The 57,289-nt window shown below is 62.4% G+C and carries 54 protein-coding genes, 1 tRNA gene and 1 pseudogene (1 of these 56 cut by a window edge); 20 read left to right on the forward strand and 36 right to left on the reverse strand.

All coding sequences use genetic code 11. The annotated features are described in order from the left end of the window. Positions 1–6 precede the first annotated feature (6 nt). Complete coding sequence (gene hpnJ, locus P0D68_RS14745; RefSeq protein ID WP_091795503.1) at positions 7–1,428, reverse strand: hopanoid biosynthesis associated radical SAM protein HpnJ; 1,422 nt, start codon at positions 1,426–1,428, stop codon at positions 7–9. Positions 1,429–2,046: 618 nt separating this feature from the next. Here hpnJ and hpnI point away from each other — a divergent pair. Both hpnI and P0D68_RS14755 read left to right on the forward strand, forming a co-directional pair. Beyond that, positions 2,047–3,177, forward strand: a pseudogene (gene hpnI, locus P0D68_RS14750) (bacteriohopanetetrol glucosamine biosynthesis glycosyltransferase HpnI); the annotation flags it as partial. A 390-nt stretch (positions 3,178–3,567) separates the two neighbouring features. Continuing rightward, entirely contained in the window at positions 3,568–4,071 is a 504-nt protein-coding gene (locus P0D68_RS14755; RefSeq protein WP_408185284.1) for a hypothetical protein, read from the forward strand. 227 nt (positions 4,072–4,298) lie between these two features. On the opposite strand, the gene P0D68_RS14760 is transcribed toward P0D68_RS14755, so the two are convergent. The 8 genes from P0D68_RS14760 to P0D68_RS14795 all read right to left on the reverse strand — a co-directional run bounded on the left by P0D68_RS14760 (position 4,299) and on the right by P0D68_RS14795 (position 11,544). Next, positions 4,299–4,685: a BON domain-containing protein gene (locus tag P0D68_RS14760; RefSeq protein WP_408185285.1), complete on the reverse strand. Its 387-nt coding sequence runs from the start codon at positions 4,683–4,685 to the stop codon at positions 4,299–4,301. 31 nt (positions 4,686–4,716) lie between these two features. Then, positions 4,717–5,862 carry a porin gene (locus P0D68_RS14765; RefSeq protein WP_408296624.1) on the reverse strand — a complete coding sequence of 382 codons (1,146 nt, stop codon included), beginning with the start codon at positions 5,860–5,862 and terminating at the stop codon, positions 4,717–4,719. Between the two features lie 44 nt (positions 5,863–5,906). Beyond that, on the reverse strand, positions 5,907–6,320 hold the full coding sequence (locus P0D68_RS14770; RefSeq protein WP_091795517.1) for a Rieske (2Fe-2S) protein: 414 nt from the start codon (positions 6,318–6,320) through the stop codon (positions 5,907–5,909). 71 nt (positions 6,321–6,391) lie between these two features. Beyond that, entirely contained in the window at positions 6,392–6,940 is a 549-nt protein-coding gene (locus tag P0D68_RS14775; RefSeq protein WP_091795520.1) for an RBBP9/YdeN family alpha/beta hydrolase, read from the reverse strand. A 93-nt stretch (positions 6,941–7,033) separates the two neighbouring features. Further along, complete coding sequence (locus P0D68_RS14780) at positions 7,034–7,882, reverse strand: TauD/TfdA dioxygenase family protein (protein WP_091795523.1); 849 nt, start codon at positions 7,880–7,882, stop codon at positions 7,034–7,036. 10 nt (positions 7,883–7,892) lie between these two features. Next, positions 7,893–8,873 carry a quinone oxidoreductase family protein gene (locus tag P0D68_RS14785; RefSeq protein WP_091795526.1) on the reverse strand — a complete coding sequence of 327 codons (981 nt, stop codon included), beginning with the start codon at positions 8,871–8,873 and terminating at the stop codon, positions 7,893–7,895. Positions 8,874–8,987: 114 nt separating this feature from the next. Beyond that, positions 8,988–10,307: an MFS transporter gene (locus P0D68_RS14790; protein ID WP_408296619.1), complete on the reverse strand. Its 1,320-nt coding sequence runs from the start codon at positions 10,305–10,307 to the stop codon at positions 8,988–8,990. A gap of 181 nt (positions 10,308–10,488) precedes the next feature. Beyond that, complete coding sequence (locus P0D68_RS14795; protein WP_408296616.1) at positions 10,489–11,544, reverse strand: beta-keto acid cleavage family enzyme; 1,056 nt, start codon at positions 11,542–11,544, stop codon at positions 10,489–10,491. A gap of 246 nt (positions 11,545–11,790) precedes the next feature. Between P0D68_RS14795 and P0D68_RS14800 the strand changes: the two genes are divergently transcribed. Further along, positions 11,791–12,792 (forward strand): AraC family transcriptional regulator, encoded by a 1,002-nt coding sequence (locus P0D68_RS14800; RefSeq protein WP_408296613.1) that lies wholly within the window; start codon positions 11,791–11,793, stop codon positions 12,790–12,792. Between the two features lie 223 nt (positions 12,793–13,015). On the opposite strand, the gene P0D68_RS14805 is transcribed toward P0D68_RS14800, so the two are convergent. The 5 genes from P0D68_RS14805 to P0D68_RS14825 form a co-directional block, all read right to left on the reverse strand. After that, positions 13,016–13,106 (reverse strand) — tRNA-Ser (locus P0D68_RS14805). A 61-nt stretch (positions 13,107–13,167) separates the two neighbouring features. Then, a complete protein-coding gene (locus P0D68_RS14810) occupies positions 13,168–15,186 on the reverse strand; it encodes a sodium:solute symporter family protein (RefSeq protein WP_408296610.1) in 2,019 nt (672 codons plus the stop codon). A 4-nt stretch (positions 15,187–15,190) separates the two neighbouring features. Beyond that, positions 15,191–15,559, reverse strand: coding sequence for a DUF4212 domain-containing protein (locus P0D68_RS14815; protein ID WP_408296607.1), 369 nt, complete (start codon positions 15,557–15,559; stop codon positions 15,191–15,193). A 159-nt stretch (positions 15,560–15,718) separates the two neighbouring features. Beyond that, a complete protein-coding gene (gene acs, locus P0D68_RS14820) occupies positions 15,719–17,701 on the reverse strand; it encodes an acetate--CoA ligase (protein ID WP_408296604.1) in 1,983 nt (660 codons plus the stop codon). A 596-nt stretch (positions 17,702–18,297) separates the two neighbouring features. Further along, complete coding sequence (locus tag P0D68_RS14825; RefSeq protein ID WP_408296601.1) at positions 18,298–20,976, reverse strand: hypothetical protein; 2,679 nt, start codon at positions 20,974–20,976, stop codon at positions 18,298–18,300. A 225-nt stretch (positions 20,977–21,201) separates the two neighbouring features. Between P0D68_RS14825 and P0D68_RS14830 the strand changes: the two genes are divergently transcribed. Both P0D68_RS14830 and P0D68_RS14835 read left to right on the forward strand, forming a co-directional pair. Further along, on the forward strand, positions 21,202–24,489 hold the full coding sequence (locus tag P0D68_RS14830; protein ID WP_408468588.1) for a helix-turn-helix domain-containing protein: 3,288 nt from the start codon (positions 21,202–21,204) through the stop codon (positions 24,487–24,489). A gap of 340 nt (positions 24,490–24,829) precedes the next feature. After that, positions 24,830–25,798 (forward strand): DUF1521 domain-containing protein, encoded by a 969-nt coding sequence (locus P0D68_RS14835; protein WP_408296595.1) that lies wholly within the window; start codon positions 24,830–24,832, stop codon positions 25,796–25,798. Between the two features lie 196 nt (positions 25,799–25,994). On the opposite strand, the gene P0D68_RS14840 is transcribed toward P0D68_RS14835, so the two are convergent. The 17 genes from P0D68_RS14840 to sctC are packed head-to-tail and all read right to left on the reverse strand — an operon-like array spanning position 25,995 to position 40,240. Beyond that, entirely contained in the window at positions 25,995–26,414 is a 420-nt protein-coding gene (locus P0D68_RS14840; protein WP_408296592.1) for a hypothetical protein, read from the reverse strand. Next, a complete protein-coding gene (locus P0D68_RS14845) occupies positions 26,411–27,733 on the reverse strand; it encodes a FliI/YscN family ATPase (RefSeq protein ID WP_408296589.1) in 1,323 nt (440 codons plus the stop codon). The genes P0D68_RS14840 and P0D68_RS14845 overlap by 4 nt, the downstream gene beginning before the upstream one ends. Positions 27,734–27,744: 11 nt before the next feature. After that, positions 27,745–29,823: a flagellar biosynthesis protein FlhA gene (locus P0D68_RS14850; RefSeq protein WP_408296586.1), complete on the reverse strand. Its 2,079-nt coding sequence runs from the start codon at positions 29,821–29,823 to the stop codon at positions 27,745–27,747. 1 nt (position 29,824) lies between these two features. After that, the gene (locus P0D68_RS14855) at positions 29,825–30,565 is read right to left on the reverse strand and encodes an EscU/YscU/HrcU family type III secretion system export apparatus switch protein (RefSeq protein ID WP_408296583.1); all 741 of its coding nucleotides are present in this window, start codon (positions 30,563–30,565) and stop codon (positions 29,825–29,827) included. Next, positions 30,562–31,284 carry an EscT/YscT/HrcT family type III secretion system export apparatus protein gene (locus P0D68_RS14860; protein WP_408296580.1) on the reverse strand — a complete coding sequence of 241 codons (723 nt, stop codon included), beginning with the start codon at positions 31,282–31,284 and terminating at the stop codon, positions 30,562–30,564. Before P0D68_RS14860 ends, P0D68_RS14855 begins: the two co-directional genes overlap by 4 nt. A 2-nt stretch (positions 31,285–31,286) precedes the next feature. Then, positions 31,287–31,562 (reverse strand): type III secretion system export apparatus subunit SctS, encoded by a 276-nt coding sequence (gene sctS / locus P0D68_RS14865; protein WP_408185302.1) that lies wholly within the window; start codon positions 31,560–31,562, stop codon positions 31,287–31,289. Further along, positions 31,559–32,203, reverse strand: coding sequence for a type III secretion system export apparatus subunit SctR (gene sctR / locus P0D68_RS14870; protein WP_408185303.1), 645 nt, complete (start codon positions 32,201–32,203; stop codon positions 31,559–31,561). The genes sctS and sctR overlap by 4 nt, the downstream gene beginning before the upstream one ends. Further along, entirely contained in the window at positions 32,200–33,171 is a 972-nt protein-coding gene (locus P0D68_RS14875) for a FliM/FliN family flagellar motor switch protein (RefSeq protein ID WP_408296576.1), read from the reverse strand. The genes sctR and P0D68_RS14875 overlap by 4 nt, the downstream gene beginning before the upstream one ends. Continuing rightward, a complete protein-coding gene (locus P0D68_RS14880; RefSeq protein WP_408296573.1) occupies positions 33,168–34,046 on the reverse strand; it encodes a flagellar biosynthesis protein in 879 nt (292 codons plus the stop codon). Before P0D68_RS14880 ends, P0D68_RS14875 begins: the two co-directional genes overlap by 4 nt. Further along, a complete protein-coding gene (locus P0D68_RS14885; RefSeq protein ID WP_091795585.1) occupies positions 34,040–34,615 on the reverse strand; it encodes a hypothetical protein in 576 nt (191 codons plus the stop codon). The genes P0D68_RS14880 and P0D68_RS14885 overlap by 7 nt, the downstream gene beginning before the upstream one ends. After that, positions 34,612–35,460 carry a type III secretion system inner membrane ring lipoprotein SctJ gene (gene sctJ / locus P0D68_RS14890; protein ID WP_408296570.1) on the reverse strand — a complete coding sequence of 283 codons (849 nt, stop codon included), beginning with the start codon at positions 35,458–35,460 and terminating at the stop codon, positions 34,612–34,614. Before sctJ ends, P0D68_RS14885 begins: the two co-directional genes overlap by 4 nt. Continuing rightward, the gene (locus P0D68_RS14895; RefSeq protein ID WP_143048315.1) at positions 35,457–35,777 is read right to left on the reverse strand and encodes an EscF/YscF/HrpA family type III secretion system needle major subunit; all 321 of its coding nucleotides are present in this window, start codon (positions 35,775–35,777) and stop codon (positions 35,457–35,459) included. Before P0D68_RS14895 ends, sctJ begins: the two co-directional genes overlap by 4 nt. Position 35,778: 1 nt before the next feature. Next, complete coding sequence (locus P0D68_RS14900; protein ID WP_408296565.1) at positions 35,779–36,237, reverse strand: tetratricopeptide repeat protein; 459 nt, start codon at positions 36,235–36,237, stop codon at positions 35,779–35,781. A 48-nt stretch (positions 36,238–36,285) separates the two neighbouring features. Then, on the reverse strand, positions 36,286–36,714 hold the full coding sequence (locus P0D68_RS14905) for a hypothetical protein (protein ID WP_408185309.1): 429 nt from the start codon (positions 36,712–36,714) through the stop codon (positions 36,286–36,288). After that, complete coding sequence (locus tag P0D68_RS14910; RefSeq protein WP_408296562.1) at positions 36,711–36,989, reverse strand: hypothetical protein; 279 nt, start codon at positions 36,987–36,989, stop codon at positions 36,711–36,713. The genes P0D68_RS14905 and P0D68_RS14910 overlap by 4 nt, the downstream gene beginning before the upstream one ends. Next, positions 36,967–38,061, reverse strand: a complete 1,095-nt coding sequence (locus P0D68_RS14915; protein WP_408296559.1) for an FHA domain-containing protein — start codon at positions 38,059–38,061, stop codon at positions 36,967–36,969. The genes P0D68_RS14910 and P0D68_RS14915 overlap by 23 nt, the downstream gene beginning before the upstream one ends. Next, entirely contained in the window at positions 38,051–40,240 is a 2,190-nt protein-coding gene (gene sctC, locus P0D68_RS14920; protein WP_408468594.1) for a type III secretion system outer membrane ring subunit SctC, read from the reverse strand. Before sctC ends, P0D68_RS14915 begins: the two co-directional genes overlap by 11 nt. A gap of 370 nt (positions 40,241–40,610) precedes the next feature. On the opposite strand from sctC, the gene P0D68_RS14925 reads away from it, so the two are divergent. From P0D68_RS14925 to P0D68_RS14975, 11 genes are all read left to right on the forward strand, one after another. After that, positions 40,611–41,054 (forward strand): ribbon-helix-helix domain-containing protein, encoded by a 444-nt coding sequence (locus tag P0D68_RS14925; RefSeq protein ID WP_408296553.1) that lies wholly within the window; start codon positions 40,611–40,613, stop codon positions 41,052–41,054. 149 nt (positions 41,055–41,203) lie between these two features. After that, the gene (locus P0D68_RS14930) at positions 41,204–41,842 is read left to right on the forward strand and encodes a hypothetical protein (RefSeq protein ID WP_091795609.1); all 639 of its coding nucleotides are present in this window, start codon (positions 41,204–41,206) and stop codon (positions 41,840–41,842) included. A gap of 258 nt (positions 41,843–42,100) precedes the next feature. Further along, entirely contained in the window at positions 42,101–42,994 is an 894-nt protein-coding gene (locus P0D68_RS14935; RefSeq protein ID WP_408296550.1) for a DMT family transporter, read from the forward strand. 229 nt (positions 42,995–43,223) lie between these two features. Then, a complete protein-coding gene (locus P0D68_RS14940; protein ID WP_091795615.1) occupies positions 43,224–43,835 on the forward strand; it encodes a TIGR00645 family protein in 612 nt (203 codons plus the stop codon). A gap of 55 nt (positions 43,836–43,890) precedes the next feature. After that, complete coding sequence (locus tag P0D68_RS14945; protein ID WP_091795618.1) at positions 43,891–45,414, forward strand: fumarate hydratase; 1,524 nt, start codon at positions 43,891–43,893, stop codon at positions 45,412–45,414. A 183-nt stretch (positions 45,415–45,597) separates the two neighbouring features. Beyond that, positions 45,598–46,077 carry a bacterioferritin gene (bfr, locus tag P0D68_RS14950; RefSeq protein WP_091795621.1) on the forward strand — a complete coding sequence of 160 codons (480 nt, stop codon included), beginning with the start codon at positions 45,598–45,600 and terminating at the stop codon, positions 46,075–46,077. Positions 46,078–46,408: 331 nt separating this feature from the next. Next, a complete protein-coding gene (gene murI / locus P0D68_RS14955; protein WP_408296545.1) occupies positions 46,409–47,296 on the forward strand; it encodes a glutamate racemase in 888 nt (295 codons plus the stop codon). Between the two features lie 331 nt (positions 47,297–47,627). Next, entirely contained in the window at positions 47,628–47,864 is a 237-nt protein-coding gene (locus tag P0D68_RS14960) for a (2Fe-2S)-binding protein (RefSeq protein WP_091800666.1), read from the forward strand. 258 nt (positions 47,865–48,122) lie between these two features. Then, positions 48,123–48,854, forward strand: coding sequence for an energy transducer TonB (locus tag P0D68_RS14965; protein WP_408296543.1), 732 nt, complete (start codon positions 48,123–48,125; stop codon positions 48,852–48,854). Between the two features lie 26 nt (positions 48,855–48,880). Continuing rightward, positions 48,881–49,612: a MotA/TolQ/ExbB proton channel family protein gene (locus P0D68_RS14970; RefSeq protein ID WP_408296540.1), complete on the forward strand. Its 732-nt coding sequence runs from the start codon at positions 48,881–48,883 to the stop codon at positions 49,610–49,612. 16 nt (positions 49,613–49,628) lie between these two features. Continuing rightward, positions 49,629–50,048, forward strand: a complete 420-nt coding sequence (locus tag P0D68_RS14975; RefSeq protein ID WP_091795633.1) for an ExbD/TolR family protein — start codon at positions 49,629–49,631, stop codon at positions 50,046–50,048. 353 nt (positions 50,049–50,401) lie between these two features. Here the strand turns inward: P0D68_RS14975 and P0D68_RS14980 are convergent, their stop codons facing one another. Continuing rightward, positions 50,402–51,391 carry a LysR family transcriptional regulator gene (locus tag P0D68_RS14980; protein WP_408296537.1) on the reverse strand — a complete coding sequence of 330 codons (990 nt, stop codon included), beginning with the start codon at positions 51,389–51,391 and terminating at the stop codon, positions 50,402–50,404. Positions 51,392–51,514: 123 nt separating this feature from the next. On the opposite strand from P0D68_RS14980, the gene P0D68_RS14985 reads away from it, so the two are divergent. The 4 genes from P0D68_RS14985 to hemP all read left to right on the forward strand — a co-directional run bounded on the left by P0D68_RS14985 (position 51,515) and on the right by hemP (position 53,921). Then, positions 51,515–52,393 (forward strand): pirin family protein, encoded by an 879-nt coding sequence (locus P0D68_RS14985; protein WP_408187004.1) that lies wholly within the window; start codon positions 51,515–51,517, stop codon positions 52,391–52,393. Between the two features lie 155 nt (positions 52,394–52,548). Further along, entirely contained in the window at positions 52,549–52,947 is a 399-nt protein-coding gene (locus tag P0D68_RS14990; protein WP_091795642.1) for an OsmC family protein, read from the forward strand. A 23-nt stretch (positions 52,948–52,970) separates the two neighbouring features. Continuing rightward, positions 52,971–53,453 carry an SRPBCC family protein gene (locus P0D68_RS14995; RefSeq protein ID WP_091795645.1) on the forward strand — a complete coding sequence of 161 codons (483 nt, stop codon included), beginning with the start codon at positions 52,971–52,973 and terminating at the stop codon, positions 53,451–53,453. 207 nt (positions 53,454–53,660) lie between these two features. Then, entirely contained in the window at positions 53,661–53,921 is a 261-nt protein-coding gene (gene hemP, locus P0D68_RS15000) for a hemin uptake protein HemP (protein ID WP_408296532.1), read from the forward strand. A gap of 335 nt (positions 53,922–54,256) precedes the next feature. On the opposite strand, the gene P0D68_RS15005 is transcribed toward hemP, so the two are convergent. The 4 genes from P0D68_RS15005 to P0D68_RS15020 form a co-directional block, all read right to left on the reverse strand. After that, positions 54,257–55,663 carry a 4Fe-4S binding protein gene (locus P0D68_RS15005; protein ID WP_408296529.1) on the reverse strand — a complete coding sequence of 469 codons (1,407 nt, stop codon included), beginning with the start codon at positions 55,661–55,663 and terminating at the stop codon, positions 54,257–54,259. Then, a complete protein-coding gene (locus tag P0D68_RS15010) occupies positions 55,660–56,505 on the reverse strand; it encodes an FTR1 family iron permease (RefSeq protein WP_408296526.1) in 846 nt (281 codons plus the stop codon). Before P0D68_RS15010 ends, P0D68_RS15005 begins: the two co-directional genes overlap by 4 nt. Positions 56,506–56,582: 77 nt before the next feature. After that, positions 56,583–56,915, reverse strand: a complete 333-nt coding sequence (locus P0D68_RS15015; RefSeq protein WP_091795658.1) for a cupredoxin domain-containing protein — start codon at positions 56,913–56,915, stop codon at positions 56,583–56,585. 132 nt (positions 56,916–57,047) lie between these two features. Then, positions 57,048–57,289: the final stretch of an iron transporter gene (locus tag P0D68_RS15020; protein ID WP_091795661.1), read on the reverse strand. It continues 307 nt past the right edge of the window; 242 of the gene's 549 nt are visible here — the last part of the coding sequence; the start codon falls outside the window, past its right edge; the stop codon is at positions 57,048–57,050.

Here is a 57,289-nt window from a genome sequence, read left to right on the forward strand (position 1 = left end):
AGCTCTTTAAGCCTCGCGCGCCCTGAGAAATCTGAAGAACTCCACACCTTCCTGCAAGCGCCGTTTCATCATCTCCCAACTCACCAGCATCTCGCGGACAATTTCCCAGATCTTTGCCGGTCTGAAGTAGAAGCGTTTATAGAATTCCTCGACGCCACGATAGATCTCTTCGCGCGACAAGTGCGGATAGCCGATTGCTGAAACCTGGACCCCCGTGGAACTGACGAGGTTGATGACCTTGCTCTCTTGCAGCCAGCCATTCTCGATTGCTTGCTTGTGAAGGCTCGTACCCGGATAGGGCGCCGCAAGCGACACCTGGATCGTGTGCGGATTAATCTCTTTCGCGTATTGGATGGTTTTCTGGATCGTCTCGCGCGTTTCACCCGGCAGCCCCAGAATGAAGGTGCCGTGGATCTTGATGCCGAGCTTACGGCAATCTTCAGTGAAGCGCCGTGCCATATCGGTTCGCAGGCCTTTTTTGACATTCACGAGAATCTGGTCGTCGCCTGATTCGTAGCCGACAAGCAGGAGCCGCAGGCCATTCTCCTTCATCACCTTGAGGGTGGAATAAGGCACATTCGCTTTCGCGTTGCACGACCACGTCACACCTAACTTGCCAAGACCACGGGCGATTTCCTCGGCTCTCGGTTTCAGATCGGTAAACGTGTCGTCGTCGAACATGATCTCCTTGATTTCGGGCATGTTGTCCCTGATCCATTTCACTTCTTCAAGAACATTCTCGACCGACCGCGTGCGATAGCGATGACCTCCGACCGTTTGCGGCCAGAGGCAAAAGGTGCACCTCGATTTGCAACCTCGCCCCGTATAGATGGAAACATACGGATGCTTGAGGTAGCCACTGAAATAATTCTCTGTCTTGAGGTCGCGCTTGTAGATGGGCGCAACGAATGGCAACTCGTCCATATCTTCAAGAATGGGCCGGGCTTCGTTGTGCATGATTGCGCCGTCGGGCAGACGGTAGCTCAGGCCGAGAATCGACTCGAACGGAAGACCCTGCGCAATGTCGCGACACGTGAAGTCGAATTCCTCGCGGCACACGAAGTCGATAGCGTCGCATGCCGTAAGCGATCCATGCGGATCGACGGCGACTTTCGCGCCAACCATCCCGACCCGTATCGTGGGCTTGCGCTTCTTTAAGTGCTCTGCGAATTGCGCGTCGCTCGGAAACGAAGGTGTGCTCGTATGAATGATGACGAGGTCACACTCTTGAGCAATATCTAGCGACGCCTCCAGCGACAGGCCATCTGCTTGCGCATCCAGAACGCGGCTATTCTCGATCAGCGCGGCGGGCTGGGCGAGCCACGTCGGATACCAGAATGAACGGATCTCGCGCTTCGTCTGGAAACGCGACCCTGCTCCACCATCGAAGCCATCGAATGAAGGTGCCTGCAAAAACAGTGTTTTCATAGATGCTCTCGAAGAAAATGGCCTGCATGCGCGGAATCCATCACCCGCCGAAACTCGCTGGGCGTCGGCAACGCACGGGAAGTTGATTCATGCACTCAACGTTGAGTGGGTCGCTGCAATAGATGGCATTGACGCTACCCTCCCCACAGCGGAATGCGCAGACAGCAAGCGCAGACAGCAAGAATAGATAGAACCATCATCGCCCCATCGAACCGAATGGGACTGAAATAGCAGAGCGGAATGGCCGCTGTCGCCATGAAACGAAGGGACGTTCAAGAATACTACGAATCTCGCGCTCGACAGGAAGGGTTTTTTTCGCCTAGTCTAGTTAGGGATGCCGTGAGATGACGTTACCCGTTGGCGAACTGTAAGCACTGCGGGTTGCTATGACCGCCAGGCAAATTAACCACCCCGGGTGGGTGACGTTCAGCGCCGGCCTGCCGCCATCTGCGTCCCGGGACGTGTGCGGCGTTCTTGTCATCGCGTGACGCTGGAATGAAAGTCGGCGCAAAAAAAAGAGCAACAACAGCTTTCGGCAAAAGGCGACAAACCCCCTATACTTCCGAACATCAACGAATAAGACGTTCCGCCTTCGACGATCCTCTGCACGGGGAACCTATGTTTCTCATCGGGCTTGCGCTTCTGTGCGCCATGGGTGCCGCGCTGGGGATTGTGTATACGCTGCTCGCCGGCGCATTAATGGGGCGTTTCTTTTCCCGTACGACATCGCAGCCCACCTGCTTTCCGCCCGTCACGATCGTCAAACCGCTGCACGGTGACGAGTGGTCCTTGCTTGGCAACCTGTCGAGCTTCTGCGAGCAGGACTATCCAGGCCCGGTGCACTTCCTGTTCGGCGTGCACGACGCGGAAGATCCAGCGTTGCAAACGGTCGAACAACTGCGTCTGCTATACCCCAGAGCACATATCACCGTCGTGGCTGATGCGCGACTCTATGGTCCCAATCGAAAGATGAGCAACATTCTCAACATGTTGCCCGAGGCGCGGCATGATGTGCTGGTGTTCGCGGACAGCGACGTGAGCGTGAGCAGCGGTTATCTGCGCAATGTGATCGGCGAGTTGCAGAAGCCTGGCGTGGGCCTCGTCACCTGCATCTATCGCGGACAGCCCGATCCGGGTTTCTGGCCTCGCCTGTCGGCCATGGCGACCAATTACCAGTTCCTGCCCAGCGTCGTCACGGGTCTTGCGCTTGGCCTCGCGCGTCCGTGCTTTGGGCAGACGATTGCAATGCGGCGCGCAACGCTCGAGAAGATCGGTGGCTTTGCCAAGTTCGTGCATCACCTGGCGGAGGACCATGCGATCGGCGAAGCGGTGCGCATGACTGGCGAGAAGGTGGTGATTCCGCCGTTCACGGTGTCTCACGCCTGCGGCGAGACCAGCGCCGCCAAGCTGATTGCGCACGAATTGCGCTGGAGCCGAACCATCCGGACAATCGATCCACTCGGCCATCTGGGCTCAGCGCTGATTCATCCATTCGCCTTTGCCCTGTTGGCCGTGCTGCTTTCCGGAGGCGCCGCCTGGGCCTGGCTGCTTGCGGCGCTCGCGCTGCTCGCGCGGCAAGCGTTGAAAGTCCTGTCGGACCGCTCGCTGGGGCAGCCACTTCGCGGCCTGTGGCTTCTGCCGTTCTGGGACATCGTGTCCTTTTCGATCTTCCTGGCGAGTTTTCTGTCGACGCGGGTCAACTGGCGCGGCTTCAGTTTCAAGGTAGATGGCAACGGCCTGTTATCGCCGGTCAGGACAGGTGACGGTAGTGCGAATTCAAGTGGCAGGTTGCGCGACTTCGAAGCTGCGGGCCCGGAAACAGCAAAGTATCCTAACGCTGTCGATGAAGCTATCTGATAAGGATAACTATCCTCGATTTTACAAATAGCCAGTGACCAACAAAATGAATGTTGATTACGGTTTTGCGTCAGCCAGCCCATTCACCGATAACACGCTGGATCTTTCGTCGCGTTGCCCTGGACACAATTCACGCGTCAAGGCGGTCGGCGCCGCGTCGTCCCTTCGAGCGTAACGGATCCACGTGACAGCAGCGCGCGCCCCACTCCGTTCATCGAGCCGCGGCGCAACGCTCCATGAAAGCGAGACTGCCAGACGCGATCACCTTTAGCGGAGGCTTTCATGCTTAACCGACTTGCATTTCTGATCATGGCTTACACGGGGTTGGTGCTCGCGGGCTGCACCCCACCGCATCAACAGGTAGCCGCTGGCGCAGATCAGTCCGAACTTGTTGCACGCCTCGGCCCGCCGAAGGAAACGTACGATCTACCAAACGGCGGCAAGCGGCTGATGTGGCCGACCCAGCCCATGGGAACGACGACGACGGCAGCGGACATCGACGCTTCAGGCAAAGTGCTCGGTGTCCGGCAAGTACTTCGAGACAATGAGTTCCATCGTGCCGAAGTGGGAAAGTGGACCCGGGACGACGTGTTAGTCAACTTCGGCCGCCCTTTCGAAACCTCCTACTTCAAGCGCGTGAGCCGGGAAGTCTGGTCCTACCGGTACATGGAGAACAACATCGATCATTTGATATACAACTTCTATTTCGACGATCAGGGCGTCCTGCGGCAAACGCAGCGATCACCCGATCCCCAATTCGATCCCAGCCAGCGCAATCGGTTCTAATCACATCGAGCAGGCAATGCCTTCATCTCCCCCGTAAGCAATGGAGCCGGCCGGCTTCGAACTTTAGCGCCGGCGGCAGTTGAGCTTGAGGGAAAGCCAGACCATCGACGTGCCTTGATCAAACGGCAGACGGGCGCTTCGTCGCGCGTAGGAATCACGCGCAACTGCAGGACGGGTAGAAGTGAGCGAGAGCAGCCGTCTTCGAGCTCACGCTTGACTAACGCAGCTTACATGCCGCCAAACGGTTTCTTGACTGTCAGCTTGTTGCTCACCGACGTCACGCCTGGGACGCTTCTCGCGATCGCCTCGGCCTTGGCGATCTGGGCAGTCTCCGCAACTGTGCCGTTCAGTGTCACCGCGCCGTCCTTCGTGGTGACACTGATGTCTCCGGCGTTGATCTCCTTGTATTTGCCGATGGCGGCGTACACCTTCCGGCGCAGCGCGCGATCAGCTTTCCTCCCCGTGGGTGCGGCCGCACCCGATGCCGCCTGCGCCGACGAGCCTTGCGCAACAGCTGGTGCGCTGGCTACCTGCGCGGTCTGGGACCACGCGCTCATGGACACCGCAGCGCCCAACGCGGCGATCGTCAATCCGAGTGCCTTGGTTTTCTTCATGGTTCTGCTCCGTTTGATAGGGGTGGCGGGATCAGAAGGTATGGCGGATGCCAACCATCGCCGCTGTGGTCGAGACGCCGGGCGCGACCGGTGTGCCATAGACGATCGTCTGGTTCATCGTTCCCTTGTTGTCCACATAGCCGACCTGCGCGTAAGCCCTCGTCGCCTTCGACAAGCTGTATTCCGCGCCCACGGCGATCTCGCTCGAGTGATTCGCCGAATTGTTTCGATCCTTCAGATAGTAGTAGCCGGACGTCACCTTGAAGACCGGATTGAACTGGTAGCCAAGGCCGCCCGAAATCATCTCGAAGTCGTAGGTGGTGCTCTTCGCCGGATTCTTGCCGACGCTGTACGAGGCGGATAACGAGAATCCGCTGATCGTGTACATCGCGCCGAAATAATAGAAGCGGTTATTGGCGAGGCCTGTCGCCGGAACGGCCGGACCCGTCGGGTAATTGGCCGGGTATGGATTGGTGTCGTGCCCGTTGTAGTACACCGCGGCCAGATTCAGACCGTAGTTCGAATACTTGAGCACGGCCGACTCTCGCGTGCCGCCCTGGAACTGACCTGCGTTGCCTCCCGGCGCGAACTCGAGCGCGAGCGACGCGCCATAGAATTTCGGCGACGAGTAGACCAGCGCGTTACTGTCATACAGCGCACCGATCGGAGCGTTCGTGCTGGTGCCGGGCCAGCCGGCCGCCTGATTCATGCCCAGCCAGGCGGTCAGGATGCTGCCAAAGTACTGCGCGCCGCGCACGTCCGTTTCCGACATCGCGTAGATCATCGGGATGATCTGCCGGCCGGCGTCGAACGTGCCGAACGGTCCCGTTGCTCCAATCGTCGCAAACTGGTTGAAGAGCGCGGTCGTCCCCGGCGTGTCGGACAGCCCGAACTTGCCGTTGGTGGTGTTGAACGTGCCTTGCAGCTTGAACGTGATTTTGTATCCGCCGCCGATGTCTTCGCTTCCCTTCAGCCCCCAGAAGCTGGAGTAAATGCCGCCGTCCTTGAGTTGATAAACATGCCCCAGGTTACGCGCGTTCGGCTGAAACGATGCGGCTGAGGTGCTCTGATACAGCAGTCCGGCGTCGAGTACGCCGTAAAGCGTGACCGACGACTGGGCATGAGCGGCCGCTGAAAAAACTATCAGCACTGCCAGGCTGCTTGACTTGAATTTCATTGTGTCTCCTCCAGGTGTGGCGCGCGCCGGGTGGCCCCGACTGCTTATGGCTTGTTGCTTGAATGAAGCTGGGTTGTCACCGCGTCGGATACCGGTGCGTGTCGCGCTGCGGCATCGCATGCCGGCGCCTGCACGGTACTGATGAGCGGATCCTCGAGACAAACGAGCAGCTTTCCGTCGGTGGCACGCACCGGAAAGGTCGTCAGGCTCAACCCGCCTGCGCCTGGCATGCGGCCGGTGCGCAGGTCGAAACGCAAACCGTGCGCCGGGCAACTCAGCACGCATCCGTCGAGACGCCCGCTCGCGAGCGAAGCGCTGTTGTGGGGGCACGCGTTGTCGATGGCGTGGACCGTGCCAGCGATGTTAAACAGGACAATGCTGCGGCCATCGACGAAGGCCAGTTTTCGCTGGCCTGGCGCGAGTTCATCCACCGCACCAACCGGTATCTGACGTGACATTGCCTGTTCCTTTAGCTTTGGACTACTGACACCATGGCGCTTAAAAACGCCTTGGGGATAGTGGATTCCGGTTATTCAAGTTCTTTGATCAACGTCTCCGCCATCGGCCACTCGCCAAATCCCGCAGCCGGATTCAGGTGACCGACTTCGCCAAGGTCGACGAGGCGACTGCCCCAGTTGCTCGCCATCGCTTCGACACGTTCGAACTGCGCAAGCGGGTCGTTGCGGCTCGCACCGACAATGCTCGGGAACGGCAGCGGCTTTCGTGGAATAGGCAGCCAGCCGTTCTGAGCGATCGCATCGAAGGCCGGATAGCCTGCCGGCAGCGGCGTCTCAAGGTCGGCCGGTGCGGCAAGCAGTGCGCCGTGAATCTTGCGGCTGTGTTGCCGGGCCCAATGCACGGTGATCATCACGCCCGCGCTGTGGGCGACCAGGATCACCGGGCCATCGACTTTCGCGAGGGCAGCATCGAGCGCGGCGACGCGTGCCGCGCAACTGAGCTTGTCTTGCTCGAGCGGCGGCACCGAGGCTACCTTGGGCAGCCTGCGCTCCAGCAGTGTTTGCCAATGCTCGGCGACGTGGTCGCGCAGGCCCGGCACCATAAGGATGGTTGGTGTCATATCGTCTTATCGAAAATCATGAAGCGGTCCCCTGTCGATCAGCGTTAGCGCGAAGCACTATCCCCAATCTCATGCAGGACGGTTGCTGCCCGATCAGTACGGCTTGTCGCCGACAATTCCGGCGCGCTCCATCTTGCGGTGACACGGCGGGTAGTCCATCACTGCATAGTGCTGCGTGCTGCGGTTGTCCCAGATCGCGATGCTGTTAGGTTTCCAGCGCCAGCGGACTTGATACTCGGGAATGCAGGCCTGGCTGATCAGGTAGCGCAGCAGGTCACCCGCGCCCGGGTTAGCGTCCTGCCCGAAACGCACGCGCGCCGGCGTGTGGTAATTGGTGAAATGGGTGGCGAACGCGTTCACGAACAACACCTTCTCGCCGGTCTCCGGATGCGTGCGAACAACGGGATGCTCCGCGTCCGGAAATTGCGCCTTAAGCGCGAGACGTTTTTCGATCGGCATTACGGCACCAAAGCTCGCCTCGATGCTGTGGCGGGCGCGCAAATCCGCAATCTGGGTTTTGATGTGATCGGGCAGGTTCTCGTAGGCGAGGACCATGTTTGCCCACATCGTGTCGCCGCCGACCGGCGGACACTCCACGCAGCGCAGGACAGCGCCGAACTGCGGCGCCTCGCGCCAGGTGGCGTCCGCATGCCACGCGTTTTCATAGCGGTCGTTAGGCTGATCCGGGTTCTTGTAAATGCGCACGAGGCCCGGATGCTCCGGATCGCTGCCGGCAACGGGATGATCCTCCAGTTCGCCGAAACGCCGCGCAAACGCAACATGCTCGGCGCGCGAGATGTCCTGATCGCGCAGGAACAGCACCCGGTGTTGGAGCAGTGCCGCGCGGATCTCGGCGAACAGACCGTCGTCGTGAATGGCGTCGGCAAGATTCACGCCGATCAGTTCGGCGCCGATGCTGTACGTCAATTGGTCGACTTGCATGGCGTTTTCCTCAGATGACGAAGACTGACGAGCCGGTCGTCTTGCGCGACTCGAGGTCGCGATGAGCCTGCGCTGCGTCTTCCAGCGCGTACCGCTGGTTGAGTTCGATCTTGATGCGTCCGGCGGCGACATGCCCGAAGAGTTCGCCGGCGAGTTCGTCCTTCTCGGCGGGATCGGCGATATAGTCCGCCAGCGCGGGCCGCGTCAGGTAGAGCGAGCCCTTCATGGCCAGAATCTGCGGATTGAACGGCGGGATCGGCCCGGAGGCTGTCCCGACGCAGACCATCAGACCACGGCGCCTGAGCGAATCGAGCGACGCGTCGAAGGTCTCCTTGCCGACGCTGTCGAACACGACGTCCACGCCGACGCCGTTGGTCAATTCGCGCACGCGTTTCGCGACGTCCTCACGGCCGTAGTAGACGATGTGGTCGCAGCCATGAGCGCGGGCCACTTCACCCTTGGCCTCGTTCGAAACGGTGCCAATCACCGTGAGACCCAGCAGCTTCGCCCATTGCGACACGATCAGGCCGACACCGCCGGCGGCAGCATGCAGCAGGATGGTGTCACCCGCCTTGAAATCGTGAATGCGGCGCATCAGGTAAGACGAGGTCAGGCCTCGCATCGTCATGCCGGCAGCGGTTTCGCAGGAAATCGCATCCGGCAGATTGATGAGTGGCGCCGCCGGGACGAGGCGTTCAGTGCTGTAGGCACCGAGCGTGTTGAGAAAGCCGGTATAGGTGACGCGATCGCCGACGGCGACGTTGGTCACGTCCGGGCCGATTGCCTCGACCACGCCCGCGGCCTCGACACCCATGCCTGCAGGCAGCGGCACGGGGTACAGGCCGGAGCGAAAGTAGGTGTCGGCGAAATTCAGGCCCACTGCTTCATGGCGCAGGCGAACCTGTCCGGGGCCGGGGTTGCCCACTTCAACGTTTTCGTAGCGCAACACTTCCGGACCACCGGTTTCATGGAAACGCACTGCCTTGGCCATATCGAATCTCCTATCCTTTACTCGAACTGCAAATTTATTTGGCCTGTAATGGGTCTGCCCATCCTGCTTTCGGGCGCACCTGCCAGGTACTAAAGTACGCGGGTAATCGTGGGCTCAGCGCCCGGCCTGTTCGCGCAGTGCACTTACGCGATCGAGGTCGACGCCATAGCTTCGCTTGCCGATGAAGAAGGCGGCCGCCGCGACGAGCGGTGCAAACGGCACGAGTTGCAGCGCGCCGATCAGCCCGATCCGGTCAGCCACGATGCCCGTCAGGACGGCAGCGGGCGCGAGCCCCAGCAGGTTGTTCGCAAGCGTCAGGGTGGCAAACGCTGATGCGTGGATCGACGGCGGAGTGAGGTTCGCCACCATCGCACCCGAGGGGCCCGTAGCGCCCGCACTGAAGAACATGCCGACGCCGATAAGGACAAGCTGCGCCGGGCCCGCAGGCATCCGGAAACCGATCGTGAGCATTACGAAGCAGATCAGGCAGAAGGCGACGGCCGTGCTCCACTTCTTTTCGCGTTCATGCGAGCTGAGCCGGTCGGCCAGCATTCCGCACACCACCATGCCGAAAGCGGTTGCCAGTACGAACACTGCCGCGCTCATCGCCGCTTTGCCGGTGGACATGCCGTAATAGCGGTTCAGGAAGCTGGGCATCCACGCCCACACGGCTGCCGGCACCAGCAGATGGATACCGCTGCCGACGTAGGCGCACACGACTGACTTCGTCGAAAAGAGCCCTTTCATCAGCGCCCGGAAGCTCATGCATACACCGTGGCTCTGCACTGGTCTGCTCACGCCCGCCGGCTGCAGTCGAGCCAGCTTCTTTTCAGTGACGGCAAAACGGTAGAGCACCAGCAACACGATCCCGAGGGCCGCCATTGCGCCGAACGCCGCGCGCCAGCCGAGATGAGCCGCGACCGCGCCGCCGAGCGCCATGCCCAGCACTGAACCGAATGCCCCTCCGGCCATGAACGCGGCGGTGAGCGTGGAGCGCAACCGAGCCGGAAAGATACTGAGGACAACCGCGATGCCCACACTGCCATAGGCGGCTTCACCGATACCGACGAAGGCACGCGCGAGCAGCATTTCGTTATAGTTCGTCGAGAGCGCACAGCCGAGCGTCGCGAGGCTCCACATCGCCGCCATCAGGACAATGCTTTTCACGCGGCCCCAGCGGTCGGCGAGCACCGACAGCGGAAAGGTCAGCACGCCGACCATCAACGCGACCACACTGCTCAGCGAGCCCAGCCGGGTGTCGGAAAGATTCCACGTGGCCTTGAGCATTGGAAACACCGCATTCAACACCTGCCGCGACATGTAGTCGGAGAGCAGCAACCCGACCGTCAAGGCAAATACCACCCACGCATACGCGCGCACGCCATGTTGCGTCGTCGATACATCGGCCGTCGTGGGCTCAGCATGCGTGAACATGAGTCGTCTCCTTCGTGTCCAGCTCGTTGGCGGCCGCCTTTTCCCTGTCGGGCAAAAGGGGCCTTTATGGATACCGTGCAACCCTCCCCGGCATACCGGGGATCCCTGCCTTTGAGGAAGCTAGCCTGCGCTGCTTTGGCCGGAACCCGACCTCCGCGAAGCGTCAGCCGCGCTCCGTCCTTTACGCCGCGCGCAGCGGCAGGTTTTTCACACCGGCCTCGCGATTCGGCGCCATGCCGTTGGCCGCAAGCGTCTCGCCGACCGTTTCGTATTGCACACCGATGCGGTAGATGTCGCGCGCTTCCTTGCCGGAAGCGATCTCGCGGCCCAGTTCGCGCGCCACGCGCACGCACTGCTCGATCTGCTGCACCGAGGTCATCCGGTTGCCGTGCTGGTCGATGATCGTGTCTTCGATGCCGCAGCGAGGATGCAGGCCCATGGCCAGCGCCATCATGTTGAACGGCAACACGTTCTTGAGCAGCGATTCGGCCGTGAGCGTGCAGCCGTCCGGCGCACGATGCACGAAGTTGAAGAAGTTAAACGGGTTCGGGCCGTCGAAGCCCCCGCCGATACCGATCCACGTCAGGTTGAGCGGACCCTTGTAGGCACCTTTGCGCACGAGGCGCTCAAGTGTCTCGAGCGCATGGATGCCCGTCAGCTGGAAATGCGGCTGAATGCCCGAAGCCTGCAGCCGGCGCAGGTGCTCCTCGACCCATGCGGGTCCGGCAGGAACCGTCATTTCGCTATAAGCGGCCATGAGCGCGGGATTGGACAACGAGGTGCCCTCCAGGTACGCCGGATAGAGCAACTCCATGATGTTCATCTGCGTGGTGTTGATCGCCACCGTCACCTGATCCGGCCTCGGGTCGAGATCGGCCAGCATGTGACGTGTGTCGTCGGAGAGCCACTTCGCGGCCTGACCGTCGTCTTCCGGCGCGAACGAGATCGAGCCCCCGACCTGGATGATCATGTCCGGCACGGCCGCGCGGACACCCGCGATGAGTTCGTTGAATTTCGACAGGCGCTTGGAGCCCTTGCCATCCAGTTCACGCACATGCAGGTGCAGGACAGTCGCGCCCGCGTTGTAGCAATCGACGGCCTTCTGGATCTGCTCGGCCATCGTCACCGGAATGTCTTCCGGAAAGTCCTCGGGCATCCATTCCGGGCCGTAGGGAGCGGTCGTGATGACAACCTTGTCCTGGTTCTCGGGGTGCAGCGAATCGTCGAGGAATTGCATCGTGTTCTCCAATAGGGTGACGGTATTCCGACGCGTGCGACAAGGCCCGTCGCATCAAAACTGGTCGGAACATGATGAACCGTTGAGATCGCACGATACGGCAATCCTGCGCTACACTTTTATGATTGGGCGCCATCCTTTTAGTATTTCATGCCACTGCGCGTTAACACCGAGATGCGCGCACCGTAGGCATTTCATTACCAGACACAGCGGCGGCGCTTGCGAGACGGGTGCGGAGACAAAGGGATGGAAACGATGTTGCGCTCGGTAGCCATGAGCGGCTATTTCGACGTGACGCGGCGGGTCGGACTGAATCCGGTCGAGCTTGCACAGCAGGTCGGGATCGATACCGCGGCGCTTGCCAATCCGGACGATCGCATCCCGGCAGCCGCCGCGTGCCGGCTGCTGGAGCTGACGGCCGAAAAGGCCGCATGCCCGACTTTCGCGCTGCAAATGGCCGAGACCCGGCAGAAGTTCGGTACGGGTGTCGTCAATCTCCTGCTCGCGCACAAGCGCACGCTGCGCGAAGTGCTGCTGGCCACCGTCGAATACCGGCATCTGTTGAACGAAGCCTTGGCTCTGTACGTCGAGGACGTGGGGGACACCGTCACCATCCGCGAAGACCTGGTCGTCGAACCGGGCACGCCAACGAATCAGGCGATCGAACTCGCGGTCGGCATTCTCTGGCGCCACTCCAGCGCCCTGCTCGGCGATCACTGGAAACCGCGCTCGGTCCATTTTGTTCATCAGGGACCGAAAGACCTGACGTTTCATCGACGCTTCTTCGGCTGTCCGTTGGAGTTCGGCAGCGATTTCAACGGCTTCGTGTGTGCGGCCGCCGATCTCGACTACCCGAATCCCGCCGCTGACCCGGAACTGGTGCGATATGCCGAGAGCCTCGCGGATTCACTGAACGTGGCGGGTGTCGATTCGACCGCGCTGGAAGTGCGCAAGGCGATCTATTTGTTGCTGCCCATCGAGCAGGCCAGCGTCGAACTGGTTGCCCGGCATTTGCACTTGAGCGTACGGACGATGCAGCGCCAACTGGAATTGGCCCATACCAGCTTCTCGCGCCTAGTCGAGGAAGTCAGGGGTGAACTTGCCGTGCGCTATATGAGCAACCCGCGTTATCCCATCGGGCGGGTTTCCGCATTGCTGGGCTATTCGCAGCAGGGTTCGTTTACGAACTGGTTCAATTCACGCTTTGGCGTGACGCCGCGCGATTGGCGCAACAGCCATTTGAAATGATCGCGGACTTGTGTGCGGACTTGTTTCAGAAGCGCGCGAGCGATGCCTGGACGATCGAGCATGCGCAAGCACTTCTGGCGCATGCGGCGGGCAAGAAAATACGGCGGATTTACCGACGGAAGCCGGCGCGCGTGAAACCCTTGCGGTGAAATTCCATGGCATTGGGCCATTTCTATGGCACAGCGCAGAATTTGCGAAAACGCGCAAAGGCTTACTGGAAGGGTGGCGGAGAGACGGGGATTCGAACCCCGGATAGGTTATTAACCTATACACGCTTTCCAGGCGTGCGACTTAAACCGCTCATCCATCTCTCCGGCGGGGAGCCGAATTATAGCAAACTTCGCGCCCTGCGCCAGACCCCTCGCACAAACCGGTTTAAGGATGCCGGATATAGTCCACCAGCGCCCGCGTATAAGCGTCCGGTTTGCGGTCGATCAGACTCACGCCGATCGCCACCAGAAACCCCGCCGGCACGCCGAATACACCGGAGCTGATCGGCTCGATCCCGAACCAGCGTGCGCCGGCGAAGCCCGTCATCTGCGTGAAGAACGGGTATGTGGAGACGATGTAATAGATGCACACCACCAGCCCGGCCACCATGCCCGCCACCGCCCCCAGCCGCGTGGTGCGCTTCCAGAACACGCCCAGCACCAGCACCGGAAACAGGCTCGACGCCGCCAGTGAAAACGCCGCACCGACCAGAAACAGAATGTTCCCCGTGTTCAGCGACGCCACATAAGACGCGAACAGCGCCACCCCCAGCAATAGAATCTTCGAGATCGTCACGCGCCGCTGACTCGACGCGTTCGGATCGACCATGTGGTAGTACACATCGTGCGACAAGGCATTGGCGATGGTGAGCAGCAAACCGTCCGCGGTGGAAAGCGCCGCCGCCAGCGCGCCCGCCGCGATCAGCCCCGACATCACATAAGGCAGCCCCGCGATCTCCGGCGCGGCAAGCACGACCATGTCGGGCTGCATCTGGATCTCACTCCAACGCACGATGCCGTCGCCATTCGTATCGGCGAGACTGATCAGGCTCGGCTCGACCTTGCGCCATTGCATGAGCCACTGCGGCAAGTCGGCGAAGTGATGCCCCACCAGGTTGGTCAATATCTCATACTTGATCAGCACCGCCAGCACCGGCACCGTCAGATAGAACAGCGCGACGAAGAAGAGCGTCCATCCCACGGAGCGCCGCGCGGACGCGACCGAGGTCGTCGTGTTGTAACGCGTCAGGATATGCGGCAGACTCGCCGTCCCGAGCGACAGGCACAGCAGCAGCGACAGAAAATTGCGCTCGTGAATACGCCGCTCCTGGTCGGTCGCGGCGGGGAACGGCTCATGCATCGGCACCGGTGCGGCCGCGCGCATCAGCATTTCATCGCGTCGCTGGCTCCAGACGATCTGCGCGGCGCCGGCGTCGCGTGGAAACTGTTCGAGCGCCCTCTCGCGCTCCTTGATCTCGCGCAGCGGCCCGTTATGGCGGCGCAGGTCGGCGACTTCCTGCGTGAGACGCTGCTTCTCGTCGACGTACGATTGCGGCAGCGCGTCGAGCCGCACCTGCATGAGCGCGGCACGGCGTCGATAATCGTCGCGCACGGTCTGCTCGAGCGGCGCTTCGCGCACCTGCTTTTCGAGGCCTTCAACCCGCTCCATCAAGCGGCCATAGTCGAATTGCGGCACCCAGCCGAGGCCATCCTTGTAAGCGATCATGGACACGGGAATCAGAATCGCCGCGATCAGGATGATGTACTGCGCAACCTGCGTCCACGTGACGGCGCGCATGCCGCCGAGAAACGAACACACCAGAATGCCCGCGAGGCCGCAGAAAATGCCGACGGCGAAATCCACGCCGATAAAGCGCGTCGCGATCAGGCCGACGCCCTGGATCTGCGCAACCAGATAAACGAACGAGCACAGGATAGCCGCCAGCGCCGCAAGGCCGCGCACGGCATTGCTCGAAAAACGCGTGCCGAGAAAATCGGGAATCGTGTAGCGCGCGAGCTTGCGCACATACGGCGCGAGCAGGAATGCGACCAGGCAATAGCCGCCGGTCCAGCCCATCAGATATGCGAGACCGTCATATCCGGTCGCATAGATCGAGCCAGCGAGGCCGATGAACGAGGCCGCCGAAAGCCAGTCCGCGGCCGTCGCCATGCCGTTGAAAGCGGACGGCACACGCCGCCCCGCCACATAGTATTCGACGAGATCGGACGTGCGCGACAGCAGGCCGATCACCGCATACACCGCGATCGGCACGAACAGGAACACGTAGCCGATCCACACTCCCGGACCCGTGGTGCGTTCGATGCGCCACATCACATAAATGAAGAGCAGAAAGCCGAGGGTATAGAGGGCGTAGGAACGGATCAGCCGGTTCGTGAGCTTCATCGGCTCAGTTTCCGCTCGTGGTGGGCACGCGGACGCTGAAGCTTGCGTCCGCAACTAGGGCGCGTTGCAGACGGCGGTCGGCGCCTTGCATCAGCACGATATACACCACGATCAGCGCCAGGTAGATCAGGATCGCACCCTGCGCGCCGAGGTAGAACGGCAGCCTGAAGCCGCCGACCCGCACCTGCGCCAGAGCCGGCGCCATGAGCGGCAAGACGAACGACACGATGAAGCCCACGGTCATCAACGTCGCGATCAATGCCACGTTGAAGCGCCAGTACTTTTGATGCGCGCGCGCCATCGCCGCCGAGACCGCGGGCGGGTCTGGCGGAGGATTGAACGTAGCGTGAGAGGAATGCTGCGGCGCGGCCATGCGCCTATGTATCAAAAAGCCACCGGGCAGGCAATCGGGATTGTCCGCGCGGTGGCCTTGAAGAACTGGCTTCGGTGGCCGGGAGTTGCCATCGGTCAAGAGCGCGCCGCCTTGGGCGCCCTCGCCATTTACCCCCGGTTTACACACGCAAACCCAGGCTCAGAGCGACTCGCCGAGTTGATCGAGAATCGCCGGGTTCTCCAGCGTGGACACGTCCTGGGTGATTTCCTCGCCCTTCGCGAGCGAGCGCAGCAGGCGGCGCATGATTTTGCCCGAACGGGTCTTCGGCAGATTTTCACCGAAGCGGATGTCCTTGGGCTTGGCGATCGGACCGATCTCCTTGCCGACCCAGTTGCGCAGTTCGTTGGCGAGCTTGACCGCTTCCTCGCCTTCGGGACGCGCACGCTTGAGCACCACGAAGGCGCACACGGCTTCGCCGGTTGTCGCATCGGGGCGGCCCACCACGGCCGCTTCGGCGACGAGCGGGTTCGACACCAGCGCCGACTCGATCTCCATCGTGCCGAGCCGGTGGCCCGACACGTTGAGCACGTCGTCGATACGGCCCATGATCGTGAAGTAGGCGGTTTCCTTGTCGCGCACCGCGCCGTCGCCGGCGAGATAGAGCTTGCCGCCGAGTTCTTCGGGGAAGTAGCTCTTCTTGTAGCGGTCCGGATCGCCCCACACGTTACGCAGCATGGACGGCCAGGGGCGCTTCACCACCAGAATGCCGCCCTGCCCGTTCGGCACGTCCTGGCCGGTTTCATCGACCACCGCCGCCATGATGCCCGGCAGCGGCAATGTGCACGAACCCGGCACGAGCGGCGTGGCGCCCGGCAGCGGCGTGATCATGTGGCCGCCGGTTTCGGTCTGCCACCACGTGTCGACGATCGGGCAACGGCTGCCGCCGACGTTCTCGTAATACCAGACCCACGCTTCCGGATTGATCGGCTCGCCGACCGTACCGATGATGCGCAGCGTGGACAGGTCGTAGCTCTTCGGATGCACTTTCTCGTCGGCGTCGGCGGCCTTGATCAGCGAGCGGATCGCGGTCGGCGCCGTATAGAACAGCGACACCTTGTGCTTGGCGATCATGTCCCAGAAGCGGCCGGCGTTCGGATAGGTCGGCACGCCTTCGAACACGACCTGAGTGCCGCCGAGCGTCAACGGACCATACGTGATGTAGCTATGGCCGGTGATCCAGCCGATGTCGGCGGTACACCAGAACACATCCGTGGGCTTCCAGTCGAAGGTCCACTTCATGGTCTGCGCGGCCCACAGCAGATAGCCGCCGGTGCTGTGCTGCACGCCCTTGGGCTTGCCGGTCGAACCGGAGGTGTACAGGATGAACAGCGGATGCTCGGCGCCGACCCACTCGGGCGCGCATTGATCCGATTCAGCCTGGGTGAGTTCGTGCATCCAGAGATCGCGGTCTGCGTTCCATGCGATCTTGCCGCCGGTGCGCTGATACACGATCACGCTTTTGACCGCTTCGCAGCCGCCCATTGCGAGGGCTTCGTCGGCGATGTTCTTCAGCGGCAGCGCCTTGCCGCCGCGCATCTGTTCGTCCGAAGTGACGAGCGCGACCGCGCCCACGTCCACCAGCCGCTCGTTGAGCGACTTCGACGAGAAGCCGCCGAACACGACCGAATGCGTGGCGCCGATGCGCGCGCAAGCCTGCATCGCGACGATGCCTTCGATCGACATCGGCATATAGATCACGACACGGTCGCCCTTCTTCACGCCGCGCTTCTTCAACGCATTCGCGAAGCGCGACACGCGTTGCAGCAGATCCTGATAGGTGACGTTGGTGACGGTGCCGTCATCCGCTTCGAAAATGATCGCGATGCGCTCGCCATTGCCGGCTTCGACATGACGGTCGATGCTGTTATACGACGCGTTCAACTGGCCGTCTTCGAACCACGTGTAGAACGGCGCATTCGATTCGTCGAGCACCTTGGTGAAGGGTGTGTTCCAGCTTAGCGTCTCGCGAGCGAGGCGCCCCCAGAAACCTTCGTAATCGCGTTCCGCTTCGGCGGCGAGCGCCCGGTACGCATCCATGCCGGAGATCGTTGCACCCGCCGCTACTTCTGCGGAGGGCGGGAAAACGCGGCGTTCCTGAAGAACCGATTCAATCGCAGACATCGACAACCCCTTGGTGAAGATGAAACGTAAAACCTGGCCGACGCGTCTGGGACACGTCGTATCGTATGGCGCCCGAAAGCTGCGGCGGGTGTCTCCAACCCTCGGCAACTGATCGCCTCTGCCGCACTGCACCATGCGCGATCGCTCACCGACTTTCAAACACGATAAATGCCGCAACTTACCTGCTACTTACGCGCGGCGGTATCGTCGGCAAAGACGCGCCCCGCCGCTTCTGATGTTGAATGTTAACCGAAGCCATCTGGCCGTGTCATGGCTGCATGGCAAAGACACCTGCCCAGGCGCCACCATGCCCGATCGATACCCAGGGTTACTCCTGGTGCCGCTGCGTGTCTTTCGTCGCGAACGGCTAGCGCGCAACTGCAGACTGGCCCCCCCGCCGCGACGCCGCCCGATTGAAACCCGGCGGCCTTCACGCGTTCGCGATCATATCGGCGCCAGTGGAACGACACGGCTGCGATCCCACAAACGCGCACCGTTCTCTGGACACAGGGCGGCCATGCTTACTCGCCGGGTTTCATTTAACTTAGGAATGGCAACTAACATTCTGGTGAATGACTGGCCGGATTCCCCACGTCTCAGACCATATATCGGTTGGGATCAGTCAGATATACGCTGCCCGTTTTATCGCCGCGATACGCCTGAATTTCGAACTTAACCTGCTGTTTGTCCGGGTCCAGAATATTACCCACGACGACGAGGTTCTTTCTTCCATCGCCGGTCGTCACGCCTTCGTTCAGAATGGGCAGCCGGAAGACCCCGTCCTTCTCTTTGCCGAAGAACTGATAGCTCACCGAGCCGGATGCTTTCGAACAGGTCATCGCGATCGACCGGTCGAATACGCGCATCGGCTGTCCTGTGGATGGCCAGCCGAACATTTGCGGCGCATGCGATACGACCGTCACGGAGTCCGCACCCGCGCCCTCGGCAAGCGCCTTCAGATACGGTGTCGCGGACGTGGCAAGACTCCGCCCGCGTTGCTGCATCGCCTGTCCGTAGTAAGCGAGAACAGTTGGATCGCCGTGGGCGCCGGAACTTATGTCGCCCATCGGCGCCGCGCCGGGCTTGTTCCCTTGCGATAATTCGAAGCTCTCGATGGCGGGCCGCATGGCAGGCGTATAGAACGAAGAAAACCAGTTCAGCACCGGCGTCGCATTGAGCGCGGCTTTGTCATACTCCTTGTGCAGTGCGTCGGCCTCTGCATCCCGTCCCTGCGCGCGCAGATCGTCGACCTGCTTCCTGAGCGCCTCTGCGTGATAGATCTCGGCGAAATTCGGCAGCAGCAACGGCGCGAGCGCCGCCGGCGGGAACGCAAACGACGCAGCCGTCGCAGCGAGACCGGCTACGAGTTGCGCGGAGTCGTTACCTACGTTCCATTTCGCCTGCTCGTTTCCCGGGTTCCGGATCAGTTCCTTGATATCGGACGACAACTGCCCGACAGACGGCGCAAGTCCGATCGCCGTGCCGAGCAGCGACAGTGCCTTTGACGAGAGGCCAAGCAACTTATTGCCGTTGATGTTGACCACGCTGATGGCATCGCCGGTGGTACTGAGCGAGTCAGCGGCCAATGACATCTGGTTCATCGTGCTCGGGTCGTTCTTCACGTTCGCCGAACTCGACGCCAGCGCGAGCATGTCGATCGGCAGCCAGTGACCATTGGCTTTGACGCTGCCGGGCAGCAGCTTGCGTGAAGCCTCAGGAACGTTAAGGCTCGCGGGCAAAGGCACAGTCTGGGTCGCACGCGATCGGAATGGCGGCGCCGTCTGGTTGTCGCGGTCGCGCATGATGACCACCGTTTGACTGCCATGGTGATCCGTCATCGCCTGGAACTTTTGCGTGGCATGGTGGCGGCTTTCCACGTTCGCTTGAGATTCGCGATCAGTGAGCGGCCAGCCAGCTTGGGATCCTGCATCCTGCCCAATTTTTCGTTGCCGGGCACCCGGCTGCGAAGGTTGTCCGGCGCCGGCTGTAGTTTCCGTCTTCTGCGGCACTGACGGGACAGAGTCCGGCGGCATGGTCTGTACGTCGGCGTCGCGCTTCGCGCTCGCCGTCTGAGTTCCTGCCATGTTCTTCAATGGAGTGGCCTGAATTGCCGTGCTGATTTTCAACCTATCGACTGTCTGCACGGCGCGGTCATGCTGGTGGAGGCTCGTTTGAGTGCCGTTGTGCTCAATATGCGCGGTTGCCTGAACCGATTCATCCAGTCGACTCGGCGAACCCGTTTGCACATTCTGATCTGCCACATGAATGCGAGTCTGATTGCCGGCATCGGCGAACTGCGCTGTCGCCTGATCGCCACTTTCTGTTGTTCTCCGCGAATGCGTCTGGATCTCCGCATCCTGGACGTGTCGCCCTATTTGAGTTTCTTCATGGACGACTTGCTTATCCGTTTGAGTACTGGCGTGATTGCCTGCCGTCGCATACTTGTGCTCACCCGTTGCCTCTCTATCTGGCGCATGCGGCGGTTGCTCTTCCGTTTGATTCGAGGTTGTCTGAGTGAAGCGGCTCTGTGTGAAATGCGGCGTCTGAGTCGCCCGACTGACGCCGACACTCTCCGTTTGAGTCGGTCTATCTCGACTCATCGACAGTAAATCGGTCTGCGTTCCGTGCGACCGTTGCAACTGATCAGTCGTTTGCATTTGCGCATTAACGGTTCTGAGTGTGGTCGTCTGAGACTGCTTCGATGCCGAAGTCGGTCGGAAATCGACCAGCGCGATCTCTTCGTGCGGATCGCGACTGGGGAGAAACGAGAACGCGCCCTGTCTCAACGGTCCACGCAGGTAATTACGCAGTGTTGCCAGCTTATCCTCGACCTTCGAGAAATCGATCGCGTAGCCGATCGCATTGCCCAGCGCCTTACCCGCCTGCAATCCGGCAAGGGCTGGGTCCTGTCCACCGTCAGGATCCTGTGTCTTCCCCAAAGAACTGAAGAACCTGCCGAGATTCGACACCATGCCATTGCCCGCATGCCCCATGCGGTTTGCCGAGACCAGGCGGGACGAAAACGAACTGCCTCCCGGCAGCGACGGCCTGTCTTGCAGCGTGTTCAAGGTAGATAGAAGAAGGCCAGTCTTTAAGTTCAGGCTGTTGGAGAACGGCGTCGATACGGTAGGAGAGACCGGGTCGTGCGGGTCGGGCGGTTGGATCGCCGGGAACGGCGGCGTGGCATTTTTATCGGCGGACTTTTCAGTTTGCCGTGGATAGCTAACTGCATATTCGCTATCACGTACGGTACTTCCCATAGTGGACGTCGTCATTCTGATGACCTCTGAATGGAGCGGCACGAGCAATCATTAGGTCACGCCACGTCAGTGCGATGTGGTATCGCGGTACTGCATTCAAAGAGTCACGCCTATCTGAATGCCACTGCAAAATCTATATCCCCTTATGACATGCCACAGGTTCGCCGATGATCTGATGACCACCACGGTGGGCAGATCTTCATCGCGCACCATTCGTCCACAACTCTTCGAGGTGCGACCATGTCTACCAGTCCGATCAGCAGTTCCGCTCCGCTTGTATCTCCCTATTCGTCCGTCCCGACCGGCGCTTCCATACCACCGGTTCCCGATCCGCGTGACGCGCTGGCGGGACCACCCCTGCAGCCGGCAACGCGTGAGCCTCACAGCCAGCGCGGCGCTCGCAAACCGGTTGCAACACACGCGTTGCTGCAGAAGTACGCCACCAATCCGACGTTGCAATCATCGGTGGTATCGCCGGCCGCGCCGCAGTCGACCTCAACGTCGGCGACGCAATTTGCCGCCGACATGGTCGGTCGATACGATGGCGGCACCCAGTCACGCAATCATGGCGCCGACCTGAAGAGCGCCATGGTCCTGTGGAAGACGGCCAGACTGGTGACGACCGGCCTGCCGCGCGACGAGGTCCTGGTCAACCAGGACCAGCAGGAGTTGGCATCCGCGCTCGCGCAGATGGACCCGGCCACGCGCAAGCAGTTCGAGCAGCGCGCCGAGGCGCTACGCACGGTGCCGGAAGATGGCTATGAAGCGGCAAGCTCCTCGTTGCATCAGGACGTCGACAAGGAAATGCGCCGCGTCGAGTCGGACCCGGTCAGTCGCATGAACGCGGTATTCAATGCGCCGGTCGGCATCGGGTTGCTGGGCGAGGACGGCCAGAAACAGATGGCCGCGTTGCTCAACGAGGCGACGAAGATGAATACGCCGGGCGCCACACCCACCCAGCGCGAGCAGGCCTATGCGGGAGCCGTTGGGATCAAGTCGCGGATGCAGGATCAGATCCTGCAAGAATCGCAGGACATTCATGAGGCCCAGAAGAAACTCTGGGACGCGTCCAGCGCCCGCGTGAAGCAGGTTCTCGACGACGCGGAACACTACAGGATTTCAGACGACCCGCAAGATAACAGCAAGGACACACTCCACCTGCGCACCCACTCCGACGATTCGGAGTGGGACAGCGGCACGCGGCTGCCGGCTTACGGGAAGACATTCCCGTACCAGTCGGTGATGGAGAAGCTGCTCTCGCCCGATGGCTACTCGCAGGAGGAACGTGGCCGTTCGACCGCGCGAACGCTCTCGCCCGAAGATCGCACGCGCGATCTGCTCACCTTCCAGCAGGGCATGTCGGAGCCGGGGTCGGACATTCACCAGCGCGTCACGAAGCTGGAGCAGCAGGCGCTCTCGACGATGGCCAGTCCCGGCCCCGGTCTGAGCGCTGCCACGCCGGCCACGACCCTGAGCAGCGTGGCGGCCCATCCGCCGAAGTATGATCAGAACTACGTACAGAATCTCGCGGACGGCTATCAGGGCGCGCTACAGGACACCGACAAGCAGATCCGTACGATGCTGAGGCAAGACACTGGCGGTCCTTTGGACAAGGCGCTGTACGCGATCGGCCGGTTCGTCGCGGACCTGTCGCCGATCCCCGGCATGGACTGGTTCGCCACGAAGCTGCTCGATGCCAGCTTCCCCAATCAGGGCGGGCTGACCGGTCAGCAGGTGAGGAACATCGACCTGGGGGCGATGTTCACCGGGTTGCTGCTCGGCAGGGGGGAGCCCGAGGCGGGCGAGAGCGCGCTGAAGCCAGTGCTGGGCGGGGCTGGTGAGGGCGCGCTGAAGCAGAAACCCGGCCCGACGGGCAACCCGTCTTCTACGGTTCAACCGCCAGTGAGCGGCGCGACCGCAGGGCCCGCATTCACGGCCGGCGGCATGCCCGAAGCCTATGCACTCAAAAACGTGCCATCTTCGTACGGTCCATCGGCTACGCCGGGCGTGTATGTCGATACGGCCAACGGCCAGAAATTCATCCTCGCCGACCACCAGGCGTTTCCGGTGAAGTACGACAAGGACAGCACTACCTACCGGATCTACGACCCCGTCAATCCGACCCGTCCCACCTATCCCGTGCGTCACGATTCAGGCTCCGGGAAGTGGGAAACCCATCGGGATGTTGGGCTGCAAGGGGGCACCCCTATATCGATGGGAACGAAACTAAAAGCCAAGGATTTGCTTTGCGACGGGTGGATGCAGAAGGACGTCGCGACACTATTGGGTATCAGCCCAAACTCTGTCAGTCGCATTCAGAACTCGTTTATTAATCCGGATCCCTGGACGATGCCGCTGTGCTCAGAACCCTTCCGACAGGAGGTCATTGCCCAACTGAACGCCGGCGCCCCGCGAGAGCAGATCGCGCGCGATAAACATATCCAACCCGAAACCGTCGATTACATCGACCAGCATTATCGCCGGGACAGGCACGCGCCTCAGCAGGCAACCGGCGCCCAACAGCCGACCGCTTCGGCCGCGCCGCACGGACGTGCATCGCCGCAACCGGGCACCTCCACTGGGGGACGAACCGATGTTCCGACTGGCCTGATGAACCCCGTCCAGACGAACATCGGGACCGAGGCCGGTAAGGTAGAAACCCCTCAGGATCGCAACCTGAAACGCAGTATGACTTTCTCGAATGTGCCGCCGCATATAAGGCTAAAAGCTGAAGCCCTGCTTGAGGATGGGTGGACGATTATGGAGACCAGCAATGAAACGGGCATGAGCAGATCCTCCGTCGGCCGGTTGAGGACGAGTACGGACCTCTCGAGCCGCCCGGCGCGGCCGCTGGCTTCCCTTTCAGTCGTATGTGCGGTCATAAGCCGGCTGGAAGCTGGCATTCCGCGAGAGCAGATAGCACACGATATGCATATCCAACCCGAAACGGTGGATCGCATCGACCAGGACATTCGTTCCCAATATAGGGCGCACCCGTCATTGCTTGCGCAATTCACGCAAGTAGATCCCAGTATCCCACCACTCGAAACTTCGACCGGGTCTGAAGGACCCGCGTCGCCGCAACCGGGCACCTCCACTGGCGGGCAGACCTACCCATCGGCAAAACGCCCGCGCGTCGACGCGCCACAATCCTTGGGCCCGGAAGCATTGAGATCGGAAGTGCTCAGGCAGGTCGAAAACCAGATTCCGGCTGAACAGATCGCAAAGAACCTGGGTCTGACGCCGGAGGCCGTCAACCAGACAATCGAGCGCTATGTGATGGACGAAACCCGGAAGCTGCACGAAGAGTTCCTGGCCGAACAGGCCCGTCAGCCCATCGCCGCGGCACCCACGCCAGTTGTACCGCCCGCCACCCGGGAGGACGTGATCCGTCGACTGAACAACGGACAAACGCCGGCCGACATTGCCGCTCATTCCGGTCTGACGGTGTTCCAGGTTGACCAGATCAGGGATCAGTACTTGCAGGAGGAGCTCGCGCATTTCAACGCGGATTTACTCAGGCAATAGAACGGTGCGACGCCGGAGCATTGAGCGCCTTCACCACTGCCTCGGCGTCTTCCTGAAATGCATCAGCCGAAAACCTTCGACTGAACTGCGGCATCTGACGCGTCCGTCCACGCAATTCGACTCCCTGTGCTTATCCGGCCGTATTAGCTGAACGGATGGCACTCGCTGCCAATCCGGCGACGCCCGCGTCCCTTGATTGCGTTTGGGATCGCGTTAGACGGCTCTGTCCCTCCGGTTTTGGCAGTGGGTCGGCCTACAGCCATTAACTCACGACGGGCACCTCCTGAAAAATAGGACCACCCGAACAATTTGCATCTCATCGCTCACCCTATAAATAAGTATGCCGAACGACAATTCAATCTCTTTACCATGTCGTACACGGAGCCAATTCCACACCGTCGGCGACGCGGTTCCGTCAATCTGGTCAAGCCGACTTTTTTATTTCCGGAACATCGACATGTCAACAACGACGCAAGCCCACTACAACTCCTTCGCCGTCTATAACAACGCGAACAATCATTCGCAGTTTGCAGCACAGCCGCAGCGTTTTGGCGCCAACTCGTTCAGCGCTCGCGGCCCGTCGGAACCGATGTCCAGAATGCGGGGCAACTTCTCGCAGACGTCGTTCTCCATGACCAGCCGCAACTCGCCGCACGGCTCGAGCAGCACAATCACCGCGCAATCGACGAGCATCGGCCGCGGCTATGGCCAACCGCCCGCACCGGCTTCCCATCGCGGCGAGTCGTACAGCCAAAGCAATATGGCAATCAACAGCCGCTCCGTGATGAATTCGCGCGATTGCGATCGCACGCCGCCGCGCAACGACCGCGATAGGAGTTCTTCGCAAGTCAAAGTCGACGGCTTCACCGACGGCAAAACTGGCACCATTCACACCGAGCCCTTCGACTTTAAATTCTCGAAGGCCGACTCGTCGATCTCCATCACCAACAAGCAAACCGGCGTGACGAATAAAGTTTGGGGCGACCCGCATTACGATAAGCAGGGCACATTCAATGGCGCCTTGGACTTCAAAATTCCAGGCGGCCACCTCACAGTCGACCCGAAGGCAGCCAAGAACAATTCGAAGGTCTCCTACGCGGACACGGCGACCCTAAGCATGGGAAATAAGACGTACACGATCGGCAACATCACTCAGGAGAGCAGCGCACCGCTCACCGTGCAGGAGAGCCGCGGCCGCTCCGCACCGCATGGCTACACGCTCGAGGCCACCATGGGCGCCGCCGGCTTTGTCGATCCGCACACCGGCAAAGCGCCGACGCAGGCCGATTTCAACCGCTACGCAGCGTAACTCTCGCGATTCTGGACAATACTCACCGGCCGCAGCCCTCCGCCCGGTGAGTGAAGCGTGAGAGCCGGCCCGCGGTCGATTGCCGCCCACCGTGCCAGCGTTGTTCACGCGATACAAAGAAGCCGGACGTCCTCGAGACAGTCCGGCTGCGTTGCTTCCCGTGATCCGTGGGACCGTCTCGACAATGGCCTTCACGCTAACCGCTTTCACGCAGCCGCATCAAACATTCGCGAGCACGCGTATCGGCCTCCTCCTGCCGCACCGTCTCGCGTCGCCAGTTCGTCAACGCTCGCACCACTTCCTCGCACGCTCGCGTATGCGCCGCCTCGGCTTCGGCCAGTTGCCCGCGCAACGCCGGCGTGCGCGCGTCATGCGCACGCAGCGTCGCATGCCACTGCCGGCTTGCGCTCAGATCGCGCCGGCACGATGCCAGCACCCGTAGCCGTTCCTCCGCATGCCGGTCGAGCGCGGCGATCCGCTCGGCCACCACACCCGCTGCGCGACGCTCGCTGCGGCGCGCGTCCACCATCTCCCGCAGCCGGCGCTGAACGCGCAAGCGGCGCACGCGCGCGAGCACGCGCCAGAACGCCGCCAGCCTGACAACGCTATGTGTCATAGCGGATGAGCGCCATCGCATAGCGCATGCAACTGCATGCGCGTGTCCTCCCAGCCGCAACGCGTGTCGTACGGCTGACGCAGAAAGCGCTCGATCGCCGCGCGCCGGTCGATGGCCCGGTCCGTCTCCGCGTCGTTACCACGCTGGTACTCACCTATCTGCAGCAATAGTTCGACCTCCTCATAGCGTGCGAGCCAGTCGCGCACACGGTTCGCTCTCGCCTGATGCGCGGCATCGGCAACGCGCGTCATCAACCGGCTTCGGCTGCGCAGAATATCGATGGCGGGATAGTGACCGGCCGCACCGAGTTTCGACGAAAGCTGGATATGCCCGTCCAGCAGCGAGCGCGCTTCCTCGGCAACCGGATCGGACAGGTCGGCCTCATCCGCGAGCACGGTGTAGAACGCGGTGATGCTGCCCTGCGCCGTCACGCCGGCCGATTCGATCAGGCGCGGCAACTGCGCAAACACGCTGGGCGGAAAACCGCCTCGCAGCGGCGGTTCGCCGACCGCCAGCCCGAGCTCGCGCAACGCGCGCGCATAACGCGTGAGCGAGTCGAACAACAACAGCACGTTGCGTCCGCTCGCGCGCAGCCCTACCGCGACCTGCGCCGCGAGTTCCGCCGCCTTGATCCGTTCGGCGGCGGGACGATCAGACGTCGCGGCGATCACGATAGTCGACGCGCGCCGCCGCTCGAGGTGGTCGTGGATGAATTCGGCGACTTCGCGCCCGCGTTCGCCGATCAAGGTCACCACGACCGCATCGGTCGATGCGCCGTTGGCGATCATGCCCATGATCGTGCTCTTGCCCCCGCCGGCAGGCGCGAAGATGCCGGTGCGTTGCCCGACGCCGCAGGTCAGCAATCCGTCGACCGCCCGCACGCCGGTAGCAAACGGCGTCGTGATGACCGGCCGTTCGAGCGGATTGAGCGTCGCCCCGCTGCTGTCTTGCGCCGCGGCGCTGACGAGCGGCGGCGGCGCAGAACCACCGTCGAGCGGATTGCCGAGACCGTCGACCACGCGGCCGAGCAACCCTGCTGCGTCGAACGTGCCCCATGCCGAGCCACAACCTTGCACCTCGGTGATATCCGACAGGCCGTTCAGACCGGCAAGCGGCATGACCAATGCGCCATCGTGTGCAAATCCGACCACTTCGCCGTATTGCGCCTCCAGCGTATCGGGCCGCACGAGGCGCACCTTTTCGCCGATCCGCAACGACACACCCACCACCCGCGCGATCACGCCGCGCGCTTCGACCACCCGGCCGCGCAACGTCGGTGCGGACGAGAACACCGGCGCACTCTTTTCCAAAGACGGCATGCCGTTCCCCTTCATGCGGCACCCAGCGTCGCGACCGCCTGGACGCGGTAGACGTCGAGCGGAATCTCTTCGATGGCCAGCACCTCGACGCGCCGGCCGAAGTCGTGCAATAGCCGAGCCAGATGCGGACGCAGAATCGCGTTCGTGACGATCAACGCGATTCCGTCCAGTTCAGCCATGAAAACCCGTTGCGCACGCTCCAGCTCTTCCACGGAAAGCACGCATTGCGGCTCACCGTCGACACCGCTTCTGATCTGCGCCTCCAGCTCGGCCTCCCATGAAGGCTCCAGCACCGCCGCGAAAATCGTCCACGAATCGAGGTCGGCGCGGCCGCGCGCGATCTGCGGACCGAGCTGGATGCGCGCCTGGCGCACCATCCGGTCAATCGTGCGCTCGCCCGCGGGCACACGCACCACGGCTTCGAGAATCGCGCGCAGATTGCGGATCGCCACGCGTTGCTGGAGCAATTGCCGCAGCACGCTGGCGAGCTGGACGGTGCTCACAGCCTGCGCCGCCTGACCAACCAGCTCACGAAATTCGATCGACAGTTGGTCGAGCAGAAAGCGCGTCTCCTGAGTGCCGAGAAAATCAGCCGCGGAGCGCTCGCACACTTCCGCGAGGTGATCGCATAGCGCCTCGTCGATACTCGCCTTGTGGATATCTGGATCGTCGATCGAGGCCGCCGTCGCGCTCGGCACCCAGACCGATTTCGCCGCGCGCGGCCGATAGCCAGCAATACCCTCGAACGTAATGCGGTTTTCGTCGCCACTCACCAGCATATGCGCGTCGACCAGCGTGCCGCTGGCAAACGGCACGTCCTCGATATCCACGACGTAGCGCTCGGGCTCGAGCCGCGCATCGCGCAGCAGCGCGAGACCAGGAAACGGCACGCCGAGGTCGACCATCAGCTTGCGGCGCAAATGTCCGAGCCGCCGGTTCAGCGCCTCGGGCCGCAGTGCATCGAACGCGCTCAGGCCGAGTCGCAAGCGCAGCGCAGCGCTCGTGCCCAACTCGACATCGTCGAGAATACGCGGCACATAGTTGCCGCCGTCGCGCGTCATGCCTGGCATCAGCGCGCGTTGCGAGTTGTTGGCGACCGCGGCGTTGCGCATCAGCGTGATGGCGAGCGCGAGCAGCAGGCCGCCGGCGACCATGAACTGCACATGCGGAAAACCCGGAATCACCGCTAGCGAAACACACGCGACGCCGGCCATGGCCATGGCTTTCGGATGCTCCGCCAGTTGCCTGTAGATGTCGCTGCCGAGATGCGCGTCGGCGCCGTCACCGGCACTCACTCTCGTGACAAGAATGCCCGCGGCGACCGAGACGATCAGCGAAGGAATCTGCGACACGAGGCCGTCGCCGACAGTCAGGATCGTGTACGTGTGCAGCGCGTCGCCGAACGACATGCCGCGCTGCGCGATGCCGACCGCCAGTCCACCGACGATATTCACCAGCGCAACGACGAGGCCCGCCACCGCATCGCCCTTGACGAATTTCATCGCGCCGTCGAGCGAGCCGTAGAAATAGGTTTCGCGTTCGAGCGACGCGCGCAGACGGCTCGCCTGCGCAGCCGAGATCACCCCGTTGCGCATGTCGGCGTCGATACTCATCTGCCGCCCCGGAATGCCGTCGAGCGTGAAGCGCGCCGCCACCTCCGCCACGCGGTCTGCGCCCTTCGCCACGACAATGAACTGGATCGCCGCCAGCACCACGAAGACCACGAGCCCTACCGCCACATTGCCGCCCACCACCAGTTCGCCGAACGCGCCGATGATCTGGCCGGCGTGCGCATGGAGCAGGATCATTTTGGTCGAGGCGATCGCCAGCGCGAGACGCAGCAGCGTGGTGATCAGCAACAGCGACGGAAAGCTCGCGAGGTCCGCGGCCTTCGACACATACAGCGTGGCGCTCAGCATCGTCAGACCGGAGGCGAAGCTCACGCAGATGAACAGATCGAGTATGAACGGCGGCACCGGCACGATCAGCAGTGCGAGGACCGCCAGAATGCCCACGCCGACGGCAAGGTCTGCGTGACGCGCAAGAAAAGCCGACAGATCGTAGCGGCTGAGGATGGAACGGTTCGACATGTTATTGACCAAGCTCCCGATGAAGCGCTCGACGCCGGCTCTTTATGTAGGGGTCGCCTTCGTCGTCGCGGTATTCGCGTTTGATTTCGTTCTTGTCCATGCGCAGGCCGCGCAGCCACAAGAAGCGCTGGATGAAATAGTCGGCAACGCTGGGCACGATCTGCGAGGCGGCCATCAAGGCCAGCAGATGCGAGTGCGACATTGCCGTATTGCCGAGATGGACCGGCAAGGAAAACGTCCATGCGGGCGCAAGCTGCCGCAGGCAGGCCTCGATGGCCTCTGCGAACAGAAGCAGCAGGATCATGAACTGGATGATCGTGAGCACGCTGTCCCACACGAGGCGCAGACTGAACATCTGCTTCAATCCATTGATCGGGTTCAGCCGCTTGAGGTCGGGCACGACGCGCTTGAATGCGAGCAGGCCGCGCGTTTGCACCAGTTCGGGCACCAGCACCGCGAGTGCGCCGACACCGAGCGTCGTCAGCACCGGCGCAATGAAAGCGTAAAGCGCGCCGCCCGTCGACGCGAGCAGATCGCCGAATTCGCGCGATGCGTCCAGCGTCGTCACGTGCACGATCAGGCGGCTGCCGAGTGCGTACAGATGCGGACCCTCGATAAACAGATACAGCCACCAGCACAGGCCACTGAAGGCCACCGTCACATGCGTGCTCTTCGTGATCTGGCCGTCCATCCGCGCGCGGCGGATCCGCTTGGGAGTTGGCGCTTCGGTCTTGTCGCTCATCGCAGATGGATCACATGATCGAAAGCGACGCGCAACTGCTCGAACAACGCGGGCACGCTGAGCACGGCGGCGAAGGTCAGAACCGCGGCTTTCACGGTGCGCGCGTTCGCAAACGGATTGAGCCGCTTCGCATGCCGTGACATGAGCCCGAACGCTACGTCGACAAGCAACAGGAGGCCGAGCAACGGGCTCGCAAGCCGCACGCCTTCGGTCAGCGTGTCGGGCAGATTGCGCAGCGCCAGTTGCCGGAACACATCGAGCAGGTCGGTGCGCCATTGCCCGGGAGGCCATAGCACCCACGCATCCGTGAAGAAGCCGAACAGCAGCGGCAAACCCGGACCTGTAAACAGCATCAACGCGGCGAACCGCAGAAACAGTTGTTCGAACAACGCCGCTTCCTGCTGGAAGTGCGGGTCGTACATCGCAGCGCTCCCATAGCCGCCCTGCTGATCGAGTATCGCGCCGGCGGCGCCGGCGGCATGGAAGATCGTGCCAAGCAGCAGGCCGAGCACGGCACCGGTCGCGACTTCGACGATCATCGCCAGCAACAGGTTCGGCGGGCAACCGACCTGCTGCGGCAGCATGGCAACGGCGAACATGATCGGCAGGCGCAACTTGGTTCCTAGCGAGTCGCTCTGGCCGAAGGGAATCATGCGAAGCGCGACGGCCGGCCGGATCGTGCAGAACGCAAAGCCTTCGAGATAAGGGATATATTCCATGCTCAATGCAAGCGCCCTGCCGCGATATAGGTGAACACGTGCGCGAGGAAGCGCGCGAGTTCGCGGTTCGCCCATGGCGCGGTGACGATCAGCACGAAGCCGACGCAGATGATCTTCGCGCCATAGGGCAGGCTCTGGTCCTGGATCTGCGTGATCGACTGCAATAGCCCGATCAGCAGGCCGATAACGGTAGCCACGGCGAGCGCGGGCAACGACAACCAGAACACCAGCATCAACGCGTCGCTGGACAAGGTGGGGAGAGACGGCAGGCCGTTCATTTTGCATAGCCGACGATAAGGCTGTGCATGAGCTTCGACATACCCGACGCCGACACGAACATGAACAGCTTGAGTGGAATCGACACCGTCGTCGGCGAGAGCATCATCATGCCCATCGCACTCAGCACATTGGCGACCACCAGATCCACCACCAGAAATGCGATGTAGAGCAGGAAGCCCGCCTCGAAGCCGCTCGATATCTCGCTGATCATGAATGCCGGAATCAGCAGCTGCAAATCGGTTTCGCGCGCATCGCGCTCCGGATCGATCCGCTTCGCGGCGCTGACGAGAAACTGCCGCTCGTTGGGCCGCGAGTGCTTCAGCATGAAGTCGCCAAGCGGACCGCGCACGGCCCGCACGATTTCGACGGGGCGCGGCATGGAAGCCTGGCCGCCTTCGCCGGTATCGAGCGAGGCCTCGATCTTCGACACCGTCGGCGCCATGACCACCAGCGTCGCCGCGAGGGCGAGGCCGGAGATCACGAGATTGCTCGGCGCCTGCTGCACGCCGAGCGCCGAGCGCAGCAACGTCAGCACGATGCTGAATTTCGTGAACGACGTGGTCATCGTGACTGCGATTGGCAAAAGCCCCAGCATGAAAAACAGGAAGATGTTCTGTAGCGGATCGAACTGGTCATTCATGCCGGCAGATCCTCCTGCGTGAGCCGTGTGACGCGCACGCCTAGCGCACCTTCGATATCGATCAATTCGCCGCGCGCAAACGGAATGCCCTGGCATAGCAGCGTGACGTTGCGCTCGCGAGCCGGCAGCCGGAACGCGACGATCGACCCTTCGCGCAAATGCGCCAGTTCGGCCACCGACAACGACAACGTGCCGAGCACCGCTTCGAAGGCGAAAGTGATCGAGTCGATCGGCAACAGTTCACTGGTGACTTCGACGGGCGGGGTTTCATCAGTCATGACATGCTCTATCAAGGTGTACTCCTGAGTAAATTTCAAAAGGATCCGGCATGTTCCAATTCGTAATGGAACACGCAGGTAAGTCGAATGACGGTCGAACAGCAATGCATCACCCACCGCAATCCTGCGCAGCCGCGGCAGCGACAGCCACGGACCGGGCAGGCAAACCGGCAGGCGCACGTACAGGCGGTTCAGCAATGCTTCTCTGGAGGGCACGGGCGGCATGCGCAGTCGCAGCCAGGCATCGACCGCCGTGCTGCGCACTGAAAAATGGGCAGCCCGGCCGCTCGCCGTATGAGTGACGGCAAGGCCGTATGCGCCCTGCTCTGGCACGGCGTCGAACGCAACACTGGTCAGGTCGATCGTGAAACCGAACAGACCTTCGAGCGCGCACAGCCAGTCATTCAACGCGTCGGCGACATGCATGAGCGCAGCCTCGCCGCGTGCGTCGATCACCGACGGCGCGAGTTCCGGCAGCAGCGCGCCGGCGTCGCACCCGGCGCTGAACGGCGCCTGGCCCGCGAAACCGGACACCCGCAGCGGATAGGACGCGCGGCACGGCTCGAACTGCAGCGTGAAGCTGCGCGTGCCCACCGACACCGCGTGTGGACTGCCGAAGTGGCGGATCGCCAGGTTGGTGCGCTCGGCGTCCGCGAGCGCGACCGTTTCCATGTCGTGCCAGAGCGTCACACCGCCTCCCGCACGAATGAACGCCGGACGACACGGACTGAGCGCGGTTTGGGTGGCGATGACGTGGGCGATGTGGGCGATGTCGCTGACGTCGCTGACGTCGCTGATGTCACGGATGTCTGCGATGTCTGCAATGGCTGCATTGGCGAAGGCGAAGGCAACATCGGCGCTGCCAACGGCGCCGCGAGCACGGCCAACGTCTGCCGCACGCCCTGCTCGATCGTGTCGAGCGCCGTACGCCCCGAACCATCGGCGAAGTCGTATTCGCGCAGCACCGCCGCCACGCTGTCGCGGATGCCACGCTCCAGCGCGCGCAACTGCACTTTCAAACCGGCGTCGATCACACCGGACTCGGTTTCGACGACGCACGAGCGAGCCGGCAGTCCCGCATCGGCGAGCACGCTGCATAGCGGCGCGCCGAGGTCCTGCTCGAGGGCGGCGATCAGGCGCACCGCGTCATCGAACTCGGCCGGTGCCACGCGGACCGACACAAGCCGCTGCGACTGCGCGACCGTAATCGAGCGGCGCAATTGATGCTTCAACGCGGCCGACGGCGGCAGTTCGCCGACAATGTCGCTCACCGCGCCGAGCACGATCTGCGTGAGCCTCTCTTCGAGACGATGGGCGGCGAATGCCACCGCGCTCGTGCGTCCGACATGTTCGCGCAGCGCTGCCGCCGTGCCGGCCGCGTGGCCATGACGCCACGCGCGGCGCTTGAGTTCGCGCACCCGCGTGCCGAGGCGGCGGCGCTCGTGTGCCGCCTCCGCTGCACGGTCGGCATCGACTGCGCGCAGGCCGTCGAGCGACGCCAGTTCATGCGCGCTCAGATGTCCGTCCGATTCGATGCGCCAGGCACCCAGTCGACATATCAGCATGGATGCGCTCCCATCAGACGGCGCGCCTCGGCGACCAGTTCACGCGCTTCGGCGGAAGATAAATTGCTCACGCGATAACGCGACGCGGTTTCCGACATCTCGCGCGGCAAGCGCAGGCTCCACCAGAATGCATAGCGCGAGTCGGCGGTGGCTTCGAGCGCGAGTGCGAGGCCGACTGCCGTCATGTCGCGCCGGCTGAATAGCGACGGCGCCGGTTCGACGAGCAGATCGGCAGTCTGCGCACGCGGGTGCCGCTGAATCGCACCGAGCAGGCGCGGCGCAATCCCCGCCGCAAAGGCGGCACGAGCCTGCGCGGCGACCACGCGGCGCAGCGAAGGCGCGAACGCAAGTGCGGCGACGATCCGGCACAGCCGCGCGCAAGCCGGCCGCGGCCAGATCGGCAGCGCGGGCGGCACGTCGGCCAGCGCCACCTGAACCAGTTGCGGATAGCTGCCGAACAGAAAGGCATGCGCGATGCGCGCGGTACGTTCGTCGCGGATCGGCTTGCCGTGTTCGAGCCAGCTGTGATGCGCCCAATAGGCCGGCGCACAGGTGTAGGCGCGCCTCATGCCTCGCCTCCGGCGTGCCTGGCGCGCTCCGAACGCGCACTTGTGTCCGACACTTCGGCGCCCTTCTTCGGCTTGAACCATGTGCGCCTTCCCGAGCGCCACAGCCAGATCGAGCCGCTCATCAGCGCCACCAGCAAGGCCAGCACGCCCAGCATCGCCGTGGCACGCGACGGCGCATAGCCGGCGTTCTGCTCGCAAGTCGTCGCGGCGACCGCGCCCGCTGCACTGGCGACGCCGTCATCCGCCGCGCAGTCGGCGGGAAAGGTCAGCACCGGCGTGACCGCGACGAGCGTCAGCGATACGCGTGCCGGCGTCAGCCCTTCGACACCGCCCGCGACCAGCGCGCGAATCCGGTCGCGCATCGGTTCGAGGTTGTAGTCGCCGCGATAGCGCATCATCACGGAAGCCGACGGCAGCGTGTCCTGCGCCGGGTCCATGGGATCCTTTTCCGGCAGCACGATGTGCACGCGCGCCAGCAGCACGCCGTCCATTTTTTCGAGCGTCTCGGAGATTTCCTGCGAGAGCCCGTACACGTAGCGGACGCGGTCTTCCTCAGGGCTCGAAATGAGCCCCTGGCGGCTGAACAGTTCACCGAGATTCGGGTGGCCGCCGCGCGGCAGCGCATAAGCGCTCGCCAGTTCGGTGGCGACCACGGCATCGGCGTCGTCGACCGAGATGTTCCAGGTGCGGTCCGGGTTGCGCTCCTTGTAGCCATTGATGCCGTGATGGCTCAGCGCGGCGACGATATGGTTCGCCTGGTCCTCGTCCAGGCCTTCGAAAAGCGAGGTTCTGCAGCCGACGAGGAGAAGCAGCACCGGCAGCAGGATCAGGGCGCGGCGCATCATTTTTGCGTCAGATTGTCGATCGCGTGGCTGATCTTCTCCGCGACGTTCGTCACGAATTGCACCCGCACGGTGAAATTAATCATGTCGGCCTGCAAGTCCAGCATCTGCAGGGTCGATAAGCTGCCGGATGCGCGGTGATGCAGATGCTTGGTCACCTCGAGCTTCGATGCGTCGTAGCCATCCTGCACGTCGTTCAGCAAACGCTCGTACATCGGGTGTGCGTCGCCCGACCCGAGAGTGAGCTGGGGAGTGGCGGCAGGCATGGCGGACCATGCATCGACTGGCGCCGGCAACGGAGTAAAAGAATTGGTAGTCATGTCAATGGCCGCCTCGAATAGTTAGTCGTTCAATCGTTGAAAACAAAGCCGCACCGCGCGTAGTCTGTGCAGCACGCGCGGCACGGGTATAAGGCGCGCATTCGGGTAGCTTCAGCAACGCCGTTGCCATCGAAAACGCACTAGGATCCTCGTCGTTTGGCACCGCCATCAGCGTTCGTGTGCCGAGCGCGTAATGACCTTCAGCCAACTGGCACGCACCCAGCCATGCGCATGCCACCGAGTTGTCCGGCGCGAGATCCACCGCCCGACCGAGCAGCCGGGAGGCAGCGCGATAGTTCGCCTGATTGAGTTCCACCAAGCCAAGCCCGATATACGGGAAGGCGCGCTGCGGATACAACAATCCCAATCGCCCGAACAGAAAGCGCGCCTCGTCGAAACATCGATGAGCACAGGCATAGTGGCCAATCGAAATGAGTAGTTGCAACGTGTCGTCCTGCATCTGCAATAGCTCCGGAAGACGCCGCGAGGGCGCCTTCGCACCGCTTTTTTAGGAGGTCTTAAGTGCGCCCGCGGCCTCAGTTGCCACGTGACCAGCGTCCGAGATCATGTTGATAGCCAGCGAATGAGTTGTCTGGACGTCCGACAATGCCGCCTGCGCGTCCATCATGGAGGCAGGACCCGGAGCGCCGCCTTGTCCGCCTTGCGCGCCTTGTCCACCTTGCGCGCCCTGCCCGCCCGCCTGCGTCGCTTGTTGCGAATCGGCTTTAGCCGCGTTCGCCGCTGAATTAAACTTATCGACTGACTTCAGATAAAGCTCCTTGACTAGGTTTTTAACGCTGTCGACCTTAAAGTCGCCGCTAAAAGAACCGTCCCCACCACCGCCATTGCGGTTAAATACCGAGTTGACGCCACCGCCGCCTGCGGTGTGGGGATTGATACCCGGGTTCGGTTGGACCAGCGGATTTACACCATTCATGATTTCTCTTCCTTAAGGTTGTCGCGCGCATTTGCGAAGTTCACACTTCGCTCCACAACTTGCCGAGCCGCGCGCAAACACTCGACAAGCAAAACCAGTTCTTTTTGCAACTCCCGTGAAGCAGTTGGCATTGCGCTGTTCAGGCAGCCGATCTCATGCGTCAGGCGGGCGACGAGTTCTTCTCGACCGGCCCCTCCGGGTTCAGCGAGCCTCTCCTCGATAGAAAGCTCGCCAAATGAACCCGGCGTACTTCTAACGGCATCTTTCCGTGTCATGGGCGGTACTCATAAAAAATTCGTAGATCGAACCATCGTCGAGCGTCACCTCTGCCGCACAGGCCGAGATCCGCGTGATTCTCCCGACAGGCAATCGCGCACCGGCGAAATAGCGCTGACCTTGTGCATCGGTCAGCCAGGCCGCGTGACTGCCGGCGAGAAGATTCATTCCCAGTGCCTCGAGAGGCACGCGCACCTTTCCACCCTCCAGCGAGTGGCCGGGGAACGTGAGCTCGCGCAGCCCTTCGATCTCGGCGCGCGCCAGCCTCGCGACACGTGCGTAGTCCCACGACTCAGGCGACACGAACCCCGGCGCGCCAGGCAGTACCACGGTGAACGCACCCGGCTCGGCGGCCCGCACCTCGGCGCCGCGGTAATAGCGCGCGAGAAAATCGCCGACCTGGTCCTGCAATTGCGAAAGCACGATCACGCGCATGACCGGCGCCCGCTGCCGTGACCACGCCCGCGCGGTCAGCGCGGACAGATCCGCGGGCGACTGCACGTAGCCCTCGTAGACGAGCGCGCCGGACTTCGGATCGGGATGCGTCTTAACCAGCCGGAACGTGTCGTCGATGCGCGGTGCGTGCGGCCTGCCCGTCATCGGATTCGACGTGATCCACGCAAGCAGCGCGAAGGCGACCGGCGCCGCAAAGACCGTCGCCTTCGCAACGGGCGACGCGTCGGACCAGCGTTTCGCGCAATAGGCGAGCGGCGCATGGCGCAATAGATAGGCGCGCTCGGCGTCGCCCGCCATCGTCGGAGTCGGCTCATCGCGGCCGCCGAACTGGAAGGTGACCGCACCCGCCGAAAACCACGCGCCGCGCCGCAACAGCACGCGCCGCCCCGGCGCCAGTCGCCGGCCGAACACCGTCACGCCCGGCTGGTGCGCGACCAGCCCGAGCGCCGCGCCGCGCAGCTCGACGGTGGCGTGCAGCGGCTCGACCCCTTCGTCGATCACCATCAGATCGGCGTCGCCGCCGCTGCCGATCCGCAGCGGCCTATCGGCGGACAGCGCGATGCTGGCACCGGTATGCACGCCGTCTTTCACGAGGATCATTGCGTCAGCGGTCATTGCGGTCCTCCCAAGGCATCTTGCGTGTCGATTGCCATGCGGGCAGAGGCGGCGGCGAAGGCAATGGCGTGACTGGCAGAGGCGCGGTCGAAGGAGCACCCCGCGACGGCGACCGCAGCGCGGCAGCAACCGCCGGTGGGATATTGGTGGCCGCCGGGAGCGGGGGCATCGTCGCTTGTGCCGCTTGTGCCGCTTGTGCCGCTTGTGCCGCTTGTGCCGCTTGTGCCGCTTGTGTCGCTTGTGTCGCTTGTGTCGCTTGTGTCGCTTGTGTCGCTTGTGTCGCTTGTGTCGCTTGTGTCGCTTGTGTCGCTTGTGTCGCTTGTGTCGCTTGCGCCGCTTGCGCCGCTTGCGCCGCTTGTGCGGCTTGCGCGAGCGAACCCGATTCGGCACTCGGGGCGCCGGGCAAACCGGAGCCCGGTGCAAAGACCGCCCCCACTCCTGCGGGCGCCACAGCCGGCCCCGCCATGACCGCCCCGCCCGCCGCCTCGCCGGTGCCAGCCGCACGCTTGAGGCGCGGTGTGATCAGGATCAAACGTTCGAGACGCTGCCGGGTCGTCTGGGTGTCGCGAAACAGCGCGCCGACGTAGGGCACGTCGCCGAGCACCGGCACTTTCGACGTGCTGCTTTCGCTGCGCTCGTATTGATACCCGCCGACCAGCAGACTCTCGCCGTCGCGCACGATCGCCTGAGTGACGATGGAGTGGTTGTCGACCTTCGGAATGCCGTCGACCGACATCGATGTATTGAACGCGCCGTCATCGATCTGGATGTTGAGCCGGATATTGCGGCGCGGATCAGCGGCCGATTCGACGCTCGGCGTTACCTTCAGCGTGAGACCGGTATCGATGTTGTACAGATCGACGTCCTGGTTGCCCGCCACCCGCACATAGACCGAGCTGTGCGAAGTCAGCACCGCTTCCATGTTGTTCAGCGTGAGGACTTGCGGGCTCGACAGCACGCGTGCCTGGCCGGCGTCTTCCAGCGCGTGAATCTGCGCGAACAGGTACTGCGCCGAGTTGCCGACCAGGGTGGCGAGATTCAGTCCGGACGCCACGCCCGCCGCTGTCGCAAGCGCCGGCGCTCCGAAGCTCAACGGCGCGTTGATGGTGCCGGAGGACCCGCTGATACGCCCGTTCGAACCGCCCCATGCCACGCCGAGCGAACGCGCCGCTCTCGACGACACGTCGATCACGACAGCGTCGATCTCGACCAGCTCCTGCGGCTGGTCGAGCATCGCGATGGCGCGCTCGTAGTTCGGCATCATCGACGCGAGGTCGTTGATCACCACCGAGTTGGTGCGCGGGTCGGCAATGATGTTGCGTCGCGCGGGCGTCACGCTGGGCTGATCGGTCCGGCTCGTCTCAGTCGTTGCCGTATCGGGCAGCGGTGGTGGCGAGCTGTCGCCATCGGAAGGCGCGCCGCCGGCCAGTCCCAGGCCGCGCAGGCTCGGCAGCGGCGGCGGACCGCCGCGCGCGCTGCGGGCGTCGGCGCGAGCTTCGGCGCGCGAGCGGGCAGCGCGCGGCGCGGTGGCTTGCCAACTGTCGATCATGACCCGCCGCAACAGCGAGGCCACCCCGGGCACCACCTGGTCCTGCGAGCCCACCGAATAGTGCATGTCCTGCGCCTGCGCGTAGCGCAGCGGGAAAATGCGGATCTCGGTCTGATCGAACGACGGCTCAGCGGTACTCTGCTGCTGCGCCTTGTCGATCGCGTCAGCCACCGCATCGACAAAGGCCGACGGGCCGGCAACCCTCGCGGTCGTCGCCGAATACCGGATCGGCAGACGCGGGTCGTCCAGATCGAGGTTGCGCAGCAACGCCGCAACCGCTTCGCGGGTCATCGGCGCAAAAGGAATCACCCGGCTACGCACGCCGGCAGCGGTCGCGACATGCATCGACTTGCCGTCGAAATACCAGACCAGGCCGTAGGCCTCGACCAGCTGCATGAACACGTTGCCGGGCGTGTCGTCGAAACGGCCGTTGACCGCGCCCTTCACGTCACGGGCGATATTCGCGGACAGTCCTTCCACCGCCAGCACGTCACGCAGCATGTCCGGCAACGGCGTACCGTTCGCCGCATAGTGAATCGGCGCGCCGTGCCACGCAGGCGTGACGGCCTGAGCCTGGGAGACCTGCAGCACCGCCCACACCACCGCGAGCCGGCCAGCCATTTGAAACATGGCAACGCCAGTCACGCACGATGGCGAGGACTGCGGTCCACCTCCGCCCTTCTTATTGGGCGAATCATTGCGGCTCGTGATAAGCATCGAAATTTCCTGGCTACGTTGTATTGATTACGCCAGTGAAATTTAATAGCGCCGGCATCACGGATGGTCATATATATGCATGACTTCATCTGCCAATTTCAAATACCGCCATTCCAACCGCTCTTTATCTAGCGCGTGCAAATCCGGATCGCTGCACTCATGGCCTTTCAATTGATCTTATCCGGACTGCATATCTTGAAAATAGGACGACACTTCAGATAAACGTCATACATCTTTATGACCCAGTCGGAATATTGCGGGGAGAAGATTGACTAGCCGTCACTTGAATTCATCCGAAAATGAGAAACAACCCGCGCGACTCACATCGCAGATGCATTGCCATCTTGAAATGCATCAGGACATTTACCGCCGTCATGGAGGCTCCGCCTTCTCGAACTCCTACACGCGCACGCACATGCGGATGACCCAGTATTGCAACTTCACCCCGCAGCTCGCCAAGCCGCGGCAGCGCTCCGTCAGAATCAACGGGCTGGCCACCTGTCTTCGGCTCGAGGAGGTGTATTGGCGAATCATCGAAGAGATTGCGCGCCAGGAAGCGGTGACGGTGGGAAAACTGATTTCCAGATGGGCACTTGAAATTGATCTTACCCAGGAAGCCATCTGTAATTTCACGGGCTTTGTCAGAATAATCTGCGTCACCCAGTTGCTGGACAGAAAACATCCGATCGATTTGGATTTGATCGACCCGGATGTGTCAGTTGGTTAACCTGGATAAACCAGAGGAGGTCAATAGAAAACAACCAGATTTCATTTATGCACTTCTGCGCACCAGCGATCCGGAAGCGGGCGCATAAATTCCACACAATACAGCTGTCCGGCTTATATATTTCTTTTACTCGATTTAAGGATTCTGTGATGGAAGCGATCAATAATATCAGCAACACTCGGCAGTTCGATCTGAGTTCAATGGCGCAAGCGCTGGATGCCGGGGCGGCCGGCCGCACCCGTTCCAGTTCGGTCCAGATGTTTTCCACGGAGCACACCGAGGGTAGCCACGGGCCTGTGCAGCAGGACGACATGATGGGTATGCGCCGCCCTATGCACGCGGACCACGCGAACGGTGGCCATCATCACGCGAACGGTGCCCACCACGCTATGTCGCGCGACGCCGAGGCGGCTGCCCACGACCTTATGCCGCGGAACGCCGAGAGGGCTGCGGCGCTGGCTTCCGATGATGCGGCACTCGACGCAATCGCAGGACAGCAGACAATGGCGCCGCCGACCGGCGGCACCGACGCATCACAGAACGGCGCCGGCAACATGGCCGCACAACAACCTCAGGCTCCGTCGCCGGCGGGCGCCGCCGACGGAGCACAGAACGGAGCGTCGAATGCTATCGGCGAGCTCTTCCAGACCGTCATGAAGGGCCTTCAGGGACTTCTTTCCGCCGTCATCCCGGGCGCGGGGCAGGCGCTCGGCATGCTCTCGCCGCTGATGGGCATGCTCTCGCCGATGCTGGGTAAGCTCGGTACAGGCGGAACCGGCACCGCTTGACGCAGCGCTGAACGCAGCCGGCCGCCGCCACCCCGTCAACGTATCGCCGTGGACGCTCCCGGCGGCCGGCTGCCACCCGCCATTTGCACGCGCCCGCCCACGCTGTTTTCAATGCAATCCACGCTCCGGCAAAGCCGCCCCCGCTCCCGGCATAGCAAGCGTCGCGTCCGGCAATGACATAGACAACAGCAGTTGACCGCCCCCCCGGCGCCGTCCGGTAAACTACGCGCCCCACGCCCGCGCTCCCCGGATTCCAGCTTGAATCGTTACGCCCTGCTTCTCATTACCTCGATGCTGCTGGTCGGCACCAATGTCGGCATCGGTAAATCAATCGTCGAGTTCGTTCCCGTCCCCCTCTTCGCGCTGCTGCGCTTCGTGATCGCAATGGCGGTGCTGTGGCCGCTTCTGCGCGTAGCCAAACTGCGCCGCGTGAAGCGCGATGAATGGCTCAACCTGTTCCTGCAGGCCTTGTTCGGCACCTTCGGCTTTACCCTGCTGATGCTCGGCGGCGTGCAGCGCACCAGCGCCGTCGCGGCCGGCGTCATTACGAGCACGATCCCGGCTGTCGTCGCGTTGCTCTCGTGGCTGATTCTGAAAGAGCGACCGAACGGCCGGGCGCTCGCGTCGATCGCGCTCGCGATTGTCGGCGTGCTGGTCATCAATCTGGCGCACGTGGATCGCAACGTGGACGGCGAGAGCTCGCTCGCCGGCAACCTGATGGTCCTCGGCGCCGTATGCTGCGAGTCGCTCTACATCATCCTGTCGCGCCGCCTCACGCAGACGCTCGCGCCGGTCGACATCTGCGCCTACACCCATCTCTTCGGCCTGCTGCTGATGCTGCCGCTCGGCGCCGGCGCATGGCTCGAATTCGATTTTCGCGCGGTGCCGGTCAGCGTCTGGATGCTGGTGTTGTGGTACGGACTGTCCGCCAGCATCTTTTCGTTCTGGTTATGGATGAAGGGCATCCGCCATGTGCCGGGCAGTCTCGCGGGCGTGTTCAGCGCCGTGCTGCCGGTGGCGGCGGCGATTTACGGCATCCTGTTTCTGGGCGAGCGGCCCAGCTTCGCGCACGGCATCGCGCTCGCCTGCGTGGTCACGGGGATCGGGCTCGCGAGCCTGAAGCTCAAGCGGCTGCCGCCGATGGCCTCGTGAGCCCTGCCCGCCGCGATGCAGCAAATTTAGCCGACGCGTTACAATAGCGCGCCTGACGCGAGGCTCCTAAGGCCTCGGCTGGCTGTGCATCGCGCCGTGTGCGCCGTCCATGCCGGGTTTGCTTGCCGGGTTTGCGTGCCTGACTGGCGTGCATATCGCGTAGTGCGCCTGCCGGCCCGGCGCATTCTGGCCCGTGTTCCGTCACCTGCGTCTCATCCGACTCTTGCCCATGTCCGCTCCGCGAACCGACTCCGCCCAACAGCGCCGCCCCATGCGCCCGCTGCCCGCCATCATCTTCATGAGCCGCTGGCTGCAGGTGCCGCTTTATCTGGGCCTGATCGTCGCGCAAGCCGTCTACGTCGTCCTCTTCCTCAAGGAAGTCTGGCACCTCGTCACGGCATCCCTGACGCTCGACGAAACCAACATCATGCTGGTCGTGCTCGGCCTGATCGACGTGGTCATGATCTCGAACCTGCTGATCATGGTGATCATCGGCGGGTATGAAACATTCGTGTCGCGCCTCGGCGTGGAGGGTCATCCGGACGAACCGGAATGGCTCGACCATGTGAACGCGGGCGTGCTCAAAGTCAAATTGTCGATGGCGCTGATCAGCATCTCGTCGATCCATCTGCTGAAGACCTTCATCAGCCCCGACCAGAATTCGACGCATACGATCATGTGGCAGGTGATCATCCACGTGGCGTTCCTCGTCTCCGCAGTCGTGATGGCGCTGGTCGACCGCCTCACCACGCATACGCATCCCAAGCATTTCGAAGAGCCCACGGTGCTGCACGCCGTGGGTGCCGCTAAAGGTTCCACTCCCCTGAAGGCGCACGACTGATCCGCCCTGCCCGGCGTGTCCGACAACAAGCGCCCCTGTCTCCACTGAGCTAGCCATGACCGTCATCAAACAGGAAGATCTGATTCAGAGCATTGCTGATTCGCTTCAGTACATCAGCTATTACCATCCGCTCGACTATATCCAGGCCTTGGGCCGCGCCTACGAGCTCGAACAGAGCCCGGCGGCGAAAGACGCCATTGCGCAGATTCTCACCAACAGCCGCATGTGCGCCGAAGGCAAGCGCCCGATCTGCCAGGACACCGGCATCGTCACGGTGTTCGTGAAGGTCGGCATGGACGTGCGTTGGGACGGCGCGACGATGGGCGTCACCGACATGATCAACGAAGGCGTGCGCCGCGGTTATCTGAACCCGGACAACGTGCTGCGCGCGTCGATCGTGAGCCCGCCCGAAGGCGGCCGCAAGAACACGAAAGACAACACGCCGGCCGTGATCCACTACGAGATCGTGCCGGGCGACAAGGTCGACGTGCAGGTCGCGGCCAAGGGCGGCGGCTCGGAAAACAAGTCGAAGTTCGCGATGCTGAATCCGTCGGATTCGATCGTCGACTGGATTTTGAAGACCGTGCCGACCATGGGCGCGGGCTGGTGCCCGCCGGGCATGCTCGGCATCGGTATCGGCGGCACCGCTGAGAAAGCGATGGTGATGGCGAAGGAATCGCTGATGGATCCGATCGACATTCAGGACGTGATCGCACGCGGCCCGAAGGACTGGATCGAAGAATTGCGCGTGGAATTGCACGAGAAGGTCAACGCGCTCGGTATCGGCGCACAGGGTCTCGGCGGTCTCGCCACCGTGCTCGACGTGAAGATCATGGCCGCGCCGACGCACGCCGCGTCCAAGCCGATCGCGATCATCCCGAACTGCGCGGCCACCCGTCACGCGCACTTCACGCTGGACGGCTCAGGCGCCGCCAAACTCGAAGCGCCGTCGCTCGACGCATGGCCGAACGTGCATTGGCAGCCGGACACGGAGAAGAGCAAGCGCGTCGACCTGAACACGCTCACGCCGGAAGAAGTCGCCGCGTGGACGCCGGGCCAGACGCTGCTCCTGTCGGGCAAGATGTTGACGGGCCGCGACGCGGCCCACAAGCGCATTGCCGACATGCTGGCGAAGGGCGAAAAGCTGCCCGTCGACTTCACGAACCGCGTTATTTACTACGTCGGCCCGGTCGATCCGGTGCGCGATGAAGCCGTCGGCCCCGCAGGCCCGACCACGGCAACGCGCATGGACAAGTTCACCGAGACGATGCTGGCGCAAACCGGCCTGATTTCGATGATCGGCAAAGCCGAGCGCGGCCCGGTCGCGATCGAAGCGATCAAGAAGCACAAGGCCGCTTATCTGATGGCCGTGGGCGGCGCAGCGTACCTCGTGTCCAAAGCGATTCGCAGCGCGAAAGTGCTCGCGTTCGAAGACCTCGGCATGGAAGCGATCTACGAGTTCGACGTGCAGGATATGCCGGTCACGGTGGCCGTCGATTCGAACGGCACCTCCGTGCACCAGACCGGCCCGAAGGAATGGCAAGCCAAGATCGGCAAGATTCCGGTCGCGACGGTTTGATTCGCCGCTAACGCCTGTCACGTATGTCAAAAAGCCGGGACTGCGGTCCCGGCTTTTTTGTTGCCGCGCGCAACGCGACACGCGACACCTGAAACAATGTCAAAAGATATGTCTGTTCCCTTGGCTTTTTCAGGTATGGCGTTTATTGTTGTTGAAAATTCAAAGTCCCACAAAGGAAATACCATGCAAGGCGACAAGAAAGTTATCGAGTACCTGAACTCGCAACTGAAGAACGAACTGACTGCGATCAACCAGTACTTTCTGCACGCGCGGATGTATAAGCACTGGGGCCTCGAGAAACTCGGCAAGCATGAATACGACGAATCGATCGGCGAAATGAAGCATGCCGACTGGCTGATCGAACGCATTTTCATGCTCGACGGTCTGCCGAACCTGCAAGACCTGCACAAGCTGCTGATCGGTGAGGAAACGAAAGAGATCCTCGAATGCGATCTGAAGCTCGAACAGATTTCGCAGAGCACCTGCAAGGAAGCGATCGTGTATTGCGAATCGGTTCGTGATTTCATCTCGCGCGAAATCTTCACGAAAATTCTCGACGACACCGAAGAACATATCGACTGGCTCGAAACCCAGATCGACCTGATCGACAAGGTCGGGATCCAGAACTATCAGCAATCCGCAATGGGTTCGGTCGAGTCCTGATCGCGCTACGGCGCAGCCGCCCACATCCCGCACGCGCCCCGTTCATGGGTCGGCCCGTTCGCAACGGAGCGGGTACTGGCGGCGGTGCGCTTGGTGGACGACCGGCGGAAGTGCTCTGGGGAGGCGCCCTGAATGACGTCCCCGTGGGATGTCCTGACGAAGTGCTTCCGGATAGCGCGCCGAACAGCGTCTCTAATGGGGAGTTCTGCACGAACTCCTCCCCGAGAGGCGCCGCACGGCAAGTCCCACTAGGGCACGCCGCGCGGGCGCTATACTTGCGCACCTTTCCAGGCTTTCCTTGAGCGCCGTGCCGCACGCATCCTCTTCGCCTATGCCCGCAGAATCACCGTCTACGACAACAGAGATGTTCACGTCTGGCGCCGGATCGCGCGCACCGGTCGGCATTTTCGATTCGGGTCTCGGCGGCTTGTCGGTATTGCGGGCGGTGCGCGCACAACTGCCTGACGAGGCAATCCTGTACGCCGCCGACTCGCTCTACGCCCCCTACGGCGAGCGCGACGACGATTTCATCGCCGACCGCACGCTCGCAATCGGCGAATGGCTGGTCAAGCAAGGCGCGAAAGCCCTGGTGGTCGCCTGCAACACCGCAACCGCGCAGTCAATCGCGATGGTTCGCGAGAAGCTGCCTATTCCGCTGGTCGGCGTCGAACCCGGTATCAAACCCGCTGCATTGCAGTCGAAAACTCGCGTCGCGGGCGTGCTCGCCACCCAGGTGACGCTGCGCAGCGCGCGCTTCCAGACGCTGCTCGAACGCTACGCGGCCGATTGCCGCTTTCTTTGCCAGCCGGGCCACGGACTGGTGCAGGCGGTGGAACGCTGCGACGTCGGCTCCGCCGAACTGCGCGAACTGCTGCGCGGCTACCTGCAGCCTATGCTCGACGCGGGCGCGGACACGCTGGTGCTCGGCTGCACGCACTACGCGTTCCTCGACGCGGCGATTCGCGACATTGTCGGCGACCGGCTGGTGTTGATCGACACGAGCGTCGCGATTGCGCGCCAGTTGGAACGGGTGCTGGATCAACACGGCCTGCGCGCGGCGCCGGCAAGCACGGGCGCTGTTCTGCCCCGCTTTTATTCCACCGGGGACGGCTCGCATCAGCAGCAACTGGCAGCCAGCCTGCTACATATCGACGCGACAGTCGAACAGGTGTCGATTCCCTCGCGGCGCACCGCAGCTCCGAACTCCCAAGCCGCCTGAACGCCTGACCCACGCGGTTTTTTGCCGCGCCGACACGCGCTTTTACAGGAGCGCTGCGAACTCCCGCGCGCCTTTCCAATGGCTTTGGGAGTGACTTTGGGGCGCCTGTTGGAGAGACCGCTCGGAGGCGCCGTGGGAGCGCCTTTGGGACGCCTTTAGGCCGCCTTGACGCCCCCTTTTCGCCCCAACGGCCACCCGCCGCCCGATTTCGTCCTTTAGACGAAACCCTTCTAAGAGTCTGGTTTTGTTACAAAAAATTGGCCAGGACGCTTGCCAAACGGCTTAAACATAATGATAATAATTCGCATTAACGTTAGCTATGACGCCTGCCATGATTGTCTGTGTCTGCAAGTCCGTTTCTGACCGAAAGATCCGTGCCTCGATCGCGGAAGGCGTCGATTCGTTCGACGAGTTGCAGTTCGAACTCGGCGTCGCTTCCTGCTGTGGAAAATGCGCGGAGTCCGTCCGCGACGTCATGATGCAGAGCGGCGTATGCGCGAGCCGCTGTGGTTTCGAGCATAATCCCCAGGCTGTCCCGCTGACGTTCTACGAACGCAAGGCCGCCTGAGACCGAGTATCAAGGCGCGGCTGACGCCGCGCCTCGGGTGCCTGCCGCCCACTGCCGCTCTTCGCTGTTCAAGCGTTATCCCACTGCCGTCAGCAAGCCAGTATTCGTACCAGCCAGCTACCCGCTCACCCCTCATAGGAGTTTGAGATGGAATTGCTGATTGGTTTCGTGACTACTTTGTTCATTTCGCTGCTGATTTTTCGAACATGACGACGTCTTGTCTGACGCGCTGCATTCACAGCGCGCCGCCACGCTGATATGCCGGCCTCGCATACCGTTTCAGCCGGCGCCATGCCGGCTTCGTCCACCCGACCGAACTCCCGCGTCCTGACAGCCACCGCACTGGTTGCAGCGATTCACGTCGCGCTGCTGGCCGTGGTGATGACCTTGCGGCACGACCCTGTTCAACCGGTCCTCGAATCGCGCGTGATGACCGCGCAGTTGCTGCCGCCGGCGCCGGTTGCCACGCCCGTTGCGATACAGTCGATCGCGCCGCCTACGCCGACGCCGCCGGTTCGCACCAAGCCGAAGGTCCAGCCGAAGCCGGCTCCGACGCCCAAGCCGACGCCGACGCCTTTACCGGTGGCCGCCGCGCCCTCGCCGACACCCGTCGCCGCACCCGCTCCCGCGCCGGCCGCACCTGCCGCCCCGCCCGCTCCTGCCGCGCCGGCCGCGCCGGCCGTTAGCCGTCAGACGATAGAGGTCAGCGCGCCCAAGAACGTCTCGCACCTTAATTGCGAACTGGTGAAGCCTGATTACCCACCGCTATCCAGGCGGCGTGGTGAAACCGGCACCGCCACCGTGCGGTTCGTGGTCGGCCTGACGGGCAAGCTGGAAGACATCCAGCTACAACAGAGCAGCGGCTTCAGCCGTCTCGACGACGCCGCGCTCGCCGCCGTGCACGCGACTACCTGCAAGCCATTTCTCGAGAACGGCCAGCCAATTCGAGCCGCTTACACCCGGCCTTACAACTTCAGTCTGAGCGACTGAAGCAGATTTCAAAAAAAGGAATTGCAATGCAAAACTACGGACTGGCGCACGTCTGGGCGCAAGGGGATTTCGTGACGCGCGGCATCGCGCTCGCGCTGCTGATCATGTCGGTCATGTCGTGGAGCGTGATCGTGATCAAGGGCTGGAATGTGATGCGCCTGAAGCGCCTCACGAAGAACGCCGAACAGGCGTTCTGGCACTCGGATGATCTCGCCGACGGCGTCAAGAAACTCGGCGCCGGCTCGTCGACCCCGCAGGACAATCCGTTCCTCGCACTGGCGCTGTCGGGTCAGGAAGCGGCCGATCACCATCATCAGACACAGCCGCATCTGCACGACCGCATGGACGTGTCGGATTGGATCACGCGCTGCCTGAAGGACACGATGGACGAAAGCGTCGCCCGCATGCAGAGCGGTCTCGCGATTCTCGCGTCGATCGGCAGCACGGCGCCGTTCGTCGGTCTGTTCGGCACGGTGTGGGGCATCTATCACGCGCTGCTGGCGATTGGCGCGAGTGGTCAGTCGTCGATCGATCAGGTCGCCGGCCCTGTTGGCGAAGCGTTGATCATGACCGCGTTCGGCCTTTTCGTCGCGATTCCGGCAGTGCTTGGCTACAACGCACTGACGCGCGCCAACAAGGCGGTGGTGGCCAAATTGAGCCGCTTTGCGCACGGTCTGCACGCATTCTTCGTGACGGGCGCGCGACTGTCGTCGTCCAAGCGCGGTGACGGCCTGCGGCTCGCCACGCGCACGAACTGATCAGCGAGGCAATCCAATGGCAATGAGCCCCTTCGCCGCGGACGATGACGACGGCCTGATGAACGAAATCAACATGACGCCGCTCGTCGACGTGATGTTGGTTCTCCTGATCGTCTTCATGGTGACGATTCCTGTGATTCGTCATGCGGTCAAGATCGATCTGCCGCATGCAAGCAGCCAGAAAGAAGACACCAAGCCCGCGCAGGTGACCGTCGCGGTCGACGCCGACGGCAACGTCATGTGGGACGACAAAAAGGTGGATGACACCGCACTGCGCGCGAAAATTGCAGAGGCCGCGCAAGCGAACCCGCAACCCGAACTGCATCTCGACGCGGACCGCAAGGTTCCGTACGAAAAAGTGGCGGAAGTGATGTCGGCGGCACAGGCCGGCGGCCTGACCAAGATCGGCTTCGTGACCCAACCGAAAGCGAAGTAATGCGATAAAAGCCGTTTAAAAAAGGGCTGGAAAGTAAAAGGCCTTCATCGTCGGATGAAGGCCTTTTTTTGTGCGCACTCGGCGCCTTCGGGCGGCGGGATCATTTGCCATCGGTCGAAGATTGATAGCTACCTGAATCACCGCATGCGACAGCCGTGATCGACACGGACAGCGCGGTCAGCCCTATCAGGCCCGCTATGATAGCGGCCATGAGTTTTCGCATAAGAGACTCCTTAGCGAAGGGATTTCACTATAGGCCCGGGAGCGCGCGCATTCAAGCAAACGGCCATTGAAAGTACTCATGACAGGCCGCGCTTAAATGCTAAAAGCGATGTTGTCGCGCGTGAGAAGTGCTATGGGGAAATCGCGAACGAAGACTGCGCGGCAGCGGCCTTTTCCTCGCGCGCGGGACACTCGCCCATGATGTGTTTGCCGTCGTCGGGATCGAGCATCTCGACCAGATAATCGACAAACGCGCGCACCGCCGGCACCATCCCCTGCCGCGACACGAATACGGCGTACAACTGCGGCGTCGGGAAGGTCCAACCCGGCATGACTGGCGACAATTGCCCCGCTCGCAACGCGGCGCCATACATCATCTCCGGCAACGCGGCGATACCGACACCACCGAGCACCGCTTCGCGAATCGTCATCAGATCCGCGGTGACGAGGCGCGGCTCGTGTTCGTGCGCGTGTCGCGTGCCGTCGGGCGCGATCAGGTTGTAGACGTGGCGTCCGTCGCCGGTCGGCACGTCGAGCGTTTCGAAGCGGTTCAGATCGGCCGGCAGCAACGGCGGCGCATTCTGTTGCAACAGGCTCGGCGCGCCGACCAGCATCTGCTGCGTGCGCCACAGCGGCCGCACCACGATGTTGGCGTTCTCCGGCGGATCGGAGCGCACCCGCAGTGCGACGTCGATCGAATCCTCGAACAGATCGATCACGCGGTTCGTCACGCGCATGACCACACGCACTTCCGGATAACGATGCATGAACTCAGGCAGGATCTGCGACAGAATCGTCTGCGAAATCGTGACCGGCACGCTGACGCGCACTGTGCCGCGCGGCGATGAGCGCAGTTGCTGAACGACGTTGACGGCCGCCTGCGCCTCGCTCAGCATCGCCTGACAATGCTGATAGAACAGTTGCCCGGCTTCGGTCAGCGCCAGCTTGCGCGTGGATCGCTGCAGCAGGCGCACGCCGAGCGACGCTTCGAGCTCGGTCAGCCGGCGCGACAGCCGCGACTTGGAGATGCCGAGCACGCGTTCGGCGGCAGAAAAACCGCCATGTTCGACGACCTGCGAAAAATACATCAGGTCGTTCAGGTTGTGTGAATCGATCTTCATCTCATCGTTCCAGTAATAGAACAATCCATTGCGCGAGGGCGGCTGGCACCCCGGAAAACGGTCCCTATAATAGCTCCATGTTTCAAAAATAACGCTATTCCCCATTTTTTGAGGTGACTTTTGATGAGCACGACCCGCACGATCGAACGCACGTTTCCCGCCGTTCGCACGACCGAGGGTGGCGGCTTTATCGTCCATCGCCCGTTTCCGACCCGCATGCTGATGGACTTCGATCCGTTCCTGCTGCTCGACGAAATGGGCCCGATCGACTACGCGCCGGGCGAGGCCAAAGGCGCGCCCGACCATCCGCACCGCGGCTTCGAAACGGTCACTTATGTGCTGGAGGGCCAGTTCGGCCACAAGGACTCGGCCGGCCATTCCGGCACCCTGCACGCCGGCGACGTGCAGTGGATGACCGCGGGCGCGGGGGTCGTGCACAGCGAGATGCCGGACCCGTCGTTCGTCCGCACAGGCGGGCGCGTGCACGGCTTGCAGTTGTGGGTGAATTTGCCGCGCCGCGACAAGATGATCGCGCCGCGCTACCAGGAAATGCCGTCGTCGAGCATTCCTGTGGCAACGTCCGCGGACGGCAAGGTGCGCGTCAAGGTGATCGCGGGCGAAGCGCTCGGCGTCAAGGCCGCGATCGAAACGCGCACGCCGATTCTGTATCAGCATTTCTCGCTGCAACCGGGCGCGACGATCCGGCAGCCGGTGCCCGCCGACTATCGCGTGTTTGCGTATAGCCTGTCGGGCAACGGGTTCTACGGCGAAGGCGAAGCGCGTCAGGAAATCGGTGCGCAGAAAATGGTCGTGTTCCAGAACGACGGTGACTCCGTGACGCTCACGGCCGGCGCGGAGCCGCTCGAAGTGCTGCTGCTCGGCGGCGTGCCGCTCAAGGAGCCGGTGGTGCGCTACGGTCCGTTCGTGATGAACACGGAAGACGAGATCCGCCAGGCCGTCGTCGATTACCAGGCCGGGCGCATGGGCGCGATCACGCATTGAGTCCCGGGCGCGCGAAGCACGCGTCGCCCGCGCCGCAACCCAAGGCGCGAAGGCCGGTAAATTCGTTCACAATAGCGATTCAGGCCGCGCGCCACGCCGTTGCGTCAAAACGGGCGGTGGCGCGCGGCGATTTCCGTCCCTGTTCAGGAGCGCGCATGGCAGAGCCCACCGTCACCGCCCACATCGGTTCGACGAATTTCCAGGTCCTTTTCGACGACGGCAAGCACACATGGCTTGCCGACGAGCCCGAGTCGCTCGGCGGCGGTGATCGCGGGCCGACACCCGTTTCGTTGTTGCTGTCGAGCCTCGGCGCGTGCACGTCGATCACGCTGAAAATGTACGCTCAGCGCAAGGAATGGCCGCTCGCCGACGTACGCGTGACGCTCTCGCTCGAAACCGGCGACGCGGGCACGACCATCGACCGCAAAATCGTGCTCGAAGGCGATCTGTCCGACGAGCAGCGGGAACGGCTCTTGCAAATTGCCAATCAGTGCCCGGTCCACAAGATCCTTACGCACTCGATCACGATCCGTTCAGGGCTCGCCGTCGCTTAACGCTTTCATAGGAAGCCGTCGTTTTGAATTTCGAACACCTTATCCAGATCAACGACCCGTTGAATCCGTTTGTCGAGTCGATGACCCGCGAGCAGTTGTGGGAGGGGCTCGTGCTGCGCGCCGAACAGCCGCAACTCTTCGTGATGGGGCTCGACAGCTGCACGATTCTCTCGCGCGACGGCAACGTGCTCGAGCGAGAGCTGCACTACGGCCAGGCGACCGTACGCGACCGCGTCACGCTGGACCAAAGCCAGAGCGTGCGCTACGACATTCTGCCGACGGCGGACTACGTCGGCGGCTCGCTCACCATGACCATCGAGCAACCTGACGAACTGCAGCTGTTTCTGCGCTTCGAGTACGCGACCACGTTGCCCGAATCGACGGATCCCGACGCGCATCAAACGCAGGAGATCGTGAAGTCGGCGTATCGCGAGAACGATATCGATACCGTTCGGCTCATCCGTCAGTATGTGCAGGCCAAGCAGGAACCCGGCTCGCTGCATTGAATTTCGCGGGCACCCTTCTCCCGCCCCGCTCGCCATCGATTGCAAGGCCGCTGGTCGAAGCGGCGGCCTTGGCCAGATTTCTCCGTTTTGTCGCCGCCTTGGTCGCTCGACTATCGAAACAAAAATTCGATCAACTTCCTTAACTTGTAAATAGGAATAGTTATCATTTAGAATTAATCCATCGAATCGACCAACAGCTAAAAACCAATGACCGATACTGCGCGCCCTTCGACACTCAGCCTGCGCCGCCCCGCGGCCGCGCTGACCAGCCGTCCGAAAGCCTCCACGGCGGCGGCGACCAGCCAGAAGCCTGGCGCGGATCGCGCCAATGCATCGGGCGAGACGTCGGAGCGGATCGTACGCAGCGACGCGCTGCTGCAAGGACATAGCCACGTCAGCATCGTGCACAACGGCGAGACCTACCAGTTGCGCGCAACGCGCCTGGGCAAGTTGATTCTGACGAAGTAAGGACGAACAGCGGTAACTACCGGGTATTGTGGGGACCACCTCCCAGAGAGGTGTTGGGCATTAGCCAGCCACGACGGCTTGCACGTGAGAATTAGACCCCTTCGTGCAGACACCAAGCCAGCCGTCGCAGCCAGCCAGGCCGCTTTTTTGGTCCTCCCTCGATGCGGCGACGCGCAACGGCGTGTGCCGATCATGCAGACAATGAAAAAAGCCGTGGGATGATGTCATCTCCACGGCTTTTCTGTTTGGCGCGGCGCTTAACGGTGCATCAGATGCATCCAGTCGCGGCGCCGGGTATTGAGTTATTTCGGGCTTGCTTCGGCGTTACCTCGGCCTCACTTCGAAGCCCAACCCCAGAACATCAACCACCATGCGCTGTCGACCACGGCCAGCGCCGCGACGAACCACATCATCGCGAGGCCGCGCTGAACGAAGCGTTCGCTGTAGCGGCGCGTAACGAGCCAGGCGAGCCATGCGCTCCACAGATTGGCGATCGCCAGTATCGCGATACGCATGTCCGACGCCCACCACAACGACACATGCTCCGCGCGCAACAGCGACAGCGTGGTAGCGGACAGGCCGAGGAACACGCCCGCGCCGGCAATCGGAATCAGCCCTTGCGTCAGATGATGCAAACGCACGGCATTGAAGCGCCCCAGCATGCGCGTCGCGCCCATCAGCAGCACCAGCAGCGCGGTGCCGTACACCAACGCCGTGGCGAGGATGTAGCCGATCACCATCGTGCCGTCGAGCCACGAAAACACATCGTTCTGCTCGGGGTAATGCGTGAACAGGAACCACGGCGCATTGGTGTCGAGCGGCCACGTAATGTCGTGATCGACCAGCCAGGTCGCGAAGAACATCTTCAGATCGACGAACCAGCGCGACGCGGTCCAGTGGAACGCGCCGATCGCAATGCCGAGCAGACCGTACAGGATCAACGCGGTGTCCCACGGGTTCGCCTGCTTGTCGCCCAACTGAACCACTTCCGAGGACGGCGCGCGCCACGTCAACGCAATCGCGTCGCGGTGCCCGCTGCAACGGCCGCACATATGGCAGGCCGACGCGCCCTTCATATTGCGCAACGGCACGAGCGGCGCGCAATTGATCGGAATCACGCGATGCCCATGCTCGCCGTTCTTGTAGGAACGGCGCCAGGCGTCTTCATCGACTTTGTAGTGAAACGGCGCGAGCCGCGCCAGAAGCGAAAAGACCCCGTTGACGGGGCACAGATACTTGCACCAGACACGTTTTTCGCGCCCGTAGAGCAAGCCGATGATCATCGCCGCGAAGGTCGAACCGCCCAGCACCAGCAGCACGGCCTTCGGATACTGGTAGACGCTCACCATCTGACCGTAGATGGTGGTGATGCCGAATGCGACGAACGGCCAGCCGCCCCAGCGCATCCAGTGCGGAATCGCCCAGCCTCGCCCGTATTTGCTGGCGAATTCGGCGAGCGCGCCTTCGGGGCACAGCACGCCGCACCAGACACGGCCGAGCATGACCATCGAAAGCAGCACGAACGGCCACCAGATTCCCCAGAAGACGAACTGCGCCGCCAGCGTGAGGTTATTCCACAAGTGCGCCGTGTCGTCCGGCAGCGGCATCACCGCCGGCACCAGAATCAGAAACGCGTAGACCGCCACCACGACCCACTGAATGCCGCGAATCGCGGCGCCGTGGCGCTGCATCCACTGCCCGGCCGCCGCAAGGCGGCCCGGGCGGGTCATCACGGTGCTCATGCCGCGCGCCCGGCGGCTTGTTGTACCGGCTTGCGGTTTGCACGGCGCAACAGCAGATACACCACCGCCCAGTACACCGCGTACGCCAGCAGATTCATCATTGCCGGATGCGCGCGATAGCCGGTGAGCGTGGCGACCAGCGAACCGAAGGTGCTCGAGTCGTCGAGAATCGCCGACGAGTTCCACATCTGATCGACGAGTGTCGGCAGGATTTCCTTGTCGATCAGCTTGTCCACGCCGGTCTGGAACAGGCCCGCGCCGAGGAACAACAGCATGATTTCGGTGATGCGGAAAAACAGCCGCCACGAGAAGAACTTGCCGCCCAGTTGCAGCACGTAGAAGGTCAGGAACGCGAGCGCGAGGCCGATTACGACCGCGAGCATCTGGCTGCCGTCCACGTGACCGGACTGGCCGAAACCGAGACCGTACAGGAAGATCACCGTTTCGCTGCCTTCACGCGCGATCGCCAACGCCACCAGCAACGCGACGCCCCACCAGTTCGAATCGCGCTGGCTCTTTTGCAGCGACTGCTCCATGTCTCGCTTGAGCGAGCGGCCATGCTGCTTCATCCACAGCACCATTTGCACGATCAGCACGCAGGCGATCAGCACCATCGCCGTCTGGAAATAATCCTGCGCGTCACCGGAAAGCACCTCGGTGAAACCGACCAGCGCCGCGCCGAGCGCCACCGCCGCGATCAATCCGGCTGCGACGCCACCCCACAGGTACGGCAAGCCGCGGCGCGCATCGTCATCGCCATTTTTCAGCCACGCGTACAGAATGCCGACGACCAGCAGCGCCTCGACACTTTCCCGCCATACGACGAACAGAATCTGACCCATCCAAGCTCTCCCTCTACCCTTCTACTGCCTTGGCGAACACACGAACCGCCGACGGCCCGCGCTCGCAGCTGAGGCCATTACTTCGCGACGATGACACCCTGCGCCTGCTGATGAAAATCGTCGAAAAACTTGTACTCGCCCGGTTCCAGCGGCGCGATCACCACGAACGAATCCGCACCGGGCGCCAAAACCTTTTCCTTACGCAACTGAACGCTTTCGAATTCAGCCGCGCCCTTGCCCGTGTTGCGCACTTCGATCTTGATACGCTGCCCCGCCGGCACTTCGATGCGTGCCGGATTCAACTTGCCGTCGTTCATTTCCAGCTTGAAGGTCGGCAGGTCGGCTGCGTGCGCTGCGCCCGCCAGCAAAAGCGTGGTGGCGAAGGTTGCGATCTTTCGGTTAATTCTCATCAGCCTTTCCGGAAAACGTGGCGCAGTGCGGGTTCATCAACGACACGCCGCCTGCTGCATGGATTCATTCATCCCATTCACCCACGCGCGGCCACGCGGCAAAGCGCGGCCACACATGACGATGCGCGGCGATCAGTAGCCGCCCTTCTTGCCGATACCGGCGAAGGTGAAGTCGTATTCGAGCGTGATCGGCTTGAACCACGGGCCTACACCGGTTTCCTTGTCGACGTGGCGGCCGAAAGCCATATGGCCCGTTTGCATCGGCGCTTCGACGATCATCTTCAGGTGATACTTGCCCGGGCCTTGCAGCTTGACGTTATCGCCGTAGTGCGGGCCGTCGTTGGCGACCATCGCCATCATGTCGCCCTTTTGCG

Origin of the sequence: Paraburkholderia sp. RL17-380-BIE-A (assembly GCF_046028085.1) — a bacterium.
Lineage (GTDB): Bacteria > Pseudomonadota > Gammaproteobacteria > Burkholderiales > Burkholderiaceae > Paraburkholderia.

Excerpts from the sequence above, each read along its gene's own strand:
- hpnJ (WP_091795503.1), bottom strand. The coding sequence starts at position 1,428 with ATGAAAACACTGTTTTTGCAGGCACCTTCATTCGATGGCTTCGATGGT.
- P0D68_RS14755 (WP_408185284.1), top strand. The coding sequence starts at position 3,568 with ATGCTTAACCGACTTGCATTTCTGATCATGGCTTACACGGGGTTGGTG.
- P0D68_RS14760 (WP_408185285.1), bottom strand. The coding sequence starts at position 4,685 with ATGAAGAAAACCAAGGCACTCGGATTGACGATCGCCGCGTTGGGCGCT.
- P0D68_RS14765 (WP_408296624.1), bottom strand. The coding sequence starts at position 5,862 with ATGAAATTCAAGTCAAGCAGCCTGGCAGTGCTGATAGTTTTTTCAGCG.
- P0D68_RS14770 (WP_091795517.1), bottom strand. The coding sequence starts at position 6,320 with ATGTCACGTCAGATACCGGTTGGTGCGGTGGATGAACTCGCGCCAGGC.
- P0D68_RS14775 (WP_091795520.1), bottom strand. The coding sequence starts at position 6,940 with ATGACACCAACCATCCTTATGGTGCCGGGCCTGCGCGACCACGTCGCC.
- P0D68_RS14780 (WP_091795523.1), bottom strand. The coding sequence starts at position 7,882 with ATGCAAGTCGACCAATTGACGTACAGCATCGGCGCCGAACTGATCGGC.
- P0D68_RS14785 (WP_091795526.1), bottom strand. The coding sequence starts at position 8,873 with ATGGCCAAGGCAGTGCGTTTCCATGAAACCGGTGGTCCGGAAGTGTTG.
- P0D68_RS14790 (WP_408296619.1), bottom strand. The coding sequence starts at position 10,307 with ATGTTCACGCATGCTGAGCCCACGACGGCCGATGTATCGACGACGCAA.
- P0D68_RS14795 (WP_408296616.1), bottom strand. The coding sequence starts at position 11,544 with ATGCAATTCCTCGACGATTCGCTGCACCCCGAGAACCAGGACAAGGTT.
- P0D68_RS14800 (WP_408296613.1), top strand. The coding sequence starts at position 11,791 with ATGGAAACGATGTTGCGCTCGGTAGCCATGAGCGGCTATTTCGACGTG.
- P0D68_RS14810 (WP_408296610.1), bottom strand. The coding sequence starts at position 15,186 with ATGAAGCTCACGAACCGGCTGATCCGTTCCTACGCCCTCTATACCCTC.
- P0D68_RS14815 (WP_408296607.1), bottom strand. The coding sequence starts at position 15,559 with ATGGCCGCGCCGCAGCATTCCTCTCACGCTACGTTCAATCCTCCGCCA.
- acs (WP_408296604.1), bottom strand. The coding sequence starts at position 17,701 with ATGTCTGCGATTGAATCGGTTCTTCAGGAACGCCGCGTTTTCCCGCCC.
- P0D68_RS14825 (WP_408296601.1), bottom strand. The coding sequence starts at position 20,976 with ATGACGACGTCCACTATGGGAAGTACCGTACGTGATAGCGAATATGCA.
- P0D68_RS14830 (WP_408468588.1), top strand. The coding sequence starts at position 21,202 with ATGTCTACCAGTCCGATCAGCAGTTCCGCTCCGCTTGTATCTCCCTAT.
- P0D68_RS14835 (WP_408296595.1), top strand. The coding sequence starts at position 24,830 with ATGCCGAACGACAATTCAATCTCTTTACCATGTCGTACACGGAGCCAA.
- P0D68_RS14840 (WP_408296592.1), bottom strand. The coding sequence starts at position 26,414 with ATGACACATAGCGTTGTCAGGCTGGCGGCGTTCTGGCGCGTGCTCGCG.
- P0D68_RS14845 (WP_408296589.1), bottom strand. The coding sequence starts at position 27,733 with ATGCCGTCTTTGGAAAAGAGTGCGCCGGTGTTCTCGTCCGCACCGACG.
- P0D68_RS14850 (WP_408296586.1), bottom strand. The coding sequence starts at position 29,823 with ATGTCGAACCGTTCCATCCTCAGCCGCTACGATCTGTCGGCTTTTCTT.
- P0D68_RS14855 (WP_408296583.1), bottom strand. The coding sequence starts at position 30,565 with ATGAGCGACAAGACCGAAGCGCCAACTCCCAAGCGGATCCGCCGCGCG.
- P0D68_RS14860 (WP_408296580.1), bottom strand. The coding sequence starts at position 31,284 with ATGGAATATATCCCTTATCTCGAAGGCTTTGCGTTCTGCACGATCCGG.
- sctS (WP_408185302.1), bottom strand. The coding sequence starts at position 31,562 with ATGAACGGCCTGCCGTCTCTCCCCACCTTGTCCAGCGACGCGTTGATG.
- sctR (WP_408185303.1), bottom strand. The coding sequence starts at position 32,203 with ATGAATGACCAGTTCGATCCGCTACAGAACATCTTCCTGTTTTTCATG.
- P0D68_RS14880 (WP_408296573.1), bottom strand. The coding sequence starts at position 34,046 with ATGCTGATATGTCGACTGGGTGCCTGGCGCATCGAATCGGACGGACAT.
- P0D68_RS14885 (WP_091795585.1), bottom strand. The coding sequence starts at position 34,615 with ATGAGGCGCGCCTACACCTGTGCGCCGGCCTATTGGGCGCATCACAGC.
- sctJ (WP_408296570.1), bottom strand. The coding sequence starts at position 35,460 with ATGATGCGCCGCGCCCTGATCCTGCTGCCGGTGCTGCTTCTCCTCGTC.
- P0D68_RS14895 (WP_143048315.1), bottom strand. The coding sequence starts at position 35,777 with ATGACTACCAATTCTTTTACTCCGTTGCCGGCGCCAGTCGATGCATGG.
- P0D68_RS14900 (WP_408296565.1), bottom strand. The coding sequence starts at position 36,237 with ATGCAGGACGACACGTTGCAACTACTCATTTCGATTGGCCACTATGCC.
- P0D68_RS14905 (WP_408185309.1), bottom strand. The coding sequence starts at position 36,714 with ATGAATGGTGTAAATCCGCTGGTCCAACCGAACCCGGGTATCAATCCC.
- P0D68_RS14910 (WP_408296562.1), bottom strand. The coding sequence starts at position 36,989 with ATGACACGGAAAGATGCCGTTAGAAGTACGCCGGGTTCATTTGGCGAG.
- P0D68_RS14915 (WP_408296559.1), bottom strand. The coding sequence starts at position 38,061 with ATGACCGCTGACGCAATGATCCTCGTGAAAGACGGCGTGCATACCGGT.
- sctC (WP_408468594.1), bottom strand. The coding sequence starts at position 40,240 with ATGTTTCAAATGGCTGGCCGGCTCGCGGTGGTGTGGGCGGTGCTGCAG.
- P0D68_RS14930 (WP_091795609.1), top strand. The coding sequence starts at position 41,204 with ATGGAAGCGATCAATAATATCAGCAACACTCGGCAGTTCGATCTGAGT.
- P0D68_RS14940 (WP_091795615.1), top strand. The coding sequence starts at position 43,224 with ATGTCCGCTCCGCGAACCGACTCCGCCCAACAGCGCCGCCCCATGCGC.
- P0D68_RS14945 (WP_091795618.1), top strand. The coding sequence starts at position 43,891 with ATGACCGTCATCAAACAGGAAGATCTGATTCAGAGCATTGCTGATTCG.
- bfr (WP_091795621.1), top strand. The coding sequence starts at position 45,598 with ATGCAAGGCGACAAGAAAGTTATCGAGTACCTGAACTCGCAACTGAAG.
- murI (WP_408296545.1), top strand. The coding sequence starts at position 46,409 with ATGCCCGCAGAATCACCGTCTACGACAACAGAGATGTTCACGTCTGGC.
- P0D68_RS14960 (WP_091800666.1), top strand. The coding sequence starts at position 47,628 with ATGATTGTCTGTGTCTGCAAGTCCGTTTCTGACCGAAAGATCCGTGCC.
- P0D68_RS14965 (WP_408296543.1), top strand. The coding sequence starts at position 48,123 with ATGCCGGCCTCGCATACCGTTTCAGCCGGCGCCATGCCGGCTTCGTCC.
- P0D68_RS14970 (WP_408296540.1), top strand. The coding sequence starts at position 48,881 with ATGCAAAACTACGGACTGGCGCACGTCTGGGCGCAAGGGGATTTCGTG.
- P0D68_RS14975 (WP_091795633.1), top strand. The coding sequence starts at position 49,629 with ATGGCAATGAGCCCCTTCGCCGCGGACGATGACGACGGCCTGATGAAC.
- P0D68_RS14980 (WP_408296537.1), bottom strand. The coding sequence starts at position 51,391 with ATGAAGATCGATTCACACAACCTGAACGACCTGATGTATTTTTCGCAG.
- P0D68_RS14985 (WP_408187004.1), top strand. The coding sequence starts at position 51,515 with ATGAGCACGACCCGCACGATCGAACGCACGTTTCCCGCCGTTCGCACG.
- P0D68_RS14990 (WP_091795642.1), top strand. The coding sequence starts at position 52,549 with ATGGCAGAGCCCACCGTCACCGCCCACATCGGTTCGACGAATTTCCAG.
- hemP (WP_408296532.1), top strand. The coding sequence starts at position 53,661 with ATGACCGATACTGCGCGCCCTTCGACACTCAGCCTGCGCCGCCCCGCG.
- P0D68_RS15005 (WP_408296529.1), bottom strand. The coding sequence starts at position 55,663 with ATGAGCACCGTGATGACCCGCCCGGGCCGCCTTGCGGCGGCCGGGCAG.
- P0D68_RS15010 (WP_408296526.1), bottom strand. The coding sequence starts at position 56,505 with ATGGGTCAGATTCTGTTCGTCGTATGGCGGGAAAGTGTCGAGGCGCTG.
- P0D68_RS15015 (WP_091795658.1), bottom strand. The coding sequence starts at position 56,915 with ATGAGAATTAACCGAAAGATCGCAACCTTCGCCACCACGCTTTTGCTG.